Here is a 57671-nt window from a genome sequence, read left to right as displayed (position 1 = left end):
ACCAGGTCGTCGGCGACGACGTGCCCCGGGCGCTGCTCGACTTCGCGCGCGGGGTGAACGCGACCCAGCTCGTGCTGGGCGCGTCCCGGCGGGGGCGGCTGGCCCAGATCCTGTTCCGGGGGGTCGGGGCCGAGACGATCGCGCGGTCGGGCTCGATCGACGTCCACATGATCACTCACCAGCAGGCGCGGCGGGGCCTGCCGCGACCCGGCTCACGGGCCGCGCTGACCCTCACCCGCCGCATCGCCGGATGGGTGACCGCGCTGGCCGGCATGCCCGCGCTGACCGCCCTGGTCTATCCGCTGCGCGACCTGCTCGCACTGTCCGGCCAGATCCTGCTGTTCCTGCTGATGGTCGTGATCGTCGCCCTGGTCGGCGGCATGTGGCCCGCCATCACCGCCGCCGTCTTCGGCTTCCTGCTGCTCAACTACTTCTTCACCCCGCCGATCGACAAGTTCACGGTCGCCGACCCGCAGAACCTGTTCGCTCTTTTCGTGTACGTCCTGGTCGCCGTCCTGGTGAGCCTCGTCGTCGACCTGGCGGCCAGGAGGACGCGCGAGGCCGCGATGGCGGGCGCCGACGCCGAGGTCCTGTCGACCCTGGCGGGCCACGTCCTGCGCGGCGAGGCCGCCCTGCCCTCCCTGCTGGCCCGCCTCCGCGAGACCTACGGCCTGACCTCGGTCACCCTGCTCGAACGCCGATCTCCACCGGCCCCCGACGACCGCGCCGACCCCGAGGCGTGGCGCATCGTCGCCGCCGCCGGAGGCGTGCCCTGCACGAGCCCCGGCGTCGCCGACACCGACGTGGTGATCGACGAGAAACTGGTCCTGGCCGTCAGAGGCCGTCTGCTCGGCGCCTCCGACCGCCGCGTCCTGGAGGCCTTCGCCGCCGAGACGGCCGTCGCGCTGCGCCAGCGCCGGTTGGTGGCGGAGGCCGAACAGGCCAAACCGCTGGCCGAGGCCGACCGCATGCGCACCGCGCTGCTCGCCGCCGTCAGCCACGACCTGCGCACCCCGCTGGCCTCGGCCAAAGCGGCGGTCGAGAGCCTGCGCAGCACCGACGTGACGTGGTCGGCCTCCGATGAGGCCGAACTGCTCGAAACCGCCGACGAGTCCCTGGTGAAGCTGACCCGGCTGGTGGAGAACCTCCTCGACATGAGCCGCTTGCAGGCCGGGGTGCTCGGCGTCTCCCTGGAGCCGGTCGCGCTGGCCGAGGTCCTGCCCCGCGCGCTCGAAGACCTGCCGGTGCGGATCGACGTACCCGACGACCTGCCCGAGGTGAGCGCCGACCCGGCGCTGCTGGAACGGGTGCTGGCGAACCTGGTCCTGAACGCGGTCCGCTACAGCCCCGGCTACGTGCTGCTCACCGCGAGCTCACATGACAACAAGGTGGAGATCCGGGTGGTCGACCGGGGCCCCGGCATCCCGCCGGAGGCCCACGACCAGGTCTTCCAGCCGTTCCAGCGCCTCGGCGACCGGGACAACCACTCGGGGGTCGGGCTCGGGCTGGCCCTGTCACGCGGGCTCGCGGAGGCGATGGGCGGTGCCCTCACCCCGGACGAGACGCCCGGGGGAGGGCTGACGATGACGATGACCCTGCCGATATCGAACATGTGATCGAATGATGTTTGCGCGACGACGACCGCGCCTACGTGTTCGCCATCGTTCATCACGGGGTGACCCTGTCGGCAGACGACACGCTCGTCGACGCCGGACGACTGGTCGACAACGTGGGCGGGCAGGGGATGACCTTCAACCGGCCCCTGTCTCCGGGGGTCGACGTCTTCGGCTACCAGGGGCCGACGTTGGAGCACGCGACCGGGCCGAGGTTCCCGGTCGACCTCACCCATCTCCCCTCCGACCGGCCGGTCGGGGTCGACTCGGCCTGGACGGGTGAGGGGGCACTCGGGTCGTCGTGGCTGGCCGATCACGCCGGCGGGCTCGGCTACCTCAACGGCGTCACCATCGGCGTGGCCGACACCGACGGCGACGGCGTGACCGACACGGCGGTGTCGCCCTACTTCGACGGCGACGCGTGGTCTGTCTTCAAGGCCGTTTCCAGTTACTGGTCGGGCAGGATCGTCTAGCTCAGCGCGTCGCGGGCGTCCATGAGGGCGAAGCCGAGGAGGTTAAGGCCCTTCCACGTCTTGGGGGAGGCCGCCTTCTCGGCGGTCGCCGTCACGCCGATGCCCCAGACGCGGTCGTAGGGGCTCGCCTCCACCAGCACCCGGTCGCGGGTGCCGAGCAGGAAGTCGCGCAGGTCAGGGTGGGCGGTGAACTTCGCGATGCTGCCGCGGACCACGATGCCGGACCGTTGCGCGGTCCAGATCTTGTCGGAGTAGCCCTGCACGCTGCGGCCCAGTTCCTTGGCCTCGCCGGGGCTGGGTGCGGCGAGGACCTTGGCGGCCGTCTCCTCGTCGCCGAAGAGCCAGGCCTTGTGGGCCATCATGTAGTGCTCGGCCGTGGGGAAGAGGTGGCCGTCTTCGGTGAAACCGGCCTCCCACCACTGGCTGAGGCAGCCCGCGCCCACACCGCCGTCGCGAGGGGGACGATGGCCCCAGAAGAAGAGGTAGTGCAGAACCTGACCGGACGCCTCGGCGTTGACGGCTTCTTCGACGGAACGGGGTAGCGTCACCGGGCCAACCTACCGGTCGTGGGCTGCGGTTCTGCCCTTCGGTCCGGTCGGCCTCGGCGCGGGCGCCGGTTTCGGGCGACGCTGGTCGTTGCGCGTGGGCGGGGCGGTCTGCTTCGGTTTCCTGCTGATCACGGGCACGGTCCCGACGGTTCGATGGCGACGGTGATGTCGACCTCGGAGCCGCGTGCCACCGGCGTGCCGGCGTCCGGGCTCTGATCGGTCACCTGGTCGACGTCGTTGCACAGCCGGTCGACGACGCGGAACACCGCGCCGAGGTTCAGGCCCGCGGTGGTGATCCGGCTGACCGCGGTGTCCTCGAACAGGCCGGTCACGTCGGGGACGAGCACCACGGTCGGCGGGCTCGGCCCGCTCGTCGGCGTCGGGTCGGGTGTCTGCGTGCCGACGACGACCAGGGTGGTCGAACGGCCCACGGAGATGGTGCTCACCGTCGAGGTCATCGCGGCCGGGTGGGCGGTCAGGGAGAAGGGCTGGGTGGAGCCGGTGCCGAGGGCGCCGGCGGTGTTGTCGCCCCAGGTCAGCACGGTGCCGTCGGCCGTGGTTCCGGCCGAGGTGCCGCCCATGCCGGGGTCGGCCCAGGTCAGGCCCATGATCGGGGTGATCGTGGGGGTGCGCCTGGCCGTGGTGGTGCCGTCGCCGAGACGTCCGCTGGTGTTGTCGCCCCAGGCCCACAGACGGCCTGCGGCGATGGCGAACGTCGACTTCTCGCCGGGCATGACCATCTGGGCGTCGGTGATGCCGGGCACCCGAACCGGCACGTACGACCGGGGGGCCGCCCCGATGCCGAGCTGACCTGAGGCGTTGCTGCCCCACGTCCACACCGTTCCGTCGGTCTTCACCGCGGCGGAGTGGACGCCGCTGCGGGAGGCGAGGGCGGTCCGGACCCCGGAGATGCCGGTGACCTGGACGGGAGTGGGCCGGTTGACGGTCGTGCCGTCGCCGAGTTCGGCGAAGCCGTTGTGGCCCCAGGCCCAGACGGTGCCGTCGGTCTTGACGGCCAGGCTGTAGCGGTATCCGGCCGACACGCTGCGCACGCCGGTCAGTCCGGCGATCATGCGCGGGTCGGGCCTGCTGGTGGTCGTACCGTCACCCAGCTGGCGGTAGGTGTTGTCGCCCCAGGCCCAGACGGTCCCGTCCACGGACAGCGCCAGGATGTGCCGATCTCCCACGGAGACCGCGGTGACGGGGGGCAGCCCGCCGACCCCCTGCGGGACGGTCGCGTCGACCACGCCGGGCAGGCTGCCCCACTGGAACACGTACCCCCGGTCGTTGACCCCGGCGCTGAAGGTGCCGCCGGCCGCCACCTGCTGGATGCGCGCCGTGCCGTGCGGGCGGCCGGCGGGCAACCGGCCGACGAGCACCGGGACGGAGCTGTCGGTGGTGGTTCCCTTGCCGAACTGGCCGCTGGTGTTGAGCCCCCAGGCCCAGAATTTCGTCCCGGCCCATTGCGGTTCAGGAGTGAACGCGGCGAGCGCCGCCACGACCGCCATCACGGCGGCCAGAATCTTCATCGATCTCACATCAGGGAAGGCGTTCCCTCACCGGTCCACCCGGATGGAACACCATGTCACACGGTGGATCACCCGGTGGGTTTCACCAGAGCACGTAGCCCCTCGGCCAGTTCCGGACCGGGCTGCACACGCCGGCCGTCGTCGGCGTGGGGGCGATGCCGGCGCTCGCGGCGGTGTCGCTCTCCCGGAGAACCGGGCGCGCTAGGACAACGCCGCCGTCGTGATCCTTGTTAGCCTCACCCCTCTGACGGAGCACCGGGGGTAGACATGTGGGCGGTCGTGATCGCTGCGGTTCTGGCGGGCGGTTCCGGCGTAGTGCCGGCCGTGAGCGCCGAGGCTTCGACCTGGCGGTATGCCCAGCTTCCGCCTCGCGTGGGCTTCGACTCCTTCGGCCACGTGGCGGCCGGGGGCCCGAAGGACATCTGGGCCGCCGGTTCCAACCCCGACCTGCTGGAACATTTCGACGGCAGGCGCTGGCGGTCGATGCCGAGGCCGTCCGGCCCGATCACCGCCCTGTCCGCCGCGTCGCCCCGCGACGTGTGGGCGCTCACCGCGGGTAAGGCTCACCGCTGGGACGGCAAGGGCTGGAAGGCCGTGCGGTCGCTGTCGAAGTCGGCCTATGTGCTGCTCGCCGCGGTCCCCGGCGGGGCCTGGGTGTCGGAGCAGGGGAAACTGCTCCGGTACGACGGCAGGAGCTGGCGCACCGTACCCACCCCCGCCAAGCTGGAGATCGGCGGCATCCACGCCCGGGGTGCCAATGACGTCTGGGTGGTCGGCCGGTACAAGTCGGGCAAGGCCGTCTACGACGACATCGAGGGCGGCGTGCCCGCCGTGCTGCACTGGAACGGACGTGCCCTGGCGAATGTGCCGGTCGCCGCGCCGGCGGGCATCCGGTCGGTCCTCCAGCTCGACGACGTGACCGTCGGCAAGCGCGGTGAACTGTGGCTCGCGGGCTATTCGGTCCTCGACGGCGACCGCCTGCCCGTTCTGCACCGGAGCGGCTCGAAGTGGACGACCCGGACCCCGCCGCGCACCACCCCGCCCGAGAAGATCGAGCCCGACGGCGCCGGGGGCGTCTGGTTCGACTACGGCCTCGACCAGCCGCTGTGGCGCAGCCGCGCCGGTAAGTGGACGAAGGTCGCCGCCCCCAAGCCGCCGCCGGGCCGTGCGTTCGGCCTCTTCACCCATCCCGGCAGTGGCGTCACGGCCCACATCCCGGGCACGAGGCTGCTGGTCCGGGCGGGCGCGACCCACGTCTCGCCGGGCAGGCTGATGACCCCGGAAACGAGCGAGCGCGCCCAGAAGTCGACCGACCGGATGCTCATGACCGGCCCGTATGGCTGACTTTGTCGGTCCTTGCTGATTCATCTGACGAAATGTCAATATTTCGGTTGGTCAGGGATTTTGTTAGCGTCTTCAGGCAATGCCATTGATCATCTCCGCATTCCAAGGAGCACTACCTGACGGCCGGCACTGTGGTCGAGTCGAAGAAGGTCCCCGTCGCGCCTGTCCACGTGTTGAGCGGGATCACCACGATCGCCTCGCGCACACCGGTGCTCAGGGCGAACCAGGTGGAGATCGAGCACGACCCGGACGCGCCGGACCAGGGCACTGGGCAGATCTGGACCGGCGTCGCCGCGCCGCTCCACAACACCGTGCCGGAGATCAGGGTTCCCGGCGGCGTCCTCCAGGCCCGAAGCGTTTGGGTTCCGGACGACGCCGTCGGCCCCGGGTCCGGAACTGCGGGCCATCGTGTATCACCAGTTCGGCTTCTCGCTGAACGCGGCCTTCGAGGTGGCGCACGATCCTGACGTACCGGAGCAGGGAACCGGGGTGATCTGGACCGGCGAGGACCAGAGAGACATCGTGCCGGCCACGCCCGCGAAGGTGACCGTCCCCGGCGGTGCGCTGGAGGACGGCTGGCAGATCCGGTGGCGGGTCCGGGCCGAGACGGTGGACGGGCTGCTCGTCGGCGAATGGTCGGAATGGCAGGAGGCGACCGTTGATACGACGGAATAACGTCGACATTTGTCGGTCATTGCCAATTCCTTGGCCGGAAAGTCAATATTTCGGTTAATGGGAGAGTTTGTTAGGTTCCTTGCGCGAGGTCATTGATCATCTCCGCATTCCAAGGAGCCTGATGAGGGCGCTCTCCCTGATGGTCACACTCACGACGGCGGCCGCACTGGCCGCCGTCCCCCTTCCCGCAGCCGCGGATCCGCCGATTCTCGAAATCGTGCGGTACATCGGCCCGAACGACGACATCCGGGTGTTCTCCGGTAATACCGAGAACTTTCTCGCGTTGCCGGGCGCGTCGCAATTGCAGGTGGGCACGGACATCAAGGGTTACCAGTCCCGGGGATACCTGAGATTCGACCTGTCCTCGCTGCCCGAGGGCGTCGTCACCTCTGCCACGCTGACGTTGACCGGCATCCGCGCGCCCGCGTGCGGGCCGGTGGTCGGGGAGGGGATTCAGGTGCGCCGGGTCACCGGAGCCTGGGCGGCCGACTTCCTCCACTGGAACAACAAGCCCGGCTCGACCGACGACGACGCCCAGATCGCCACCAAGGGCGTCAACTCAAGCTGCCCGGTCTACCCCGACTCGGTGGAGTGGCCGGTCACGGGCATCGTCGGCGACTGGATGAGCGGCACGGAGAACCACGGCCTGGTGCTCCAGTCTCCGGACGAGACCACCAACGACGGTTCCTGGACCTTCACGTCGTCGGAGAACTTCAGCTACGACCCGCCCCTTCTCGCGGTCACCATGGACGTCGTCTCGGCCCCCCAGGTGCGGGAGGCGCGTCTCATGCCGGTCTACCAGGAAGACGGCCTCACCCGGGTGGCCTCGCTGACGCCCCGCATCTACGTGAACGCCACCGATCCGGCCGGCGGCCGGCTGGCGGGCGAGGTGGAGGTCGAGCACGACCCCGCCGCCCCCGCCACGCAGGGCACCGGGTTGATCTGGACCGGCGTCTCGCCCCCCAACGTGCCGAAGCCGACGGTCCAGGTTCCCCCGGGGAACCTCCAGGAGGGCTGGCAGATCCGCTGGCGGGCCCGCGCCCACAACACGAGGGCGGGCACGGTCTCCGACTGGGGATCGTGGCACTCCGGCACCGTCGAGACCCTCGCCGCCCCGGAGGTCACCGCGCACGAGGTCGTCCCGTCGTACGAGGAGGGGGGTACGACGGTGAGTCTGGGGCTCACCCCCGAACTGCGGGTCACCGTGACGCATCCGTTCGTCGACTCGCTGAGGGCGGAGTTCGAGATGGAATACGATCCGGACTCGCCGATGTCGGGAACCGGTCTGATCTGGGAGGAGTACTCCCAGGACGATATTCCGTCAGGTGGGCAGGCAGTGGTGACCATCCCCGCGGGCCTCGTCGAGGGCGGCCTGCGGGTCCGCTGGCGGGCTCGTGCGATCGCCGGGCCGTACCCGTCGGAGTGGTCCGGCTGGCAGAAGCTCACCCTCGACATGTGAGACCCCGCGCGTGCTGAGGGCGGGTGCCCTGCGGGGGCGCGCCCGCCCTCAGCACGCCGTCAGGGTGACGGCGGCACCGCGCGGAGGGCGTCGGGAGTCAGGTCGGCCAGGGTCGGATAGCCGTCCACGGCCATGATCAGGTCGGCCTCGGCCAGGATGGTGCGCAGCACGTGGACGATCCCCTCGACGCCACCCAGCGCGAGTCCGTAGGCGTAGGGGCGGCCGATGCCGACGGCGGTGGCGCCGAGGGCGAGGGCTTTGATCACGTCCGCGCCCGAGCGGACGCCCGAGTCGAAGAGGACCGGCAGGCCGTCGGCGGCCTCCACCACGCCGGGCAGGGCGTCGAGGGCGGGCAGGCCGCCGTTGGCCTGGCGTCCACCGTGGTTGGAGCAGTAGATGCCGTCCACTCCCGCGTCTTTGGCGCGGCGGGCGTCGTCGGGGTGGCAGATGCCCTTCAGGATGAGCGGCAACGTGGTGGTCGAGCGGAGCCAGGTCAGGTCGTCCCAGGTCAGCGGATTGCCGAAGACCTGTGCCCAGCGGGCGACGGTGTCTCTCGGGTCCTCTCCGGCGATCCGGAAGACCGGGTCGGACGTGTAGTTGGCCAGGCAGAACCCCCTGAGCTGGGGGAAGTTGGCGGTGCGCAGGTCGCGGGGGCGCCAGCCGGTCACCCAGGTGTCGAGGGTGACGACGATGCCCTGGAAACCGGCGGCCTCGGCGCGGTGGATCAGGCTCTCGGCCAGGTCGCGGTCGGTGGGGGTGTAGAGCTGGAACAGGCCGGGGGTCTGGCCGAACTCGGCGGCGACGGTCTCCATCGGGTCGGCGGAGAGGGTCGAGGCGATCATCGGGACCCCGGTGCGGGCCGCCGCCTGAGCCGTGGCCACATCGCCGTGGCCGTCTTGGGCGCACAGGCCGATCACCCCGACCGGGGCCATGAAGACGGGGGTGGGCAGGCGCATTCCGTACAGATCAATGGAGAGATCGCGCTGAGCGGCGCCGACCAGCATGCGCGGCATCAGGCCCCAGCGGCGGAAGGCCGCGACGTTGGCCCGCTGGGTGTGCTCGTCGCCCGCGCCTCCGGCGACATACGACCAGATCGACGGCGGGAGCGCCGACTCGGCCCTGGCCTCAAGCTCGGCGAAGGACATCGGCAGGGCCGGCCGGAGGCCGCGCAGACCGGCCGCGTAGATCTCGTTCTGGAAGTCGCCGAACTGCGGGCTCATGCCTGTCTTCCCTGGTAGACGCGGAGATTGAGGGTGACCAGGTCGAGCAGCGGGACCGGCACCCCGAGCTCGCGGGCCCGCCTCGCGAGATCGCCGAAGATCTCCTCCACCTCGACGGGCCGGTCGCAGACCAGGTCACGGTAGGCCGACGAGGTCATCGGGGAGGGGGTCGCGGTGACGGTCTGGCGGGTGTTCTCCAGCACCTCCTTCGGCACCGGGTGGCCGGCGGCTTCGGCGACGGACGCGCATTCGTCCAGGACCGCCTCGGCGAACTCGGCTCCGCCGGGGGTGGACGCGACCTCCCCGATCGTCCCGCGCATCAGGCAGGTGACCGCGCCGGTGGCGGCGATGAAGACCCATTTGGCCCACATCTCGGCGACGATGTCGGCGGACTGGCAGGTCGCGAACCCGGCGTCGCCGAGCGTGCCGACGAGCCGGTCGGGGGCGAGCCCCTCGCGGGCGCCGTAGGTCAGGCTCTGCACGTCGCCGAGACGGCGGACGTCGCCGTTCGCGTCGACGGTGGTGTTCACCAGCACCACCCCGCCGAGGACCCTCGGATCGCCGAACCGCTCGGCCAGGACGTCGATGTGCCGCATCCCGTTGAGCACCGGCAGGATGAGAGTGTCCGGGCCGACGGCGGGGGCGAAGTCGTCGATGGCGGCGCGCAGCGCGTTGGCCTTCACGGCGAGCAGGATCAGGTCGAACGGCTGAGCGATCTCGTTCGCTGTGATCGTGTACGGGTGAAGCGTGGTCTCCTCGCCGAGCCCGACGATCCGCAGTCCGCGCTCCCGCAGCAGGCGTCTCCGCCCGGGACGGACCAGGAACGTCACGTCCCGCCCCGCTTGGACGAGCCGGCCCCCGAGATATCCGCCGACCGCTCCGGCGCCCACGACCAGGATCTTCATACTCAAAACGCTATGCATGGGATATTTCGAGGGCAATCCAGGAATGGTCGAAAGACTCAAAACCTTGCCGTGTACGTCGCGATCGCCGCCTCGTCCCAGTCGAGGCCCAGCCCCGGCCCTTTCGCGGTGATGCGGCCCCCGGCCGGACGGCAGGGCTCGCGCAGGATCGCCCCGGCCAGATCGAAGTGCTCGATCCAGTCGGCCGTAGGGGTGACGGCCATGGCGTGGGCGCTCGCCTCGGTGAAGAGGTGACTGGAGACGGGGAGCGACGCAGCCTCGGCCTGGCCCGCCGCAAGCATCCAGCCGGTGAAGCCGCCGATCTTCATGATGTCGAACATGGCGAAATCGCAGGCCGACGCCTCGATGGCCGCGCGACAGCCACCGGGGAACCACCAGTTCTCGCCGGTCTGGATCCTGGCGCCCGTCGCCCGGCGGACGTAGGCGTGTCCGGCGAGGTCTTCGGCCGGTACGGGCTCCTCGACCCAGTAGAGGCCGAAGTCGCGCAGCCCGTTGACGCGGCGGCGGGCCTCCTGCGGGGTGAGGGACTGGTTGTAGTCGACCATCAACTCCACATCGGGACCGATGATCTCCCTGACCCGCCGGACGACCTCGACGTCCTGTCCGGCGTCGGGATGGCCGATCTTGATTTTGATCCCGAGGAATCCGTCGTCGACGGAGGTCCGCAGAGCCTTCTCCTCCTGGACGGGGTCGATCATCCCGTAGCTGTCGTAGGCCCTGAGCGGGAGGGGTTCCCCGCCGAGCAGGGTGGCGACGGGCTTGGCGGTGAGCCGGCCGAGGGCGTCCCAGAGGGCCATCTCGACACCCGACACGACCATGCCGACGAGTCCCTGCATGCCGGGGAGCCGGAACCGCGCCTGGAACTCCCGCATCCGGCTGACGGGGGAGACGCCCTTGCCGGCGAGGCCGGGGGCGAGTTCGGCGGCGATCGAGGTGAGGGCGGGGAGCAGCGCCGGGTCGTAGGCGAAGATGTACGACCGCCCGATCACCCCGCCCTCGGTGACCACATCGAACAGCAGGAGCGGAGCGGCCGTCGCCGACCCGGACGCCGTGCGCAGCGGCCGCGCCATGGGCACGACCACCGGACGCGCCCGCAACCGCGAGATCGTGTCAACGCCCATACCTCGATGCTGGTCGAACACCGTCCCGGGGCCAATCCGATTCCACCAAAGAGGACGGCGCGGAAGATCTACCGAGTCCGGTGACGGGACCCGGAACTCCTGGGTCGCCGCCTCGCCGTCATCGAACGCGACGAGCGACCTCCCTGACCGCGCTGAGCGGCTTCCTGCCTCGCGACCTGTGCCTGAACCCCGGAATTCAGCGCGGCTTCAGCGTGGCCGTAGATGCTCCCTCGCACCGGACCCATCGAGCGGCTGCGAGGAACGGATGAACAGTGAGATCCCCGACTTCCCGATGAACCGAGGCTGTCCCTACCACCCTCCCGCCGGGTATGAGCGGCTGCGGGCCACCGGGGTGGCCGCGCCCGTCCGGCTCTACGACGGGCGGGTCGCCTGGGTGATCACCGGGCACCCCGAGACGCGGGCGCTGCTGCTGGACCCCCGGCTGTCGTCGAACAGGGCGCGGCCCGACTTCCCGGTGCTCGTGCCGAGAATGGCCGCCGCCAAGCTCACCGCCCTCGTCGGCATGGACCCGCCCGAGCACGACGTGCAGCGGCGGATGCTCGCGCCGAGCTTCACCGTCAACGGGCTCAAGGCGCTGCGGCCGGTGATCCTGCGGATCGTCACCGAGCGGATCGACGCGCTGGTCGACAAGGGGCCAGGGGCCGACCTGGTGCCCGAGTTCGCGCTGGCGGTGCCGTCGACCGTGATCTGCGAGCTGCTCGGGGTGCCGTACGGCGACCACGATTTCTTCGAGGCGCAGACCAGCAAGATGCTGCTGGCGACCAGCACCTCCCAGGACGCGGCCGACGCCGCCGTGGCGCTCACCGCCTACTTCGACGAGCTGATCACCCGCAAGATCGCCGAGCCGGGTGAGGGGGTGGTCGACACCCTGATCAGGGAACGGCTGTCGACCGGGCAGCTGACGCGCGCCGAGGTCGCCTCGATCTCGATGTTCCTGCTGGTCGCGGGGCACGAGACGACCGCCAACATGATGGCGCTGAGCATCCTGACCCTGCTCGAGCACCCCGGCGAGCTGGCCGTCCTGCGGGACAACCCCGACCGGACCAAAGATCACGTCGAGGAGCTGCTCCGGTTCCTGTCGGTCGCCGACGAGCTGCAGCGGGTCGCGGCGGCCGACATCGAGGTCGGCGGGGTGACCATCCGCGCGGGCGACGGCGTCTACCTGCCGAACGCCGCCGCCAACCGGGACGAACGCGTCTACGACGACCCCGACCGCCTCGACCTCGGCCGCGACGCGCGCGGGCACCTGGCGTTCGGGCACGGCGTGCACCAGTGCATCGGGCAGAACCTGGCCCGCGCCGAACTGGAGATCGGGCTGCGGGAACTCGTGACCCGCCTGCCCGGCCTGCGCCTGACCGAGCCGGTGTCGGACCTGGGCGTCAAGCCGGGCGGTTCGGTGCAGGGGATCCACCGGCTGCCCGTCACGTGGTGACGGCGAGCCGCTCCTCCAGGAAACCGGCCACGGCGGCGGGGGTCGGGTAGTCGTAGAGCAGGACGGGCGGCAGGGTCAGCCCGGTCGCCTCGCACAGCCGGTTGCGGACCTCCAGAGCGCTGAACGACGAGAAGCCGATGTGCAGGAAGTTGTCCTCGGGGTCGATCAGCTCGGGGGCGGTATGCCCGAGCACTTCGGCGGCGTGGACCCGCACGAGGTCGAGCAGTGTCACTTCGGCCGGCTGGGCGTCCGGGCGGGGTGGCCCGGCGATCGAGGTGTTCTGGGCATCTGGGGCATCCAGGGAGTCCGGGGCATCCAGGGAGTCCGGGGCATCCAGGGAGTCCGGGATGGACAGGGTGGGGCGGGTGGACAGGGTTTCTGACGGCCACCAGTGGTGTTTGCGTTCGAAGGGGTAGGTGGGCAGGTCGGCGGGTGGGGCGTGGTGGCCTTCGTACCAGCCCGACCAGGTCACCTCGCCGCCGGCCGCGTGCAGCCGGGCGACCAGCGAGGCCACCGCCTCCGGTTCGGTGCGGTCTCTGGTGAGGGCCGGGAGCACCAGCGCGTCGTCCGGTAGTGCGCGCGCCGCCATCGGGGTGAGCACGGCGTCGGGGCCGACTTCGACGAACGTGGTCACTCCGGCGGCGTGGAGGGTGGAGATCACGTCGCCGAACCTGACCGTGTCCCGTAGGTGGCGCACCCAGTATTCGGGGTCCTTCAGTTCTCTGTACGAAACCTCGCGCCCCGTCAGCTCGGAGATCAGCGGGATGACCGGTTCGCGGAAGGTCACCCGGGTCAGGGCCGCGCGGAAGGCGGCCAGGGCTCCGTCCATGTGCGGCGAATGGAAGGCGTGGCTGACCCGGAGCCGGTTGGTGCGGTGGCCGCGCGCGGTGAACCCGGCGGCGATCTCGGTGACCGCGTCGGCGTCACCGGAGATCACCACAGCTCGTGGGCCGTTGACGGCGGCCAGATCCACTCTTCCTCGGTACGCCGCCAGCACTTCGGCGACCTCGGTCTCGGTCGCCTCTATGGCGGTCATCGCGCCGCCTTCAGGCTGGGCCTGCATGAGCCGGCCGCGCGCGGCGACCAGGGCGCAGGCGTCCTCCAGGGACAGGACCCCGGCGGCGTGCGCGGCGGCCAGCCCGCCGAGCGAGTGCCCGGCCACCCTGGACGGGGCCGGGGCAAGCCGTCCGAGCAGCCGGAACAGCGCGATCTCCAGGGCGAACAGAGCGGGCTGGGCGTATTCGGTCCGGTCGAGGAGCGCGGCGCCCCGGCCCGTGTTTTCCCGATCGGCGAAGAGCAGGTCCTTCAACGGGCGGTCGAGGTGCGGGTCGAAGGCGGCGCTGATCTCGTCCAGGGCCGCTGCGAAGACGGGCCACTCGTCGTAGAGGCCGCGGCCCATTCCGGGGCGCTGGCTTCCCTGGCCGGTGAACAGATAGGCCGTTCCGGCGCGCTCGGCGGCCACCGCCCGAACCAGGTTCCGTGAGGAGCGGCCCGCCGCGAGGTCGGCCAGGGCCCGCAGTCGCTGGTCGCGGTCGCCGGGCAGCAGGACCGCCCGGTACTTCAGCGGAGTGCGGCCCAGGGAGAGGGTGTGGCCGACTTGGGTGTCGCCCAGTCCCGGGTGGGCGGTCAGATGATCGAGCAGGCGCGCCGCCTGGGCGTGGAGCGCGGTCTCGGTCCGCCCCGACAACGGCCACGGCGCGGCGGGCGCGGTTCCGACGCTGGGAGCCTCTGCTCGGCCAGGCGCGATACCTCCGGACGTCGGTGCGGTGACGGTCCCAGGAGCCTTTGACGGTTCGGGTGCGGTGCTCTGCCCGGATGAAGTGGGGGCCTCTTCGATGATGACGTGGGCGTTGGTGCCGCTGATGCCGAAGGAGGAGACGCCCGCTCGTCGAGGGCGGTCGCCGCGCTGCCAGGGGATCGGTTCGGTGAGGAGGCGGACCGTGCCGTTGTCCCAGTCGACGTGGGGGGTGGGTTCGTCCACGTGGAGGGTGCGGGGGAGTAGTTCGTGCCGGAGTGACTGGATGATTTTGATGACTCCGGCGACCCCGGCGGCGGCCTGGGTGTGGCCGATGTTGGACTTCACCGAGCCCAGCCACAGCGGCTGGTCCCGGTTGCGGCCATACGTCTCCAGGATCGCCCCCGCCTCGATCGGGTCGCCGAGGCGGGTGCCGGTGCCGTGGGCCTCGACCGCGTCGATCTGCTCGGGGGCCAGACGGGCGTCGGCCAGGGCGGCGCGGATCACCTTTTCCTGGGTGGGGCCGTTGGGGGCGGTCAGGCCGTTCGAGGCGCCGTCCTGGTTGACGGCCGAGCCTCGGAGCAGGGCCAGGATGGTGCGGTTGTTGCGCTGGGCGTCCGAGAGGCGTTCCAGCAGGATCAGGCCGACGCCCTCGGCGAAGCCGGTGCCGTCGGCGGCGGCGGCGAAGGCCTTGCAGCGGGCGTCGGGGGCCAGGCCGCGCTGGCGGCTGAACTCCACCAGCAGGACCGGGGTGGCCATCACCGTGACGCCGCCCGCCAAGGCCAGGTCGCACTCGCCGCGCCGCAGCGACTGGGCGGCCAGGTGCATGGCCACCAGCGACGAGGAGCAGGCCGTGTCGACGGTCACCGCCGGGCCCTCCAGCCCCAGGTGGTAGGCGATGCGGCCGGTCGCGACGCTGGTCGCGTTGCCGGTCATCAGGTGGCCCTCGTAGCCGTCCGGGACCCGCTCGGGCGGGGGGACGTAGGCCTGGGACACCACTCCGGCGAACACACCCGTGCGGCTGCCGCGCAGCGAGCCCGGCGCTATGCCGGCCCGTTCGAAGGTCTCCCACGACGTCTCCAGCAGCAGTCGCTGCTGCGGGTCGGTGGCGGTCGCCTCACGGGGGCCCATGCCGAAGAAGGCCGCGTCGAACTCGGCGGCGTCGTAGAGGAAACCGCCTTCTTTCGTGTACGTCGTCCCGGGGCGGTCCGGGTCGGGGTCGTACAGCGAATCGAGGTTCCAGCCCCGGTCGGCGGGGAAGCCGCCGACGGCGTCGACGCCCTCGTCGAGCAGCCGCCACAGGGCCTCGGGGCTGTCGGCGCCGCCGGGGAGACGGCAGGACGCGGCGACGATCGCGATGGGTTCGTGCCGGCTGTCCTCCAGTTCGCGGATGCGCCGGCGGGCCTGGCGCAGGTCGGTGGTGGTCCGCTTGAGGTAGTCGCGCAGCCGGTCCTCGTTGCTGGTCATGTCGTCTCCTGGATCACAGCAGGGTTCACAGCAGGGGTCACAGCGGGTCGAGCTCCTCGTCCAGGGCGCGGAACAGTTCCTCGTCGGTCGCCGCCGTGAGGTCCTCGTCGTCCGGTTCGGCGGGACGGGAGCCCTCCTCCCAGCGCCACAGCGCCGTGCGCAACCGGTCTTTGATCTTGGCGAAGTCGGGTCCGTCGGCGGTCACGCTCGCGAGCAGCCGGTCGAGTTCGGCCGCTGTGTCGTCGGGGGCCAGCAGTCCGCGCAGGTGGACGGCCAGGGCCGCCGGGGTCGGGAAGTCGAAGGCCAGCGTGGTGGGCAGCCGTAGCCCCGTCGCCGCCGCCACCCGGTTGCGAAGCTCGACCGAGGTCAGCGAGTCGAAGCCGATCTCCTTGAACGCCTGTCCTGCGGTCACCTCCGTGACTCCGGAGTGCCCGAGCACGGCCGCCACCTGCTCTCTGACCAGGGTCAGCAGCGCCTGCTCCCGGTCGGGACCGGGCAGCGCCGCCAGCCGGTCGGCCAACGTGGCGGGCGACACGGGGGCGTGGCGGGCGGCCCTCCGTACAGAAGGAGCGCGCACCAGCCCACGCAGGACCGCCGGCACCTCACCGGCCTCGGCCCGCGCCCGCAGCGCGGCCTCGTCGAGCAGGGCCGGCACCAGCAGCGGCCGATCGGCCCGCACGGCGGCGTCGAACAGCGCCAGCCCCTCGTCCAGGGACATCGGCGTCAGCCCGCCCCTGGCGATGCGGGCCAGATCGGCCGCGCCCAGGTGACCGGTCATGCCGCTGGCCTCCCGCCACATGCCCCAGGCGAGCGAGTTCGCGGGCAGGCCGCGTTCTCTGCGGTGCGCGGCGAGGGCGTCCAGGAAGAGGTTGGCGGCGGCGTAGTTGGCCTGACCCGCACCGCCGAGCAGCCCTGAGGCGGAGGAGAACAGCACGAACGCGTCGAGGTCGCGGGTGAGCTCGTGCAGATTCCAGGCGGCGTCGACCTTGGGCCGCAGCGCGGCGTCGATCTTCCCCGGCGTCAGCGAGGCGAGCACCCCGTCGTCCAGCACCCCGGCGGTGTGGAGCACGGCGCGGAGGGGCCGGTCGGCCGGAATAGTGGCCAGCAGATCGGCCAGCGCTACGCGGTCGGCGGCGTCACAGGCCGCGACCCTCACCTCCGCGCCCGCCGCAGTCAGGTCCGCGGCGAGTTCGGCCGCGCCGGGCGCGTCGGGGCCGCGGCGGCTTGTCAGGAGCAGGTGCCGGACGTTGTGCACGGCCACCAGGTGCCGCGCCAGCGCCGCCCCGATCGTGCCGGTCCCGCCGGTGATGAGAACGGTTCCTTCTTGTGCGGAGGGCTGGTGCCGGGCTGGGGCCGCATCGGCCGGCACCTCTCCTGTCTGTGTGGGCGGCAGGATGAGCACCAGCTTGCCCACGTGGGTGGCCTGGGCGAAGTGCCGGAACGCGGCGGGGGCCTGGCGCACGTCCCAGGTGGTGAGTCGCGACGGGTGCAGGGCGCCCCGCTCGAACAGGGTGAGCACGCCTCGGAAGGCCTCGGAGACCTCCTCGACCGGCATGTCCAGCAGTTCGAACGGCAGGTAGGCCACGCCGGGATGGTCTTCGGCCAGTCGCTCGGGGTCGCGGGGGTCGGCGATGCCCATCTCGACGAAGCGGCCGCCTGGGGAGAGCAGGCCGAGTGAGGCGTCCAGGAGGTCGCCGGTCAGCGAGTTCAGCACGACGTCGACGCCGCCGAAAACGGACGCGAAACCGTCGGTGCGGGAGGAGGCGATACGGGTTGGCGCTACGCCCAGGGCGCGCAGTGCGGGCCACTTCGCGGGGCTCGCCGTCGCGTACACCTCCGCGCCCAGGTGGCGGGCCACCTGCAGCGCGGCCAGGCCCACCCCGCCGGCGGCGGCGTGGACCAGCAGGCGTTCGCCTGGTTGGACGCGGGCCAGGGTGACCAGGCCGTGGTAGGCGGTGGTGAAGACGGCCGGGACGCTCGCCGCCTCGGCGAAGGACCAGCCGTCCGGGATCCGGGCGATGAGCCTGCGGTCGGCGACCGCGACCGGGCCCACCGCGCCCGGCACCAGGCCGAAGACGCGGTCGCCCACGGCCAGATCGGTGACGTCCGCGCCGGTTTCCAGGACGGTGCCCGCGGCCTCCGCGCCCAGGGGGGTCGCGGAGGGGACTATGCCGAGGGCGGTGAGGACGTCGCGGAAGTTCAGCCCGGCGGCGCGGACGCCGACTCTGACCTGGTGTGGGGCCAGGGGGGCCAGGGCCTCGGGGAAGGAGGCGGGGTGGAGGTCGTCGGGGGAACGGCCCGAGGTGGCCAGGCGCCAGGTGTGGTCGTCGGGGAGTTCCAGCCTGAGGTGACGGCTCACGCGGGTCAGGCGGGGGACAAGGGCGACGCCGTCGCGGAGGGCGAGTTGGGGTTCGCCGCTGGCCAGGGCGGCCGAGAGAACCGAGGTTGTGGCGGCGTTCAGGTCGACGATCTCGGTGGTGACCGACTTGGTCGTGTCCGACGGAGAAGTCGAGGTGTCGTTCAGGTCGATGACGATGATGCGGCCGGGGTTCTCGGTGGCGGCTGATCTCGCGACGCCCCACAGCGGGGCTGCTGCCAGGTTCACCGGGTCGCCGGGGCGGGCGGCCACGGCGTTGTTCGTCAGGATGGCGAGGGTTCCGGATTCCTCGGACAGCCAGGTGGTCAGGCGGGCGACCAGGGCTCGCACGTTCGCGGCCACCGTCTGCGGGAGATTGGTCTCGTCGGCGACGGGGGTCGGCCACGCGAGGACGGTCACGTCTGCGGGGTTCCCGGACGCCTCGGGGAGGGGGATTTCGGTCCAGGCCAGTTCGTACAGGGATGTGGGTTCGGCGGTTTGCGGCGTGGGGGCGGCGCGCAGGGTGAGGGACTCGACCCGGGCGATCGGGGCGCCGGTGGGGTCGGCGAAGGTGAGGGTGAGGGTGTCCTCGGCTCCGGGGGTGAGGGTGACGCGGAGGGTGGTGGCGCCGGTGGCGTACAACTCGACGCCTGACCAAGTGAACGGGAGCCGCACTCCCTCGCCGAGGAAACCGCCCAGGGCCATGGCGTGCATGGCCGCGTCGGACAGGGCCGGGTGCAGGGCGAACCTGGTCGCGTCGTCCTCGTGTCCTTCGGGCAGGCGCACTTCCGCGTGGACGACGTCGCCCGCCCGCCAGGCGGCGGTCAGGTTGCGGAAGGCGGGGCCGTATTCGTAGCCGAGGTCGGCCAGACGGTCGTAGAGGTCGTCGATCTCCAGTGGGGTGGCGTCCGGTGGGGGCCACGTGGTCGTCGCGGCGGGTTCGTCGCCGGGCTTCGGGGGCGCCAGGACGCCGGAGGCGTGGCGGGTCCACTCCTGCTCGCCGCTCCGGCGGGAGTGCACGGTCACACGGCGGCGGCCGGCCTCGTCGGCGGCGCTCACCTCCACCTGGAGGCGGATGGTGCCGCGTTCCGGGAGGTAGAGGGGGGATTCCAGGGTGAGTTCGTCGACTCGGAACGTGGTGCCGGAGAGCTGGCCCGCCTGGAGGGCCAGTTCGAGGAGCGCGGTCGCGGGGAGCAGCGCCGCGCCCCGGACGGCGTGGTCGGCGAGCCAGCCGTGGGAGTCGCGGGAGAGACGGCCGGTGACGACCAGCGCTCCCGTCTCGGCCAGGGCGGTGACCGCGGTCAGGAAGGGGTGCTCGGTGGTGTCCAGGCCCAGGCTGCCGGCGTCACCACCGACGGACGGGCCGGTCAGCCAGTAGCGCTCGCGCTGGAAGGGGTACGTGGGGAGGTCGGTGACGCCACTGTCCGGGAGGTGCCAGGTGACCGGGTGCCCGCTGGCGTGAAGGGTGGCGAGGTTCTGGTGGAACTGGCGCAGGGTGCCCTTGTGCCTGCGCAGGGTGCCGGTGACCAGCAGCGACGGGTGCTCGATGGTGTCCTGGACGGCTGTGGTGAGGACGGGGTGTGGGCTGGTTTCGATGAAGGTGGTGTGGCCGTCGTCGACGAGTTTGGTGAGGGTTTGGTGGAAGTGGACGGGGTTGGCGAGGTTGTCGAACCAGTAGGCGGGGGTGAGCTGGGACGCGTCGATGATTTCGGTGGTGAGGGTGGAGTAGAGGGGGATGTCGGCGGGGCGGGGGCGGATGTCGGCCAAGTCGCTGAGGAGCCGGTCGCGGAGTGGGTGGACGTGGGGGCTGTGGGAGGCGTAGTCGACGGGGATTCTTCGGGCGTCGAGGGTTTGGAGGAGGTCGTCCAGTTGGGTGGGGTTGCCGGCGATGACGGTCGCGGTGGGGCTGTTGTGTGCGGCGATGTGGAGGTCGTCGTAGTTCTTGAGCAGGGCGGCGAGGTCGGTGGCGCCTAGAGAGACGGAGGCCATTCCGCCGGTTCCCGCGAGGGCGAGGAGGGCTTTGGAACGGAGGGTGACGATTTTGGCGGCGTCGTCGAGGGTCAGTGCTCCGGCGATGTGGGCGGCGGCGATTTCGCCTTGGGAGTGGCCGATGACGGCGTCGGGGTGGACGCCGTGGTGTTGCCAGAGGCGGGCGAGGCTGGTCATGACGGCGAAGAGGGCGGGTTGGATGACGTCGACCCGGTCGATGGGTGGGCTGTTGAGGGCGTCGATGAGGTTCCAGCCCGCATACGTCTCGATGGCCTGGGCGGCTGCTTCGAGGTGTTCGCGGAAGACGGGTGAGGTGGCCAGGAGGTCTCGGGCCATGCCGTCCCATTGGGAGCCCTGACCAGGGAAGACGAAGACCGTCTTGCCCAGCGGCTTGACCTGGCCGCGCACCAGCAGGGGGTCGTCCCGGTCGTCGGCGAGGGCGGTGAGTGCGGCCAGCAGGTCGTCCCGGTCTCCGGTGACGACGGCGGCCCGATGGGTCAGCGCGGCGCGGCCGGTGGCGAGAGCTCGGGTGATGTGCGACGGCAGCAGAGCGGGGCGGGAGGTCAGGTGGTCGTGCAGTTGGCGGGCCTGGGCTCGCAAAGCCTGCGGGTTGTGGGCCGACAGGAGCACCGGCACGTCGGTGGTGGTCGGGATGTCCTCAAACGCCTGCGGGCCAAAGACCGACGACGGTGCTGGCACGTCGGTGGTGGTCGGGATGTCCTCCAATGCCTGCGGGTTGTGGGTCGGCGGGACCTTGGCCGGAAGACGGTCGGCGGGGGCCTCCTCGATGATGACGTGGGCGTTGGTGCCGCTCATCCCGAAGCCGGAGATGCCCGCTCGCCGGGTTCGGCCGGCTTCCCCAGCCCATGGGCGGGCCTCGGTGAGGAGGCGCACGTCGCCGGCATCCCAGTCGACGTGCGGGGTGGGTTCGTCCACGTGCAGGGTTCTGGGCAGGACGCCGTGCTGGAGGGCCTGGACCATCTTGATGATGCCGCCGACTCCGGCCGCCGCTTGGGTGTGGCCGATGTTGGACTTCAGTGAGCCGAGCCAGGCCGGTTCGTCCCGGTTCTGTCCGTAGGTCGCGAGGAGGGCTTGGGCTTCGATGGGGTCGCCGAGGCGGGTGCCCGTTCCGTGGGCTTCGATGGCGTCCACGTCGGAAGGGGTCAGTCCGGCGTCGGTCAGGGCCGCGCGGATGACCGCCTGTTGCGATGGGCCGTTCGGTGCGGTCAGGCCGTTGGAGGCGCCGTCCTGGTTGATGGCCGTGCCGCGGATGACCGCGAGGACCGGGTGGCCGTTGCGGACGGCGTCCGAGAGGCGTTCCACCAGGAGCAGGCCGACGCCCTCGCCGAAGGCGGTGCCGTCGGCGGCGGCGGCGAAGGCCTTGCAGCGGCTGTCGGCCGACAGGCCGCGCTGGCGGCTGAAGCCGATGAAGATGTCGGGGTGGGACAGGACGGTCGCGCCGCCCGCCAGCGCCAGGTCGCATTCCCCGCCGCGCAGGGCGCGGACCGCCAGGTGCAGGGCGACCAGCGACGCCGAGCAGGCGGTGTCCACGGTGACGGCCGGTCCGCGCAAACCCAGGGTGTACGCGATCCGGCCGGACGCGATGCTGCCCGCGCTGCCGATGCCGAGATAGCCCTCCATGTCCGGCGGCAGCCTTACCCGCGAGCCGTAGTCGGTGTAGACCACGCCGGCGTAGACGCCGGTGGCGGAGCCGTGCAGCGAGGTCGGGTCGATGCCGGCGCGTTCGAACGCCTCCCAGGCGGTCTCCAGCAGCAGCCGCTGCTGCGGGTCCATGCTGATCGCCTCGCGGGGGCTGATGCCGAAGAAGGCGGGGTCGAAGTCGGCGGCGTCGTGCAGGAATCCGCCCTCGCGGGCGTAGGAGGTGCCCGCGTGGGAGGGGTCGGGGTCGAAGAGGCGCTCCAGGTCCCAGCCCCGGTCGGCGGGGAACGGGGAGATGACGTCCCGCTCGCCGGACACCACCGACCACAGGTCCTCGGGGGTGCGCACGTCGCCGGGGTAGCGGCAGGCCATCGCCACGATCGCGATCGGCTCGTCGGCGCGTCCCGGCGCTGTGGGGGTTTCGGCGGGATGGTCGGTGCCCAGCAGTTCCGAGCGGAGGAAGTCCGCCAGTGCACGTGGGGACGGATGGTCGAAGATCAGCGTGGTGGGGAGCTTGAGGCCGGTGGTCGTGGCCAGCCGGTTGCGGAAGTCGACCGCCGTCAGGGAGTCGAAACCCAGGTCCTTGAACGCACGGGTGACGTCGATGCGGCTCTGGTCGGAGAAGCCGAGCACGGCGGCGGCTTGGGCGCTGATGGCGTCCAGCAACAGTCTTTCCTGGTCGGCGGGCGAGCGGCTCGCCAAGGTGGCGAGCGCACCCGCCGCACCTGCCGCGCCCGCTCCGGCCGGTCCGGCGAAGGGGCGCAGCGGCGGCGGCAGCAGGCCCGCCGAGGCCAGCGCACGCAGCGCGGTGGTCGCGGGACGGGCCGCCACCAGCGCGGCCCGCGCCGAGCCCAGCGCCAGCCCGAACAGCGGCGCGCTCTGCCCCGCGCCCGCCGGGATCAGGCCGGGGCGTCCGGAACCCGCGTCCTCCTCCCTGGGACCCCAGGCGATGGCGACGCCCGGCAGGCCGAGCGCGGCCCGGTGGTGCGCGAGCGCGTCGAGGTAGGCGCCGGTCGCGGCCCGCGCACCCTGTCCGGTGCCGCCCAGAATGCCGGAGACGTGCGGGGTCAGCAGGGCGAAGATGTCCAGGTCCAGGCCGAGGGTCAGCTCGTGCAGGTTCCAGGCCGCGTCACCGGCGCGGCGCAGCCCGAGGGTGAACTGCTCGGGCGTGTACGACGTGAGCACCGTCTCCACGTCGTCGGCCGCGACGTGGACGACTCCGGTGAGCGGGTGCTCCGGAGGGAGCAGCGCCAGCGCCTCGGCCAGGGACTCCCGATCGGCTGCCTCGTCGGCGGCCACCATGACGTCGGCGCCCAAGCTCTCCAGGCGGCCGGCCAGGGCGGGGTCGGTGCCCACGAGGAGGAGCCGGTTGCGTCCGAGGACGGTGACCAGGTGTACGGCGGCGGCTTCGGCGAGATCGCCGGGACCGGAGACCAGGACGGTGCCCGGCCTGGCCGCTGGGGCTTCGGGGAAGTCGGCCGGGGTGGTGGTGGTCAGGCGGGGGATGTGCGCGACGCCCTGCCGGAGCGCGACCTGCGGCTCGCCCAGAGCCAGGACGGCGGGGAGGGCACGGAGGGACGTCTCGTCGCCGTCGAGGTCGATCAGGCGGATTCTGCCCGGGTGCTCGGATTGGGCTGCTCGGACGAGTCCCCAGACGGGGGCGGGCGCGAGGTCCTGGACGTCGTCGGCGGTGACTGTCACGGCGTGCCGGGTGACGATCACCAGCTGGGCGGGGGAGTCACCGGCCAGCCAGGTGAGCAGGTCGGGCAGGAGGGTGCTCGCGGAGGTGACGGGGAGGAGGACGAACTCTGGAGCATCGGGCGCCCCGGTCTCGCCGGTTGAGAGCCGTTCGAGCAGGCCGGCGAGGGTCGGGTAGGTGGACTGACCGGCCGTACCGAGGGCTTCCGCGAGGCCGGGGATGCCCGGGGCGAGCACTGTCCAGGAGTCGGCTCCGGTGTTGGCGGGGTCGGCCGGGAGTGTCGCCTCGGGCCAGTCGAGGGTGAGGAATCTGTCGGGGCGGGCGGCGGCGGGGCGCAGGCCGTCGAGGCGCCGGAAGCGGACCGACTCCACTGAGGCGATGAGGACGCCGTCCGGGTCGGTGATGGTGAGGGTGAAGTCCTGGTCGGCGGTTCGGGTCGCGTGGAGGCGGAGTGTGGTCGCGCCGGAGGTGTGCAGGATCGCGCCGCGCCACTCCGCCGGGACTGAGGCGGGGGGCGCCTCGGCGAGCAGAGGTTGCAGCGCGGCGGTGAGCAGCGCGGGGTGCAGGGCGTATCGGGGCGAGTCCTGGGCGATGGGCCCGGGGGTGGTGACCTCGGCGAAGATCTCGTCGTCGCGGCGCCACAGACGGGTCAGGCCTTGGTAGGCGGGGCCGTGGTCGTGCCCTGAGGAGGCCAGGGCCGCCTGGATCTCGGCCACGTCGAGTTCCGCCGCGTTGGGCGGCGGCCAGGCCGGGGCCGCTGACGGCCGGGCGGATGGCGGGGCGGATGGCGGGGTCAGGACGCCTGAGGCGTGGCTGGTCCACGGTGCTTCGTCCGCGTCGTCGGGGCGTGCGTACAGGGTGAAGGGGCGGCCGCCTCGGTCGTCGGGTGGGCCGACGGTGAGTTGGAGGTCCACGCCGCCCTCGGCGGGTGGGGTCAGTGGCGGGCCCGCGAGCAGGTCCGCGACGGTGAGGCCGCCGAGGGCTCGTCCGGCCTGGAGGGCCAGGTCGAGGTAGGCGGCCGGGGGGAGCACCGGCGTGCCGTGGATCGCGTGGTCGGCCAGCCATGGGTGGACGCCGGTGGCGGCTCGTCCGGTCAGCAGGAGGGTGTCGCCCTGGGCGTGGTTGGGCGCGAGGGTGGTCGCGGCGGCCAGCAGCGGGTGGCGGGTGGCGCGCAGGCCCAGGCTCTCCGGGTCGCCGGAGGTGGCGGCGTCCTCCAGCCAGTAGCGCTCGCGCTGGAAGGGATAGGTGGGGAGGTCGGTGACGCCTTCTTCCGGGAGGTGCCAGGTGACCTGGTGGCCGCTGGTCCGCAGGGCGGCCAGGTTCAGGTGGAACTGGTGGAGGGTGCCCTTGTCGCGACGGAGGGTGCCGGTGACCAGTAGGGCCGGGTCGTCGATCGTGTCCTGGACGGCTGTGGTGAGGACGGGGTGGGGGCTGGTTTCGATGAAGGTGGTGTGGCCGTCGTCGACGAGTTTGGTGAGGGTTTGGTGGAAGTGGACGGGGTTGGCGAGGTTGTCGAACCAGTAGGCGGGGGTGAGCTGGGACGCGTCGATGATTTCGGTGGTGAGGGTGGAGTAGAGGGGGATGTCGGCTTCCCGGGGCCGGATGTCGGCGAGGGCTTCTAGGAGTTCGTCGCGCAGGGGGTGGACGTGGGGGCTGTGGGAGGCGTAGTCGACGGGGATTCTTCGGGCGTCGAGGGTTTGGAGGAGGTCGTCCAGTTGGGTGGGGTTTCCTGCGATGACGGTCGCCGTGGGGCTGTTGTGTGCGGCGATGTGGAGGTCGTCGTAGGCGGCCAGGTAGGTGCTGACCTCGTCGGCTCCCCGTTGGACGGAGGCCATCCCGCCGGTTCCCGCGAGGGCGAGGAGTGCTTTGGAGCGGAGGGTGACGATCTTCGCGGCGTCGTCGAGGGTCAGTGCTCCGGCGATGTGGGCGGCGGCGATTTCGCCTTGGGAGTGGCCGATGACGGCGTCGGGGTGGACGCCGTGGTGTTGCCAGAGGCGGGCCAGGCTGGTCATGACGGCGAAGAGGGCGGGTTGGATGACGTCGACCCGGTCGATGGATGAGCTGTTGAGGGCGTCGATGAGGTTCCAGCCCGCATACGTCTCGATGGCCTGGGCGGCTGCTTCGAGGTGTTCGCGGAAGACGGGTGAGGTGGCCAGGAGGTCTCGGGCCATGCCGTCCCATTGGGAGCCCTGACCGGGGAAGACGAAGACCACCTTCCCGCGCGGGGCGGCGACGCCCCTGACGAGGTTCGCGTGCGGGCGGTCGGCGGCCAGCGCGTCGAGCGTGGCGAGCAACTCCGTCTGGTCGCCCGTGATGACCGCGGCTCGGTGGGTGAGCGCGGCGCGTCCTGTGGCGAGGGTGTGGGCGATGCGCGCGGGTCCGAGCTCGGGGCGCGTGGTGAGGTGGTCACGCAACTGCCCGGCCTGCGCTCGAAGGGCCTCGGGGCTGTGGGCCGAGAGGAGAACCGGCGTCTGTCCGGAAACCGTGCCGGGACCGGTCGCGGCGGGTGCGGTGGCGCTCTCCGGCTCTTCCAGGACGACGTGGGCGTTGGTGCCGCTGATGCCGAAGGACGACACCGCTGCCCTTCTGGGCCGGTCGTCGTGTCGTCGCCATGGTTGTGCGTCGGTGAGGAGGCGGACGGCGCCGCTCTCCCAGTCGACGTGGGGGCTCGGTTCGTCCACGTGCAGGGTCTTGGGCAGAACGCCGTGCCGCATGGCGTGGACCATCTTGATGATCCCGCCGACCCCCGCAGCCGCCTGCGTGTGCCCGATGTTCGACTTCAGCGACCCCAGCCAGGCCGGTTCCTCCCGGTTCTGCCCGTAGGTCGCCAGCAGGGCCTGGGCCTCGATCGGGTCGCCCAGGCTCGTTCCCGTGCCGTGCGCCTCGATGGCGTCCACATCGGCAGGGGACAGGCCCGCGTCGGTGAGGGCGGCGCGGATGACGCGCTGCTGGGCGGGGCCGTTGGGGGCGGAGAGCTGGCCGCTCGTGCCGTCCTGGTTGATCGCGGTGCCGCGGACCACGGCGAGCACCGGGTGGCCGTTCCGCTGGGCGTCCGAGAGGCGCTCGACCAGGAGCAGGCCCACGCCCTCGCCCCAGCCGGTGCCGTCGGCCGCCGCGGCGAAGGCCTTGCAGCGGCCGTCGGGGGACAGGCCGCGCTGGCGGCTGAACTCGACGAACAGGCCGGGGGTGGCGATCACGGTCGCGCCGCCCGCCAGGGCCAGGTCGCACTCGCCGGCCCGTAGGGCGCGCACCGCCAGATGGAGTGCGACCAGCGACGACGAGCAGGCCGTGTCGATCGTGATGGCCGGGCCCACCAGGCCCAGCACATAAGAGAGGCGGCCCGAGGCGACCGAGCCCGCGCTGCCGGTGCCGATGTACCCCTCCAGCTCCTCGGGCGCCTGCCGGATGCGGCCGCCGTAATCTCCGTACATGACCCCGGCGAAGACGCCCGTCCGGGAGCCGCGGGCCGATTCCGGGTCGATGCCGGCGCGTTCGAAGACCTCCCAGGCGGTCTCCAGCAGCAGCCGCTGCTGGGGGTCCATGCTGATCGCCTCGCGGGGGCTGATGCCGAAGAAGGCGGGGTCGAAGTCCGCGGCGTCGTGCAGGAAACCGCCTTCTTTCGTGTACGTCTTCCCGACGCGCGCCGGGTCGGGGTCGTACAACGCGGGGACGTCCCAGCCCCGGTCGGCGGGGAAGGGGGAGATCGCGTCCACGCCGTCGCTGACGACCCGCCACAGGTCCTCCGGTGACCGCACGCCACCCGGATAGCGGCAGGCCATGCCGACGATCGCGATCGGCTCGCGGCCGGCCGACTCCACCTCCGCCAGCCGCTGCCGGGTCTGCAGCAGGTCACCGGTGACCCGCTTGAGGTAGTCGCGGAGCTTCGCCTCGGTATTCATCGGGGCGTCACCTCTCCTCGTGGTCGGAACCGAGTTGCGTGTCGATGAGCTGGAAGAGTTCGTCGTCGGTGGCGTCCTGGACACCGTTCGCCGCACCCGTGGGGGACACCAGCGCGAGCAGTGCCGACAGCCGGGCCGCGACGAGTTCCCGGTCGCGTTCGCCGAGCGCGGCGGCCGTCTCGGCCAGGGCGTCGAGCGCGGTCAGGGCCGGTCCCGCGCCGCCGGGGAGACGGAAGGCGAGCTCTCCGTGCAGGTGCGCGGCCAGCGCGTTCGGCGTCGGATGGTCGAACAGGAGCGTGGCCGGCAGCCGCAGCCCGGTCTCCACGGCCAGCCGGTTGCGCAGCTCGACCGCCGTCAGCGAGTCGAACCCGAGGTCGAGCAGCCCGCGCTCGGAGGGCACGGTCCTCCCCGAGGGCAGCCGCAGCACGTCGGCGACCAGATCCCTGACGCGGCTCAGCGCGAGTCCGGGCCGGTCCGCCGGCGGCGCGCCCGTCAGCGTCTTGACCAGCGCGGGAACGGTGTCCTGCTGCTTTCTCGCCATGGGTTTCGCCGGGAAGCGCACCAGTGAGCGGAGCAGGTGAGGCACCCGCTCGGCGTCCCCGGCCGCGCGCAGCGCCGCCGTGTCGATCCGGGCCGCGACCACGTTCGGGACGTCACCCGCAAGCGCGGCGTCGAAGAGGGCCAGCGCGTCGCCTGGGTCGAGCGGCGCGATGCCTGTGCGCGCGATCCTGGCGAGTTCGGCCGCGCCGAGCCCGGCGGCCATGCCGCCGTCCTGCGCCCACAGCCCCCAGGCGATGGACGTGGCCGGCAGGCCGCTCGCCCTTCGGTGCTGGGCGAGGGCGTCGAGGTAGGTGTTGGCGGCGGCGTAGTTGGCCTGTCCCGCGTTGCCGATGATCCCGGCGACCGAGGAGAACAGCACGAAGGCGTCCAGCGGCCGGTGCCGGGTGAAGTGGTGCAGGAAGTGCGCGGCGTCGGCCTTGGCGGTCAGCACGGTGTGCAGCCGTTCGGGGGTGAGGTCGGTGACGGTGGTGTCGTCGAGCGTGGCGGCGGCATGGACGACGGCGGTGAGCGGGTGGGCGGCGGGGATGCCGTCGAGCAGCCGCCGGAGCTGGATCGGGTCGGCGGTGTCACAGGCCGCCACCACGGGCGCGGCACCTAGGTCGGTGAGCCGCTGGATGAGCGCGCCGGCGGTGGGGGCGTCGGGGCCGCGCCTGCTGACGAGCAGCAGGTGGCGGACGCCGTAGCGGGTGACCAGATGCTCGGCGAGAATCGCGCCCAGCGATCCGGTCGCGCCGGTCAACAGAACCGTGCCTTCAGGGCGGAGCCGCCCACTGCCCGAGCGGGCCGTGGCGGGTTCCCCCAAGCTGGCCGTGATGGGTCTTAGCGCGGGTAGCAGGGCCTCGCCGTTGCGGAGGGCGATCTGGGGTTCCTGGAGGGCCAGTGCCTGGCCGGGATCTGCCGAGTCGTCGGTGTCGATGAGGACGAATCTGCCGGGGTGCTCGGTCTGTGCTGTGCGTACCAGGCCCCAGAGGGCCGACTGGGCCAGGCCGGTGATCGGGTCGTCGTCGAGCACGCCTACGGCGTTGTGGGTCAGTACCGCCAGCCTGGCCGGGACATCCTTCTCCAGCCAGGCCTGGACGACCTCCAGCACGGCCGAGGTGACCGGGCCGTAGCCGGTTCCGCGTAGGTCGAGCACCACGTCGCCGGGTCCGGGGGCGCGCAGATGGTCGAGCGCCTCTCCTGCCGTGCGGAGCAGCGTGTAGGGCACGGCGGTGCGGTGGGGCGTTCTGGTCCACTCGATTCGGTGGAGCGCCATCGCGTTCCTGATGGGTGCGGTGGTCCGCACGGTTTGCACGGCCAGTTCGGCCGTGAGGACTGCGTCGCCGTCCGGGGTCGTCAGGGACAGCGCGAACCGGTCGTCGCTCAAGGGGGTCAGCCGGGCTCTGATCGTGTCCGTCGCGGTGACGCCGCGGCGCACGCCCGTCCACGAGAACGGCAGCCTGATCTTGTCGCCTGCCAGGGCGAGGGGGTGCAGGGCGGCGTCCAGGAGTGCGGGGTGCAGGGGGAACTCGTCGGAGTCCGTGGGGAGTTCCAGTTCGGCGTGCAGGTCGTCGCCCTGCTGCCACAGCGCGCGCAGGCCTTGGAAGGCCGGGCCGTAGGCGTAGCCGAGAGCGGCCAGACGTTCGTAGGCGTCGTCGATGTCGACGGGCTCGCCGGGTGGCCACGGTTGAGGCGCGGGCGGATCTTCGGCGGTGTCTTCGGTGAGGTGGCCGGAGGCGTGCAGTGTCCACGTGGCGTCTGGTGCGTCGGCGCGGGAGTGGATGGTCAGGGGTCTGCGTCCGTCGGCGGCGGGGGCGGCGATCGCCACTTGGACGAGGGTCGCGCCGTCGGTGGGGATCGGCAGGGGGGCCAGCAGTGTGAGTTCGTCCACGACCGGAGTGCCGATGCGGTCGCCCGCGTGGAGGGCCAGGTCGAGCAGTGCCGTGGCGGGGAACAACGTCGTGCCCGCGATGGTGTGGTCGGCCAGCCAGGGATGGGTGCGGGTGGACAGGCGTCCGGTGAGGACGGTGCCATTGTCGCCCGCCAGGTCGACGGCCGAAGTCAGCAGCGGGTGGCCGGATGCGTCGGTGGCTCGCCTGTGCGGGGGGTTGAGCCAGTAGCGCTCGCGCTGGAAGGGGTAGGTGGGCAGGTCGGTGGACTGGGATGGGGAGGGGTGCTGCGTCCAGTCGACCTGGTGGCCGGTGGTGTGGAGGGTGGCGAGGGTTCGGGTGATGGCGAGGGGTTCGGGTTGGTCGCGGCGGAGGGTGGGGTGGGCGGTGTGGTCGGGGAGCAGAGCGGTGAGGACGGCGTCGGGGCCGACCTCGACGAACGTTCGGATGCCCGATTCGACGAGTGTGGCGATGGCGTCGGTGAAGCGGATGGGTTCGCGGACGTGTCTGACCCAGTGTTCGGGGTCGTCGAGTCCGCCGAGGTGGCCGGTGCGGTCGGAGACGATGGGGATCGTCGGCGGGTGGAATTCGAGGGTGTCGAGCACGGCGCGGAACTCGGTCAGCATGGGTTCCATCAGGGGTGAGTGGAAGGCGTGGCTGACGGTCAGGCGCTTGGTCTTGGCACCGTGGGCACGCTCGATGACCTGCTGGATCGCGGGGTCTGTGCCGGAGACGACGGTGGCGCGTGGTCCGTTGACGGCGGCGAGTCCGACTTGGTCGGTGAGTCCTTCGAGCAGGGGGAGTGTGTCGGTTTCGCTGAGGGAGAGTGCGGCCATGGCTCCGCCGGGCGGGAGTTGTTGCATGAGGCGGGCGCGGGCGGTGACGAGTTTGGCGGCGTTCGGGAGGTCGAGGATTCCGGCTATGTGGGCTGCGGCGATGGAGCCGACGGAGTGGCCGAGTACGGCGTCGGGGTGGAGTCCGTGGTGTTCGAGTAGCCGGTAGAGGGCGGTTTCGATGGCGAAGAGTGCGGGTTGGGTGTGGCCGGTCTGGTCGAGTAGGGCGGCTTCGGGGGTGCCTGGTTCGGCGAAGATGATTTCGCGGAGTCCGGGTTCCAGCTCGGCGAGGATCTCGTCGAGGGCGGTGGCGAAGACGGGTTCTGTTCGGTAGAGCTCGCGTCCCATGCCGGCGCGCTGGCTGCCCTGGCCGGTGAACAGGAAGGCGGTTTTCGGCTCGCCGGCCTCTCCTTGGATCAGCGCGTGGTGATGGTCTCCGTCGGAGAGCGCGGTGAGTGCGGCCAGAAGTTCGGCGCGGTCGCCGGTGACGACGGCGGCTCGGTGGGTCAACAGCGCCCGGCCGGTGGCCAGCGTGGGGGCGATGGCATGCGGGCTGAGAGCAGGCTCGGCGTAGAGGCGGTCGTACAGCCGGTGCGCCTGCGCCCGCAGCGCCTCAGGGCTGTGCGCCGACAAGAGAATCGGCACTGCCTCGGACACCGGGTTCGTCGTCACGACGGGGGTGGGTGCGGGCTCTGGTTCTTCGAGGACGACGTGGGCGTTGGTGCCGCTGATGCCGAACGACGAGACGGCGGCCCGGCGGGGGCGGTTCTCGTGCTGTGGCCACGGGGTGGACTCGGTGAGGAGGCGGAGGGCTCCGGTGTCCCAGTCGACGTGGGGGGTGGGTTCGTCCACGTGCAGGGTTCTGGGCAGGACTCCGTGGCGGAGGGCCTGGACCATCTTGATGATGCCGCCGACCCCGGCTGCTGCCTGCGTGTGGCCGATGTTGGACTTCAGCGAGCCCAGCCAGGCCGGTTCGTCCCGGTCTTGTCCGTAAGTGGCGAGGAGGGCTTGGGCTTCGATGGGGTCGCCGAGGCGGGTGCCCGTCCCGTGGGCCTCGATGGCGTCTACTTCGGAAGGGGCCAGTCCCGCGTTGGCGAGTGCTTGGCGGATGACGCGTTCCTGGGAGGGTCCGTTGGGGGCGGTCAGGCCGTTGGAGGCGCCGTCCTGGTTGATCGCGCTGCCGCGTACTACGGCGAGGATGGGGTGGCCGTTGCGCTGGGCGTCGGAGAGGCGTTCGACCAGGAGGAGGCCCGCGCCTTCTGACCAGCCGGTGCCGTCTGCTGCTGCGGCGAAGGCTTTGCAGCGGCCGTCGGTGGACAGGCCGCGCTGGCGGCTGAACTCGACGAAAGTCGCGGGGCTGGCCATCACCGTCACCCCGCCCGCCAGGGCGAGGTCGCACTCGCCCTGCCTCAGCGCCTGGGCCGCCAGGTGCAGGGCCACCAGCGAGGAGGAGCAGGCGGTGTCCACGGTGACCGCCGGGCCCTCCAGGCCGAACGTGTAGGCCACCCGGCCCGACGCCACGCTCCCGGCGCTGCCACTGACCAGGTAGCCCTCGAAGCCCTCGGGCGATCGGTCGGCCTGGTGCAGGCGTGCGCCGTAGTCGTTGTACATGACGCCGGCGAACACGCCCGTGCGCGAGCCCCGCAGCGTCCCGGGGTCGATGCCGGCGCGTTCGAAGGTCTCCCAGGCCGTTTCCAGGAGCAGGCGCTGCTGGGGGTCGATCGCCGCCGCCTCGCGGGGGCTGATGCCGAAGAAGTCGGCGTCGAATCCGGCTGCGCCGTACAGGAATCCGCCGTCGCGGGTGTAGCTGGTGCCGGGGGCGGCTGGGTCGGGGTCGTACAGGGAGTCGAGATCCCAGCCCCGGTCGGTGGGGAAGGGGCCGACGGCGTCGACGCCGCCTGCGACCAGCCGCCACAGGTCCTCCGGGGAGGCCACCTCGCCCGGGTAGCGGCAGGCCATGGCCACGATGACGACGGGATCGTCGGTGCGGGCGGCCGTCTTCACCACTTGGGGCTTCGGGGCCTCGTCCAGGAGGCGGGAGCGCAGCCAGGTGGCGAGGGACGCCGGGGTGGGGTGGTCGAAGACCAGGGTCGTGGGGAGTTTCAGGCCGACGGCGGTGCTCAGGCGGTTACGCAGGTCGACGGCAGACAGGGAGTCGAAGCCCAGATCGGTGAAGGCGCGTCCGGCCGCGACCGGGTCGGCGGACGCGTGTCCCAGCACGGTCGCCGCGGTCTCCCTGACCAGGTCCAGCAGGTCCCGGTCCGTTCCGGCGCGCGGCGTGGGTGCGGGGCGACGCGGTTTCTCCGGTACGAGCGATCGCAACGGCGGTGGGACGACCGCTCCCGGCGCGGCCAGTGCCTTGGTGTCCAGGCGGGCCGTCACCAGCACGGGGTGCCCGGCCCAGCCGGTTCGCAGGGCCGCGTCGAACAGGGTCAGCGCGTCGTCCTGGGTGAGCGGGGCGATGCCGTTCCTGGCCAGCCGGGCCAGGTCGGCTGCGGACAGGCGGGCGGCCATGCCGTCGTCCTGCTCCCACAGGCCCCAGGCGAGTGAGGTGGCGACCCTGCCCCGCGCGTGGCGGTGGTGGGCCAGGGCGTCGAGGTAGGCGTTGGCGGCGGCGTAGTTGGCCTGACCGGCGGTGCCGACGGTGCCGGTGATCGAGGAGAACAGGACGAAGGCGTCCAGGTCGTGGGTGAGGCGGCTCAGGTGGTCGGCGCCGTCGGCCTTGGCGGCCAGAACGGTGTGCAGCCGATCGGGGGTCAGGTCGGTGATCGTCGTGTCGTCGAGGACGGCCGCGGTGTGGATGACCGCGGTGAGCGGCCGGTCGGCGGGGACGGTGTCCAGGAGGCGGGCCAGCGCGGTCCTGTCGGCGATGTCGCAGGCGGCCAGTTCCGGGATGCCGCCCAGGGCGGTCAGCCGATGGAGGAGGTCCGCCGCGCCGGGGGCGTCGGGGCCGCGTCTGCTGACCAGCAGGAGGTGGCGGATGCCGTGCCGGGTGATGAGGCGTTCGGCGACGAGTCCGCCCAGAGAGCCGGTCGCGCCGGTGATCAGGACGGTCCCCTCCGGCCGCAGGCGGCTCGCGCCGGCGCCTACGCCGACTCTGGTCAGGCGGGGGACCAGGACGCGGCCGTCGCGGAGGGCGAACTGAGGTTCGTCCAGGGCCAGGGCGGCGGGGAGAGCCTGGTCGGAGGCGGCGGTCCCGTCGGTGTCGACCAAGGTGAACCTGCCGGGGTGCTCGCTCTGGGCGGTGCGGACCAGACCCCAGACCGCTGCCTGGCCCGGTTCTTCCACGGGCTCGTCGCGGCGGGTGGCGACGGCCTGGGTGGTGACGAAGGCCAGCCGGGGGGTGTCGCCGGACAGTCGGGCCTGGATCAGTGCGAGCGCCCATTCGGCCGTTTGGCCTGCTGAGCCGAGTGGCACGTGCGCTAGGTCGGTCGCGGCCCCGCTTTCGCCGGAGAGCCCGGTGGGGAGCGCGGCGGGACGCGCGGAGGGCGTGCCGTTCAACGGGGGCTGCCAGGTCAGCTCGTAGGCGGGAGCCGTCCGCGCACCGGCACGCAGGACCACCTTCTCGATCGAGGCGACCGGGCGGCCCGCCGGGTCGGACAGGGTCAGCGTCGCGCTGTCCTGGTCGGTCAGGTCGATCCGGACCCGCAGCCCGGTCGCGCCGGAGGCGTGCAGCCGCACGCCCGACCAGGAGAACGGCAGCCGCAGTCCTGAGCCGTCGCCCGTCACGGGCAGCGGGTGCAAGGCGGCGTCCAGCAGCGCGGGGTGCAGCGCGAACCGGTCGTCTTCCGGGAGGTCGAGCGCGACCTCGGTGAAGATCGTGCGACCGGACCGCCAGGCCGCCCGCACGTTCCGGAACGCGGGACCGTATTCGTAGCCGAGATCCGCGAGGGTCGCGTACCACTCGTCCACATCCACCGGCTCGGCCCCCGGCGGCGGCCAGGCCTCCGCGTGAACGTCGGGGACGGGGCCTTCGGTGGTGAGGTGGCCGGAGGCGTGCCGGGTCCACGGCTCGTCGCCGGTGGTTCTGGCGTGGACGGCGAACGCGCGCCGGCCGTCGTCGCCCGCCGGTTCCACCAGCACCTGGAACCGGGCCGGGAGGAGCAGGGGCGCTTCGAGGGTCAGTTCGTCCACGACCGGAACACCCACGTGAGCGCCCGCCTGGAGGACCGCGTCGGCGAAGAACGCCCCGGGGAGCGGGGTCGTGCCTGCGATGCGATGGTCGGCCAGCCACGGGTGCGCGCCCGGCGACAGGTGGCCCGCGAACAGCACACCGCCGTCGGCCAGCTCGGTGACCTGCGAGAAGAGGCTCTCCTGGGGGGTGGCGTCCAGCCAGTAGCGGGCCCGCTGGAAGGGATAGGTGGGCAGGTCGGCCGGTGGGGTGCCGTCCACTATGAGCCGGGTGAAGTCGAGGGGGGTTCCCTTCGTGTACGCCGCCACGATCGCCGCCCACAGGGTGCCGGCTTCGGCGTGGTCACGCCGGAGCAGCGGGATCCCGTCCCCGGTGAGGGCGCTCAGCACGGCGTCGGGGCCCAGTTCGAGGCTCGTGGTGACGTGGTGGGCCCGCAGGGTGGCGACCGCGTCGTGGAACCGCACCGGACGGCGGATCTGACCGGCCCAGTACGCCGGGTCGGCGAGTTCCTCCGCCGTGGCGATCCGGCCGGTGACCGTGCTGACGATCGGGACGGCCGGAGGGCGGTAGGCAAGGGTGGCCGCGACGGCGCGGAACTCGTCCAGGACCGGGTCCATGTGCGGGGAATGGAAGGCGTGACTGACCGTCAGCGACCGGACCCGGCGGCCCTGTTCGGCGAACCGGGCGGCGACCGCCTGGGCGGTCGCGGCGTCGCCCGCGATGACGATCGCGTTCTCACCGTTGACGGCGGCCAGGTCGAGGCCCTCGGTGAGGTGGGGGCGGATCTCCTCCTCGGTGGCCTCGACGGCGATCATCGCCCCGCCCGCCGGAGCGGCGTGCATGAGCCGGGCGCGGGCGGTGACCAGCGTGGCGGCGTCGGCCAGATCCAGGACACCGGCTACGTGGGCGGCGGTGACCTCGCCGATGGAGTGGCCGGTGAGGAGGTCGGGCCGGATGCCCAGATGTTCCAGCAGCCGGAAGAGAGCGGTTTCGAGGGCGAAGAGGGCGGGCTGGGTGTGGCGGGTCTCGTCCAGGAGAGCGGCTTCCCGGCTGCCGGGTTCGGCGAAGATGATCTCCCGGAGCCCGGGTTCCAGAGCGGCGAGGACCTCGTCGAGGGCGGCGGCGAAGACGGGTTCTGTCTGGTAGAGCTCGCGTCCCATGCCCGCGCGCTGGCTGCCCTGGCCCGTGAACAGGAAAGCGGTCCGGGGCTGGGTCGCGGCCTCCCCCCGGACGATCGCCGGATGGTCTCCGCCTTCGGCCAGCACGCCGAGAGCGGACACAAGCCCGTCCCGGTCGGCCGCGACGACGGCGGCGCGGTGCGGGAGATGCGCACGGGCGGTGGCGAGGGTGCGCGCGACGGCTCGGAGGCCGAGGTCGGGGCGAGTGGCGAGGTGGTCACGCAACTGCCCGGCTTGGGCGCGCAGGGCCTCGGGGCTGTGAGCCGAGAGGAGAACGGGCACCGGGCTGGGCGTTCTGTCGGGCTCCAGGATCGGCGCTGGGCCGCGTGTCGCGTCGGTCTCTCGGCCAGGCACCCTTCCGGGCGCTGCGCCGGACTCTGAGGCCGGTGCCTCTCCAGGCGTTGCTCCCGGTGTCGCTGCAGGTCCTTGCGTTGGCGACGGGCCGGGCGCTGCTGTTGATGACGGGTTCGACAGGCGGTCGGGAGCCGGTTCGGGCGCGACGTGTGCCGCGGCGGGTGAGTTCTCTGGTTCTTCCAGGACGACGTGGGCGTTGGTGCCGCTGATGCCGAAGGAGGACACCGCTGCCCGTCTGGGGCGGTCGTCGTGTCGGTCCCATGGTTGTGCGTCGGTGAGAAGGCGGACCGCGCCGCTCTCCCAGTCGACGTGAGGGCTGGGTTCGTCCACGTGCAGGGTCTTGGGGAGAAGCCCGTGCCGCATGGCGTGGACCATCTTGATGATCCCGCCGACTCCGGCCGCCGCCTGCGTGTGCCCGATGTTCGACTTCAGCGACCCCAGCCACAGCGGACGGTCCGCCGGACGGTCCTGGCCGTAGGTGGCCAGCAGGGCCTGGGCCTCGATCGGGTCGCCCAGCCGGGTGCCCGTCCCGTGCGCCTCCACGGCGTCCACATCGGCAGGGGACAGGCCCGCGCCCGCGAGCGCCTGCCGGATGACGCGCTCCTGGGCGGGACCGTTGGGCGCGGTCAGGCCGTTCGACGCGCCGTCCTGGTTGACCGCCGTGCCGCGCACGACCGCGAGGACGGGGTGGCCGTTCCGCCGGGCGTCCGAGAGGTGTTCGACCAGGAGCAGGCCCGCGCCCTCCGACCAGCCGGTGCCGTCGGCCGCCGCCGCGAAGGCCTTGCACCGCCCGTCGGCCGACAGGCCGCGCTGGCGGCTGAACTCGACGAAGGTCCCCGGCGCGGCCATCACGGTCACGCCGCCCGCCAGCGCCAGGTCGCACTCGCCCCGGCGCAGCGCCTGCACGGCCAGGTGCAGCGCCACCAGCGACGACGAGCAGGCCGTGTCGACGGTCACCGCCGGGCCCTCCAGCCCGAACGTGTAGGCCAGCCGTCCCGTCAGCACGCTCCCGGTGTTGCCCGTCAGCAGGTAGCCCTCGAGGTCTTTGGGCGCCCGCGTCAGCCGTGCCGCGTAGTCGTTGTACATGACCCCGGCGAAGACGGCGGTCCGCGAGCCGCGTACCGAATCGGGGGCGATGCCGGCCCGCTCGAACGTCTCCCACGCCGTCTCCAGCAGCAGCCGCTGCTGCGGGTCGATGGCCGCCGCCTCGCGGGGGCTGATGCCGAAGAACCCGGGGTCGAAGTCCGCGGCGTCGTACAGGAAACCGCCCTGTTCGGTGTACGACGTCCCGATGTGGTCCGGGTCGGGGTCGTACAGAGAATCGAGATCCCACCCCCGGTCGGCGGGGAAGGGGCCGACGGCGTCGACGCCGCCCGCGACCAGCCGCCACAGCTCCTCGGGAGTGGCGACCCCGCCGGGATACCGGCAGGCCATGCCGACGATGACGACCGGATCCTCGTCCAGCACCCGCCTTTCCAGCGCGGTCTCGCGGGTCGTCGCGCCGGGGAGCAGACCGGTCAGGTAGGTCGTGAGCGCGTCCGCCGACGGGTGGTCGAAGGTGACCGTGGTGGGCAGCCGCAGTCCGGTCACCGTGCCGAGCCGGTTGCGCAACTCGACCCCGGTGAGCGAGTCGAAGCCCAGATCCCGGAACGCGCGGCCGGAGTCGATGCCGGTCGTGCCGGCGTGACCCAGCACGTCCGCGACCGCCGTGAGCACTGTCTCGGCGACGGCCCGGGGCCGCTCGGGGGCGGCCAGGGCCGCGACCCGGTCCACCCACGACCCGGCCACCCGCTTCTCCGCCCTGCGCCGGACCGCCGGAACGAGCCCGCGCAGCGTCGCGGGCAGCGGCCCTCCGGACGCGCGGCGCCGTAGTGCGGCGAGGTCGATCGCCGCCGGTACGACCAGAGCCTCGCCCCCCGCCCCGAGCGCTGCGTCGAACAGCGCAAGGCCACGGGCCTCCGTGAGCGGGGACAGACCCGAGCGCGTCCAGCGGGACCGCGCGGCGGTGTCCAGCGTGCCGCCCATCCCCTGGCCCTGCTCCCAGAGCCCCCAGGCGAGCGAGAGCGCGGGCAGGCCGCCGGCCCGGCGGTGCAGGGCGAGCGCGTCGAGGTAGGCGTTGGCGGCGGCGTAGTTGGCCTGTCCCGCCGTGCCGACGAGCCCGGTGACGGACGAGAACAGGACGAACGCCGTCAACGGCAGGTCCCGGGTCAGCTCGTGGAGGTGCGCGGCGGCGTCCGCCTTCGGCCGCAGCACGGAGTCCAGCCGTTCCTCGGTCAGCGACTCCAGCGTGCCGTCGTCGAGCGCGCCCGCCAGGTGCACCACGGCACTGAGGTCCTGTACGGACGCCAGCACCGCCGCCAGGGCCTCCCGGTCGGCGACGTCCACGGCGGCGAACTTCGCGTCGGCGCCCGCCTCGGCCAGTTCGCGGGCGAACTCGGCGGCCCCTTCGGCGTCGGGGCCGCTCCGGCTGAGCAGCAGCAGGCGCCGCACGCCGTGCCGCTGGACCAGGTGGCGTACGAGGGGCCGCGCCAGCCCACCTGTCCCGCCGGTGACCAGGACCGTCCCGTCTCCGAACGTCGTCGCCGGACCCGAGGGCTCCGCGCGGGTCAGCCGGGGGACCAGGATCACACCGTCGCGGACCGCGAACTGAGGTTCGTCGACGGAGAGGGCGCTGCTCCGGGTGTCCGGCGGCACATCGGCGACGGCGAACCTGCCGGGCTGCTCGGTCTGCGCCGCCCGCAGCAGGCCCCACACGGCGGCCTGCCATGGATCGTCGACCCGATCGCCCTCGACGGCGGCGACCGCGCCGTGGGTGAGGAAGAGCAGCCGGGTGTCGGCCGACTCCTGGATGGCGCGCAGGACGAACGCTGCCGCGCCCCGTCCGGACGGGACCCGGATCACCGCGACACCGGGATCGGCTGACGGCGTGGTCTCGGGGATCGGGGTCCAGGTGAGGCGGTGCAGGTCGGCGAGAGAGGCGCCGAGGGAGGCGGCGGGGATCCGGCGCAGGTCCACGGAGGCGGCCGTGAGCACCGGGAGGCCGGTGTCGTCGGTGGCGTCCAGCTTCCAGCCACCGGTCGGCGTGGGTGACCAGGTGATCCGCAACGTCCGGGCGCCCGTGGCCGAGAGCTCCACGCCCGACCACGAGAACGGCACGGGCAACCCGTTCGCCGCCGCGTTCTCCCGGCCTGCGATGGGGGATCGCGCGAGCGGTCTGTTCGCCGCCGTGAGTTGCCGGCTCACGAGTGGGTGCAGCGCCGCATCGAGTAGTGCGGGGTGCAGTGCGAACTCACCGGAGTCTGTGAGGAGTTCTAGCTCGGCGTATAGGTGGTCGCCCTGCCGCCAGGCCGCCCGGACGCCCTGGAAGTCGGGGCCGTAGGCGTAACCCGCGTCGGCCAGTTCGGAGTAGAGCAGGTCGGGGTCGATCGGGTCCGCGCCGGCGGGCGGCCACGCGGTGGGCGCGGGGACGTGGGTGGTCGTGGCGGGGGAGAGCAGGCCGGTCGCGTGGCGGTGCCACGGCTCGTCCGGGCGGTCGGGTCTCGCGTGGATGCTCAGTGCGCGGGCGCCGTCGTCGGCTCGGGGGCCGACGATCACCTGAAGCGCCACCCAGCCCCGGTCCGGCAGGACGAGCGGCGACTCGATCGTCAGCTCCTCGACCCGGGGAGATCCCGCGCGGTCGCCCGCAGCCAGGGCGAGGTCGACGAACGCCGTTCCCGGCAGCAGCACGGCCTCGGCGATCCGGTGGCCGGTCAGCCAGGGGTGGGCGTCCAAGGAGAGGCGTCCGGTGAGGAGCAGGCCCTCGTCGTCGGCGCGGTCGACCGACGCGCTGAGGAACGGATGGCCGAGCGGCTCCGGTCCGGCGTGTGGCCTGCTCGTCAGCCAGTAGCGCTCGCGTTGGAAGGGGTAGGTGGGCAGGTCGGTGGACCGGGGTGGGGTGAGGTGTGTCGTCCAGTCGACCTGGTGGCCGGTGGTGTGGAGGGCGGCGAGGGTTCGGGTGATGGCCTGGGGTTCGGGTTGGTCGCGGCGGAGGGTGGGGTGGGCGGTGTGGTCGGGGAGCAGAGCGGTGAGGATCGCGTCGGGGCCGACCTCGACGAACGTTCGGATGCCGGATTCGGCCAGGGTGTCGATGCCGTCGGCGAAGCGGATGGGTTCGCGGACATGCCTGACCCAGTGCTCGGGATCGTCGAGTCCGCCGAGGTGGCCGGTGCGGTCGGAGACGACGGGGATTGTCGGGGCGGAGAACTCCAGCGTGTCGAGCACGGCGCGGAACTCGGCCAGCATGGGTTCCATCAGGGGTGAGTGGAAGGCGTGGCTGACGGTCAGGCGCCTGACCTTTATGCCGTCGGCGCGTTCGATGACCTGCTGGACGGCGTCCAGGCTGCCCGAGACGACGGTGGCACGTGGTCCGTTGACGGCGGCGAGTCCGACTTGGTCGGTGAGTCCTTCGAGCAGGGCGAGTGTGTCGGTTTCGCTGAGGGAGAGTGCGGCCATGGCTCCGCCGGGCGGGAGTTGTTGCATGAGGCGGGCGCGGGCGGTGACGAGTTTGGCGGCGTTCGGGAGGTCGAGGATTCCGGCTATGTGGGCTGCGGCGATGGAGCCGACGGAGTGGCCGAGTACGGCGTCGGGGTGGAGTCCGTGGTGTTCCAGGAGCCGGTAGAGGGCGGTTTCCAGGGCGAAGAGTGCGGGTTGGGTGTGGCGGGTCTGGTCGAGTAGGGCGGCTTCGGGGGTGCCTGGTTCGGCGAAGATGATTTCGCGGAGTCCGGGTTCCAGCTCGGCGAGGATCTCGTCGAGGGCGGCGGTGAAGACGGGTTCTGTTCGGTAGAGCTCGCGGCCCATGCCGGCCCGCTGGCTGCCCTGTCCGGTGAACAGGAAAGCGGTGCGGGGACGATGGCCCGCCACGCCACGGACCAGCGCCGGGTGGTGCCCGTCGTCGGCCAAAGCGGTCAGGGCGGCCAGGAGTTCGGCGCGGTCACCGGTGAGAACGGCGGCGCGGTGGGTGAGCGCGGCCCTGCCGGTGGCCAGGACGTGGGCGGTGGCGGCGAGGTCGAGATCAGGATCGGCGGTCAGGTGGCCGTGCCACCGGCGGGCCTGGTCGGCGAGAGCCTGTGGTGAGTGCGCCGAGAGCGACCAGGGCAACGGCCGCCCGGCCCCACTGCCGGCGTCGGAGCCGATGGCGGGTTCTTCCAGGACGACGTGGGCGTTGGTGCCGCTGATGCCGAACGACGAGACGGCGGCCCGGCGTGGCCGGTTCGCGTCCTGTGGCCATTCGACCGGCTCGGTGAGGAGTTTGAGGCCGTCGCCCCAGCGCACGTGTGGGGTCGGGGCGTCCACGTGCAGAGTGCGAGGCAGCAGGCCGTGCCGCATCGCCTGCACCATCTTGATGATTCCGCCGACACCGGCCGCCGCCTGGGTGTGCCCGATGTTCGATTTCAGCGAGCCCAGCCATGCGGGCCGGTCCGCAGGCCGGTCCTGTCCATATGTCGCGATCAGCGCCTCGGCCTCGATGGGGTCGCCGAGGCGGGTTCCGGTGCCGTGGGCTTCGATGGCGTCCACGTCGGAGGGGGTCAGTCCGGCGTTGGCGAGCGCTTGCCGGATGACCCTTTCCTGGGAGGGTCCGTTGGGGGCGGTCAGGCCGTTGGAGGCGCCGTCCTGGTTGATCGCGCTGCCGCGTACTACGGCGAGGATGGGGTGGCCGTTGCGCTGGGCGTCGGAGAGGCGTTCGACGAGGAGGAGGCCTGCGCCTTCTGACCAGCCTGTGCCGTCTGCTGCTGCGGCGAAGGCTTTGCAGCGGCCGTCGGTGGACAGGCCGCGCTGGCGGCTGAACTCCACGAACATGCCGGGCGTCGCCATCACGGTCACTCCGCCTGCCAGCGCCAGGTCGCACTCGCCCTGCCGCAGGGACTGCACGGCCAGGTGCAGTGCCACCAGCGAGGAGGAGCAGGCGGTGTCCACGGTGACCGCCGGGCCCTCCAGGCCGAACGTGTAGGCCACCCGGCCTGAGGCGACGCTGACCGTGCCGCCGGTGAGCAGGTAGCCGTCGGAGCCCTCGGCGGGTTCGTGCAGGCGGGGTCCGTAGTCCTGCGAGGTGCCGCCGATGAACACGGCGGTGCGTGAGCCGCGCAGCGTCCCCGGGTCGATGCCGGTCCGTTCGAAGGTCTCCCAGGCCGTCTCCAGCAGCAGGCGCTGCTGGGGGTCGATGGCGGCGGCCTCCCTCGGGCTGATGCCGAAGAAGCCGGCGTCGAAGGTGGTGGCGTCGTACAGGAAACCGCCCTGCCGGGTGTAGCTGGTGCCGGGGGTGGCGGGGTCGGGGTCGTACAGGGCGTCGAGATCCCAGCCTCGGTCGGCGGGGAAGGGGCCGACGGCGTCGACACCGTCGGCGACCAGCCGCCACAGCTCCTCGGGCGACTCCGCGCCGCCGGGATACCGGCAGGCCATGCCCACGATGACGATGGGATCGCCGGTGTTGACGGCCGTCGTCGCGAGCCTGACCTGATCGGGGGCGCCGGCCAGTTCCGACCGCAGTGACGCGACGACCGCGTGGGGGGTCGGGTGGTTGTAGACCAGTGCCGTCGGCAGGTTCAGCCCGGTCGCCTCGGCGAGTCGCTCGCGGAGTTCGACGGCGGCCACCGAGTCGAAGCCCAGGTCCTTGAAGGTGTGGTCGCCGTCGACCGCGTCACCGGTCACGTGCCCCAGCACGATGGCCGTCTGGGTCAGCACCAGGTCGAGCAGGTCAAGCGCGGGGCCGTCTGCGTCCCTGAACGAGTGGCGGTCCTGGGACGCGGGGGTTGATCGCCGTGCCACCCGTCCGGTTGCCTGCCCGGTCAGCTCCTCGTGGGGGGCGTCCACATCTGCGAACCAGTGGCGGTCTCGCTGGAATGCGTAGGTCGGCAGTGGTAGCGGCCGGCCGCCCGCGAGGCCGCCGAAGTCGACGTCGGTGCCCCGCACATGCGCGGACGCCAGTGCGCGCAGGAGGGTGGCCGGCTCAGGACGGCCGCGTCGCAGCACCGCGTGACCGCCCGGGACCAGGGCGGACAGTACGGCGTCCGGGCCCAGTTCGAGGAACGTGGTCACGCCGTCGCCGCGCAGGGTGGTGACGGCGTCGTGGAATCGCACGGGACGCCGGATGTGCCGGGTCCAGTAGGCAGGGTCGGTGAGCTGCTCCGTCGTGGCGATTCGCCCGGTCACGTTGCTGATGACTGGGATGTCCGGTGCTCGGTAGGCGAGGGTGGCGGCGACGGCGCGGAACTCGTCCAGGACCGGGTCCATGTGGGCCGAGTGGAAGGCGTGGCTCACTTTCAGCGCCCGGGTCCGCCTGCCCTGCGCGGCGAACAGCCCGGCCACCCTCGCGACCGCCTCGGCGTCGCCGGACACCACCGCCGCGTTCGGCCCGTTGACCGCGGCGAGGTCCACGCCGTCGCCGAGGTGCGGGCGGATCTCCTCCTCGGTCGCCTCGACCGCCACCATCGCGCCGCCCGAGGGCGCCGACCACATCAGCCGGGCCCGCGCCGCGACCAGGGCCGCCGCGTCCGGCAGCGACAGCACCCCGGCCACGTGGGCGGCGGTCACCTCGCCGATGGAGTGGCCGGTGACCACGTCGGGCCGGACGCCACGGTGCGCCAGCAGCCGGAACAGCGCCGTCTCCAGCGCGAACAGGGCGGGCTGGGTGTAGCGGGTCTCGTCCAGGGGCCCGCTTTCGATGATCTCCGTGAGCGGCAGGTCCAGGTGGGGGTCGAGCGCCGCGGCCACCTCGTCGAAGGCGGCGGCGAACACCGGTTCGGCCCGGTAGAGCTCGGCGCCCATGCCCGCGTACTGGCTGCCCTGTCCGGTGAACAGGAACGCCGTCCGGGGCTGCGGCACCGCGTCCCCGCGCACCACCGACGGATGCTCCCGCCCCTCGGCGACCGCCCTGAGCCCGTCGGCGAGCCCGTCGAGGTCCTCGGCCAGCACCACGGCGCGGCTCGCGAACCGGGTCCTGGTCACGGCCAGCGAGTACGCGAGATCGACCGCCCGGCCGCGCGGCTCACGGGCCAGCCGGTCGGCCTGCGCCCGCAGCGCCGCCGCGTCCCGCCCGGACACCACGAACGGCAGCAGCGGTCCAGGAGTCTGTAAAGCCGGTGTCACCGCCGCCGGTGCCGTCTTGGACGCCGACCGCGGGGGTGCCTCCGCCACCACGACGTGGGCGTTCGTGCCGCCCATGCCGAACGAGCTGACTCCCGCCACCGCGCGCCCCTCCAGCGGCCACGCCACCGGCTCGGTCGCCACCCGCAGCCCCAGCTCATCGAGCGGGATCGCCGGGTTCGGCTCGCGGAAGTTCAGGCTCGCGGGAACCCGGCGGTGCCGGACGGCCAGCACCGTCTTGAGCAGGCCGGTCAGCCCGGCCGCGCCCTCCAGGTGGCCCACGTTCGTCTTCACCGACCCGACCAGCAGCGGGCGTGAAGAACCGAGGGCGGCGGCCAGGGCCGCGGCCTCGATCGGGTCGCCCACCGGGGTGCCGGTGCCGTGCAGTTCCACGTAGCCAACATCGGCGGGGGTGGTGCCGGCGCGGGTGTGCGCGGCCCGGATCACCGCCTCCTGGGCGGCGCGGCCGGGGACGGTCAGTCCGGGCGACGCGCCGTCGTTGTTGACCGCGCCGCCGAGGAGCACCGCGTGGACCCGGTCGCCGTCGGCCAGTGCGCGGTCCAGCGGCTTGAGCAGGACGGCCACTCCGCCCTCGCCGCGCACGTAGCCGTTGGCGCGGGCGTCGAAGGTGAAGCAGCGGCCGTCCGGGGACAGGGCGCCGAAACCGGCGCTGCGCGCCTGGCTGTCGGGGGACAGGATCAGGTTCACGCCGCCGACCAGGGCCAGGTCCGACTCGCCCCGGCGCAGGCTCTCGCTCGCCAGGTGCACCGCCACCAGCGACGACGACTGCGCCGCGTCGACGGTCAGGCTGGGGCCCGTCAGGCCGAGCACGTAGGAGAGCCGGTTGGCGAGCAGGCCCCGGCTGAGGCCGGTCATCGCGTGCCGGCCGGGCCGTGCGCCGCCCTGGTGGTGGAGGGTGGCGTAGTCGTCCCAGAGGGCGGCGGCGAAGACGGCGGTGCGGCTGCCGGCCAGCGAGGCGGGCACGATCCCGGCCTCCTCCAAAGCCTCCCAGCCCAGTTCGAGCAGGAGCCGCTGCTGCGGGTCCATCGCCGCCGCCTCCTTCGGCGAGATGCCGAAGAAGGCGGCGTCGAAGCGGTCGACCTCGTCGAGGTAGGCTCCGCGCGCCTCGTCCAGGCCGCGCCCGACGGGGGCGCCGCCGACCGCGTCGCGGCCTTCCGACAGCAGCCGCCAGAAGGCGGCGGGGTCCGCCGCGCCCGGCAGCCGGCAGGCCAGGCCGATCACGGCGATGGGTGTGCTGGTGTGGGAGTCGGACATACAACGCAGCTTGGCCCGAACCGCTAATGATGGCCTTGGGGCGGTCTAAAGGTCGCGGTCAGGGCCATAAGCCGTGCTTCAGGGCGGCTAGATGTTCTACGGCGATTCGGTGCTGTTCCTCCGGTACGTCCGGGCCGCCGAAGGCGTGGTAGAAGCCCGGGAAGTTGTGCAGTTCGACCGGCACTCCGGCTTGGGCCAGCCGCAGGGCGTACAGGATGCCCTCGTCGCGGAGCGGGTCGAGGCCCGCCGTGGAGATGTAGGCGGGCGGCAGGCCCGCCAGGTCCTCCGCGCGGGCGGGTGCGGCGTAGCCGGAGGCGGCCACGTGTTCGCCGCCCAGATACAGCCGCCAGCTCTCGGCGGCCAGCCCCCGGTTCCAGATGGGGGCGTCGGTCAGCGTGAGCATCGAGGCGGTGTCGAGGCGGTCGTCGAGGGCGGGGGTGGTCAGATGCTGGAACACCAGCGGCGGGCCGCCCCGGTCGCGGGCCAGCAGGGCCACTCCGGTGGCCAGCGCAGCGCCGGAGCTCGCCCCGGCGACGCCGAGCCGCGAGGCGTCCACGCCCAGATCGGACGCCTCGGCGGCCAGCCATTCGAGCGCGGCGTAGGAGTCCTCCAGTCCGGCCGGATAGGGGTGCTCCGGCGCGAGCCGGTAGCCGACCGCCACCACGACGGCGGAGGCGTACGCCGCCGCCTGCGCCGCCGCCTGGTGCACGTGGTCGATGTTGCCGAGCACGAACCCGCCGCCGTGCAACCACAGCGTCGCGGGCAGGGGACCGGTCAGGCCGCGTGGACGGTAGACGCGTATCAGAACGGGGTCGGTGCGCTCGGTCACGTCCACGGAGTCGAACGTGGGCAGCGCGTGCAACGGCTGCGGGCGGGTGCCCGCCCGGTCGGCGACGGCGTCGGCGAGGGTTCCGCTGATGGGCATGGTCACGCCTCCAGAGACAGGGCCTGTGACGGGCACAGGTCGAGGATGTCCCGGAAGCGCTGCTCGTCCCCTTCCGGCACCTCCGGGTCGAGCACTTCGACCAGCCCCAGGTCGGACTGGTCGAAACGGTCGGGCGCGGACAGCACGCACTGTCCCGCGCCCAGGCACCGTTCTTGGTCGGCGGTGATGCGCATGACACTCCTCTCACCAGGTGACGGGCAGTTCCCAGACACCCTGGACGCCGCCGGCCTCCTTGATCGGCAGGTCGGCGAGGTCTCTGGCCAGCCGCAGGCCGGGCAGCCTGCGGAAGAGCGTGCCGAGCGCGATCTCCATCTCGGCGCGGGCCAGGTTCTGGCCGATGCACTGGTGCACGCCGTGCCCGAACGAGACGTGGTGCCGCGCGCCCCGGTCGACCGCGAACGCGGCGGGGGACGGGAAAGCGCCGCCGTCCCGGTTGGCGGTGGCGATGACGATGACGACGCCGTCCCCGGCCCGCACCTGATGGCCCGCCAGGTCGGCGTCGGCGGTGGCGAACCTGGCGATGCCGTCGGCGATGGCCATGAAGCGCAGCAGTTCCTCGACCGCCGTCGGCAGCAGCCGGGCGTCCGACCGCAGCGCCGCGAGCTGTTCCGGGTGCTCCAGCAGGGTGACCACGCCGAGCGCGATGGCGCTCGCGGTGGTCTCGTGCCCGGCCACGAGCAGCAGCAGCGCGATGTCCACCAGCTCGCTTCGGGACAGCGCGCCCGTCTCGACCTGCTCGGCGATCAGCGTGTCCAGCAGCCCGTCGCCCGGCTCCCGCTGTTTGCGCTGGATCAGCTCGTCGAGATAGGCCTTGAGCTGGGTGAACGCGTCGGCGCTCTCCTCCAGGGTGGTGCTGCCGGTGACCACGCGCCGCGACTGGTGCTCGAAGAAGGCATGGTCGGTGTACGGCACCCCGAGCAGCTCGCAGATGACGATCGACGGCACCGGCAGCGCGAATTCGGGCACCAGGTCGGCGACCGGCCCCTTGGCCTCGATCTCGTCGAGGAGCCCGTCGACCAGCGCCTGGATACGGGGGCGCAGCGCGTTCGTCTTCTTCACCGTGAAGCTCGACAGCAGCATGCGCCGCTGGACGGTGTGCTCCGGCGGGTCCATGCCGATGAAGTTGCGCACCTTACGGGCCGACTCGAACCGGGGGGCCAGCGCCGGATAGTGCGGGTGCACCCGGTCGGAGGAGTAGGTGACCGGATCGAGCAGCACCTGCCGCGCCTCGGCATGGCCGGTCACCGCCCACACCTCACGCCCGTTGTAGAGCCGGACCTTCGCGACGGGCGCGTAGTCGGTGTAGCCGTCGGCCGGGTGGAACGGACAGCCGCGGGCCTGCGGATAGTCAGGCAGGACGGTCATTCGGTCGCCTCCTGAAGGGGCTTCTGCGCGGGTGCGGGTGTGGGCGACGGGCGTGACGGGGTCCGGTCGCGCCGCGACACGCTGAACCGCCGTACCGCCGGGGTCTCCACGAACGTGAACAGGGCCCAGGCCAGCACCAGCGCGACCGCGAGCGCCAGCACGAGAAGCCCCGTTCCGGCCAGGGGCGTGACCTCGCCCTCGCCGACGAGATAGCGGTGGATGTAGGTCACCGTCAGGCCGTGCACCATGTAGAACGCGAACGACCACTCCCCGAGCCGCACCAGCGCGCGCCCCCGGAACGGAGACCGGGTCAGGTTCAGATCGGCCTGCGCGGCGGCCACCACCAGGGGCGTCAGCCAGATGGCCGCGGTGCCTGCGATGCCGTACAGATAAGGGACGTTCGCCTGGACGACGTAACCGCCCGCCGCGATGAGCAGCGCGGGGGCGAGCCCGAGCCGGGGCCAGGAGCCCTGCAGAGCGAGGCGCGCCGCGACCACGCCGAGCACGAACTCGGCCGCTCTGACGGGCGGGAAGAAGTACACGAACCAGATCTGCTCGAACGACAGCGTGCCGTCGGAGATGAACGGCAACGGCTGGCCGCCGATCAGGTACATCGACACCAGCGGCACGAGCAGCGTGACCGCGACGAGAACGCCCGCCGTGGTCCACAGGGCGCGGGTCGAGAAGCGGTTCAGCAGCCGCAGGATCCACGGGAACGTCAGGTAGAAGAACAGCTCGCACGACAGCGACCAGCTCACCGAGTTCATCGTGTTCGGCACCGTGATGTCGGGGATCCACGCCGACAGCAGGAACAGGTTGGCCAGGGTGCCGGTGGCGGTGAACACCTGCGCGGTCACCAGCATCAGCACCCCGGCCACCACGAAGGTGACGAGATGGTTGGGGAAGATCTTGACCAGTCGCCGCCGCCACACCTTCGGCGCGGTGTCGCCGGGCCGCGCCGACCAGGTCAGCACGAACCCGCTGAGCACGAAGAAGAAGGTGACGCCGTAGAATCCGGCGCTCTCGAACACCGATGTGTCGACGAACTTGGTCTGCCAGGTCGTGTGGAAGGCGAACACGAGCAGCGCCGCGAGGAAGCGCAGCCCGGTCAGCGATGGAAGTCGGGCGCCGCGGGTCTGTTCAGGTGAGCTGGTCATGAGCATGAGGCTCGCAGCGCGGTATTGGCCGGGTCTAAAGCCGTTCTTGTGCCGGTTCGTGAGCGGTGCGGGCCCGTCGTGGCACCGCGTCCAGAAGCGCCTTCGTGTACGGATGCGCCGGCCCCGCGAACACGTCTTCGACCGGCCCCGACTCGACGACGACGCCGTCCTTCATCACCATCACCCGGTCGCATACCTCCCGCACCACGGCCAGGTCGTGGGAGATGAACAGGGTGGCCAGCCCCAGTTCCTCCTGGAGGCGGCGCAGCAGGTCGAGCACCTGGGCCTGCACCGACACGTCCAGCGCCGACACCGGCTCGTCGCACACCAGCAGCTTCGGCTGCGGCGCCAGCGCGCGGGCGATGGCCACCCGCTGGCGCTGGCCGCCCGACAGCGCGGCGGGCCGCCGGTCGAGCAGGTCGGGGGTCAGGCCCACCCGCTCGAGCAGCAGCACCGTGCGCGCGGTGCGTTCGGCGCGGGGCACGCCGGTCGCGGCCAGCGCCTCGCCGACGACGCGGGAGACCGGCCAGCGCGGGTCGACGGCGCTGAGCGGGTCCTGCGGGATGAGCTGGATCGTGCGCCGCCTCGACCGGCGGGCCCGCTCGGGGACGCCGCTCCAGGGCGCGCCGTCGAGCAGCACCGTGCCCTCGTCGGGCGCGGCCATCCCGAGCACGACGCGGGCCAGCGTGGTCTTGCCGGACCCCGACTCGCCGACCAGCCCGAGCGTCTCACCCGGGCGGAGCGTGAAGTCGGCCCCGGCGACGGCGGTGCGGGCGCCGAAGCGCTTCACGACTCCGGTGACGGTCAGCAGCGGGTCACCCTTGGCAAGAGGGCCACGTGGGGGCCTCGGCCGGGTGCCGGGGACGGCGGCGAGGAGCTCCCTCGTGTACTCATGTCGCGGGTCGTCGAGCACCCGATCGGTCGGGCCGGTCTCGACGATGACGCCGTGCCGCATCACCGCGACCTCGTCGGCCAGTGCCTCCACCACGGCCAGGTCGTGGGAGATCAGCAGCAGCCCGGTGCCCTGTTCCTTCAGCTCGTCGAGCAGGGCCAGCACCCGGGCCTGCACGGCGGCGTCGAGCGCGGTGGTCGGCTCGTCGGCGATCAGGATGCCGGGCTCGGCCGCGATGGCCGAGGCGATCAGGGCCCGCTGGCGCAGCCCGCCCGACAACTGGTGGACGTACTGGCGGGCGCGTTCCTCCGGCTCCGGCACGCCGACCCGGGTGAGCAGGTCGACCACCCGTTCGCCGACCTTGTTCCTGGGCACGGTCCGGTGCGCCAGCAGCGACTCGGTGATCTCGGCGCCGATCGGGCGCAGCGGGTCGAGGGCGACCAGGGCGTCCTGGGAGACCAGGCCGACGTGCCGGCCGCGCACCTTGCGCCAGTCGCGCGGGCCGAAGCCCCGGGTGTCCTGCCCGGCGATCCGCAGCTCCCCGGCGGTGACGGTGGCGGTCGGCCCGGCCAGCCCGAGGAGCGAGCGGGCCAGCGCCGACTTGCCCGAGCCCGACTCGCCGACCAGGGCCAGGCAGCGGCCCGGCTCCAGCCGCAGCGACGCGTCGCGGACGGCGTGCACCCGGCCGCCGGCGAACCAGACGTTGAGGTCTACGGCCTCGACGAGGCTCATGAGGCGTACCGTCCCTCGGATCGGTTCTGCGCGTGGCGGCCGACGACGGTCACCGCGATGACGGTCAGGACGAGCATCAGCCCCGGGAAAAGCGCCGCCCACCAGGCCAGATGGAGGAAGCCCTGGCTCTCGGTGAGCATCGCCCCCCACTCCGGCGTCGGCGGCTGCGCGCCCAGGCCGAGATAGCTGAGGGCGGCGCCCGTCGAGATGGAGATGCCGAGCGTGACGGAGGCCAGCACCAGCAGCGGCCCGAACGTGTTGGGCAGCACGTGCCGCAGCGTCACCAGCGGCCGGGGGACGCCCAGCCCGATGGCCGCCTCGACGTAGCCCGACCGGCGCACCACGAGCGCCTGGGCGCGCACCACCCGGGCGAACCCGGGCGCGATGCCCACGGCCACCGCGAGCGTCGCGCCGATCACGCCCTTGCCGGTGATCAGCACCACGAGCAGGGCCAGCAGCAGGCCGGGCAGCGCCAGCAGCGCGTCGGCCACCCGCATCAGCACCGCGTCGCCGAACCGGCCCGACAGCGCCGCCAGCAGGCCCCACACCACGGCGATGAGGAGCCCGCCGACGGTGGCCGCCGCGCCGATGGCCAGGGAGTGGCGGGCGCCGTACACGACCCGGGTGAACACGTCGCGGCCGAGCTGGTCGGTGCCGAAGAAGTGCGCGGCGTCGGGCGGCAGGAGGGTGGCGAGCGGGTCGGTGGCGGTCGGGTCGCCTCCGGTGAGCAGCCCGGGGAAGGCGGCGGCCGCCAGGATCAGCCCCAGGAGCAGCGCCGCGATCACGGTTCCGGTGTGCTTCATATCGCCTGCACCCCCGTTCTCCTGCGCAGCCGGGGGTCGACCACCGCGTACAGGACGTCGATCAGCGCGGCGACCGCGACGAACACCACCGCCGACAGCGCCACCACGCCCTGCACGACCGGCAGGTCGCGGTCGCCGACCGCCTGGAGGGTGATCCGGCCGATGCCCGGCCGGGCGAACACGTTCTCCACGATCACCGCGCCGCCGAGCAGGGTGCCGGTGAACCAGCCCGCCATGGTCAGCGCCGGGATCGCCGAATGGCGCAGCGCGTGGCGGTAGCGCACCGCCGTCTCGGGCACGCCGCGCGCCCGCGCGGTCACCGCGAACGGCTGGTCGAGCGCGCTGAGCAGGCCCTCGCGCATCACCTGGGTCAGCACCGCCGCGATCGGCAGCGCCAGCGTGATCGTCGGCAGGACCAGCGACGCGACGCCGCCGGTCTCCGCCACGGGGAGCCAGCCCAGCCGGAAGGAGAAGATCGTCAGCAGCATGATGCCGAGCCAGAACGACGGCGTGGACACGACCACCAGCTCCACCGCGGCGGCCACCCGGCGCGGCCAGGCCGCCCGGCCCGAGGTGGCCACCGCCACCAGCACCGCCAGGAGCGGGGCCAGCACGGTGGCCGCCAGCGCGAGCTGCACGGTCGGCCACAACTGGTCGGCCAGCACCGTCGAGACGGGCTGCTGGAGCTGGTAGGACTCGCCGAACCGGAACGTCGCCAGCCGGACGACGTAGTTCAGATACTGCGCCACGAGCGGCTGGTCGAGGCCGTACTCCTCGCGGATCCTCTCGTGCTGCTCCTCGGAGACCAGCGCGTCGGAGCCGACGATGGCGTAGACCGGGTCACCGGGGATCAGCTGCAGCACCAGGAAGGCGCAGGTGGCGGCGGCCCACACGACGAGGGCCGCGCTCACCAGCCGGGCCAGGACACCCCTCACGGGGATTCGACCCAGGCGGCGTAGAACTCGGGGTGCGCCGAGATGCTGAGCCGCAGGTCGTGCACCTTCTTGCTGGCGCCCAGGTTCTGGGTGTCGACGTAGGTCGGCACCACCACCGCGTTCTCGATCGCCCACTTCTGCACCTGGGCGTATTCGGCGGCGCGCTGGGCCGGCTCCTGGGCGGTCTGCGCCGCCGTCAGCCACTTGTCCACCCCGGGGTCGGTGACCTGGGCGAAGTTGTGCCCGCTGTTCTTGGACGTCTGGTCGGAGAAGAAGAAGTGACTCAGGATGTCCCCGTCGCCGCGCGCCCACGACAGCTCGACCACGTCGTAGCGGCCCTCGTCGAGGCGGCCGCCGATCTCGATCGCGTCGGTCGAGGCCAGCAGGTCGAGGTAGATGCCCGACTTCTTCAGGTCACCCTGCACCGCCTGCGAGAACGTGCTCGCCTCGCCGTAGATCGGGGCGACCACGGTGAGCCGCTTGCCGTCCTTGGTGCGGTAGCCCTCGGAGTCGCGGCCGGTCCACCCGGCCTCGTCGAGCAGCTTGCCGGCCAGCGCGGTGTCGGTCGGCCAGGTGTTCTCCAGCGAGGCGTCGTAGCTGGACGGCGTCGTCGGCGACAGCGGGCTCCAGGCGCGTGGGTAGATGCCCTGGAACACCGACTTCACGAGCGTGTCGACGTCGATGGCCCGCTGGAAGGCCTGGCGCACCTTGACGTCGGAGAACAGCGCGCCCTTGGTGTTGAGGTAGAAGGCGTTGACCGCGCCGGGCACCTGCTTGTCGAGCACCTGAAGTTCCGGGTTGGCCTTCAGCACCCCGAGCTGGTTGGCCGGGATCTTGCTCGCCGTGTCGACCTGGCCGGAGCTCAGCGCGCCCACCCGGGTCGCGTCCTCGGAGATGAATCGGACCTTCACCGAGTCGAGCCGCGCGGGACCGGCGTGCCCGGCGTCCTTCGGCGCCCAGTTGTAGGCGGCGTTCTTGGCGTACGTCCGCTCCTGGCCGCGCACGTAGGCGCCCGACGTGAAGGGTCCGGAGCCGACCGACCCGGCGCCGGCCGCGCACAGCACGTCGGATCCGGCCTTCAGCGAGGCGGGGGAGGCGATGCCCAGCGCCGTCGTGCTGGCCGCCTGGAGGAACGGCACGTAGGGACGGGTGAACTCGATCTTCACCTGGTTGGGCGCGACCACCGAGACCCCCTTGTACGGCCCGAGCAGCCCGGCCGCGTACTGGGAGTTGGTCTCCTTGGCGGTGATGTGGTCGAAGTTGGCCTTGACCGCCTCGGCGTCGAGCTTGGCGCCGTCGTGGAAGACCACGTCCTCGCGCAGGGTGAAGGTGTACGCCTTGGAGTCGGGGCTGACCTCCCACTTGGTGGCCAGCCACGGCTCCAGGGCGCCGTCGGGCGTCTGGTAGACCAGCGAGTCGTAGACCGGGCGCTGGAGGAACGAGGTGACGTCCTGCGCGCTGACGTGCGGGTCCCAGCAGTCGGGCTCCTCGTCGACCGCGTGCGTGAGGGAACCGGACGTGACCGGCTTCGCCGCCTCACCGGCGCCGCCGACGGCGGGGGTGTTCTCCGTGCCGCACGCGGCGAGGGCGATAAGGAGGGCGGCCGCCAGTACGGCACGTGAGGGGGGCATGCGAACTCCAGGTAGTTCGGTGGTGCGATTTTCTGAACTATCGGGAGTCGCTCTAAAGCGGCGCTGAAACGACGATCTCGGCGGCCTCGGCCAGGAGCTGGAAGGACCGCAGCCGGTCGTCCTGCGAGGGCACCACCGTGAGGGCCATCAGCTCGTCGGCGCCGGTGTCGCGCATCAGCCGGTCGAGTTTGCCCGCCACGGTCTGCAGGCTCCCGATGAGCTGCGGCTCGGCGATGGCCTCCACGAACTGCCGCTCGGGCGCCGACCACCGGTGCCCGGCCGCTCTCGCCGCGGCCGGGAACACCTCGAAGTGCGGTGAGGTCCGCATGAGGACCTTGCCGAGGAGGTAGGAGGAGGCCGCGGTGAAGGCCTCCTCGTCGGTGGCGGCGACGGTGACCAGCGCGGCGATGAGCGTGCGCGGCCGGTCGAGCTGCGCGGAGGGCCGGAACGCGCTCCGGTAGGCGGCCAGCGCCTGCGCCGTGTCGCGCGGGTTGATCTGGTGCGCGTAGGCGTAGGGCAGCCCCAGCGACCCGGCCAGCGCGCCGCTGCCGGGGCTCGACCCGAGCACCCACAGGTCGGGCCGCGCGTCGGCGGCCGGCACCGCGACGATGCCGCTCGACCGGTCGGCGGGCGCGAAGTAGCCGCTCAGCTCGCCGATCTCACCGGCGAAGTCGGCGGCGCCCTCGGGCGAGCGGCGCAGCGCCCTGGCGGTGCGCGGGTCGGTGCCGGGGGCCCGGCCGAGCCCGAGGTCGATCCGGCCGGGGTAGAGCGCCTCCAGCGTGCCGAACTGCTCGGCCACCACGAGCGGGGCGTGGTTGGGCAGCAGCACCCCGCCCGACCCCACCCGCAGCGTCGTGGTCGCCGCCGCCAGCGCCCCGGCCAGCACGGCCGGGGCGGAGGTGGCCAGGCTCGTGGTGCTGTGGTGCTCGGCCACCCAGTAGCGCAGGTAGCCCAGCTCCTCCACCTGCGGCGCGAAGGCCACGGTGTCGGATAACGCCTGGGTGGCCGAGCCGCCCTCGAAGACCGGGACGACGTCGAGAACGGAGAGGGGCAGGGTCATGACAGGGCTCCTTCTGAGGGCGCCGGTTCGGCGACCGGCTCGGCGGGTGCCTCCGGCTTGCCCGGCAGCAGCAGCCCGGCGGCGAAGACCACGGCCGCCGCGGCCACCGGCCACCAGAAGGCGTCGCCGAACGAGGTGACGGTGGGCACGGCGTGCGCGCCGCCGCCCTGGAGGATGAGCGCGACCACGGCGATGCCGAGCGAGGCGCCGATCTGGTTGAGGATGAAGACCGCGCCGGTCGCCCCGGCCACCGAGTCGCCGGGCACCGTGCGGTAGACCGAGCCCATCGTCGGCGCGCCGACCAGGCCGAGGCCGAACCCGGTGGCGAACTGCGCGCCGGTCAGCAGCACCTGCGAGGTGCCCGCGTCGGAACCGGTGAAGGCCAGCGCCCCCAGCCCGATGAGCAGCGCCCCGACCGGCACCAGCCGCTTCGCGCCCAGCTTGTCGGCCAGATTGCCCGCGATCGGCATGCCGATGAGCGTGCCCAGCCCGAGCGGGGCCAGCAGCAGGCCCGAGGCCAGCACGGACTCGCCGCGCACCTCCTGGTAGTAGAGCGGCAGCAGGAACAGCAGCGAGAACAGGCCGCCGCCGATGAGGAACATGGTGGTGACGCTGGCGCTGAACCCCTTGCTGCGGAACAGCCGCAGGTCGAGCAGTGGCGTGCCGGTGGTGCGCAGCGCGTGGGTGATGTAGGCGGCGAACAGCGCCAGCCCGACGGCCAGGCCGATCAGCACCGAGGGGCTGCCGAAGCCCTCCGCGCCGGCCCGCGACAGGGCGAAGACCAGGGCGGCGAAGCCGGGGGAGAGGGTGAAGACGCCGATCCAGTCGAGCGGCGCGCGGCCCCCGGGCTGGTCGGCCGGCAGCACGACCAGGGCCAGCACGATCGCGGCCAGCGCGAACGGGATGTTGACCAGGAACATCCACTGCCAGGAGAGGTTCTCCAGGATCAGGCCGCCGACGATCGGGCCGACGACCGGGCCGAGCGTGATGGGGATGGAGATGAGCCCCATCACCCGGGCGATGCGGGCCGGACCGGCCGCGCCCGCGACGACGGTCATCATGATCGGGTCGACCATGCCGCCGCCGAGGCCCTGCAGGATCCGGAACGCGATGAGGCTCTCGGCGTTCCAGGCGAAGGCCGCGAGCGTCGACCCGGCCAGGAACACGGTCAGGCCGAGCAGCCACATGCGCTTGGCGCCGAAGCGCGTCATCGCCCATCCGGCCAGCGGGATGGCGAGCGCGACCGCGAGCAGATAGCCGGTGGTCACCCACTCGATCGTGGACAGGGTGGCCTCGAACTCGGCGGTCAGCGTGCTGATGCCGACGTTGACGATCGTCGCGTCGAGGTAGGACATCATGCCGCCGAGCACCATCACGCCGATCAGCGTGAGCAGCGACCGGTCGAGCCGGGCCGAGCCTGACATGACAACTCCTTTGAACCGGGGAGACAGTAGAATTGAACTGGCGAGTTCAAATGCCTGCCTGGGACGGTAGCATGGAGAAATGAGCCTTGGCGACACCGAGAATCTGACCTCTGACCGAGGGCGGCTGGACAAGCGCCGGGCCATCGTGGAGGCGGCCCTCTTGGTGTTCGCCCGCGTCGGCTACGCCCAGGCGAGCCTCGACATGATCGCCGCCGAGGCGGGGGTGGCGAAGCCGACCATCTACAACCACCTCGGCTCCAAGGAGAACCTGTTCCGCCACGTCATGACCGAGACCGCGGCGCGGGCCAACGGCAAGACGATGGAGGTGCTGGAGTCCTTCCCCGGTGACGCCGACCGGCTGCGGCCCGGCCTCGAAGACGTCGCGGGCAAGCTGGTGGCCTGCTACGTCGACGAGCAGTCCCAGGCGGTCCGGCGGCTGCTCTACGCCGAGGCCGTGCGCTTCCCCGACCTGTTCGACCAGGTGCGGGCCAGCGGCCCCGACCAGTTCATCGAGGCGCTGGCCGGGCGGCTGGCACGGCTGGCCAACGCCGGCCACCTGCGCATCGACGATCCCGTCCGGGCGGCCAACCAGTTCATCGCCCTGGTCTACGAGGAGCTCCCGACGCTGAGCACGTTCGGCTCCCGCCCGCTCGACACCAAAGAGGCCGAGAAGGTCGCCGTCGCGGGGGTCGACACCTTCCTGCGCGCGTTCGGATCACAGGGCGGCTCATGAGGCGTACCGGAGCTTCGAGAACTCCCTGGTGAGGGCCACCCGCTGCGGGGCGAAACCGCCGTGGAGGCGGAGCACCGACAGCAGCGTCCACAGCCGGGTCTGCGCGAACGACGACGGCGCGCCGTGCACGTCGTCGTGCTCCAGCACCCGCACCCCCCTCACCCGCTCGCGCAGCAGGGCGGCGTCGGCGGGCGGGATGATCTCGTCGCGCAGGCTCGTCACGTGCGCGACCGGGATCCGCAGCGCCGACAGCTCCTCCGGGGGCAGCGCCCAGTCGTGGATCAGCGGGTAGACCTTGGCCGGGTCGACCCCGGTGAGGTGGGCCAGCGTCTCGGTGGTGACCCTCGGCACCCTCGCCTGCCAGGTCTCGTCGGTGAAGAAATGGTGAAGGGGCGCGCCCGCGCCCACGACGCCCCTGATCCGGTCGTCGTGCAGGGCGGCGCGCAGCGCGAGGTGGCCGCTGAAGCTCAGCGCCAGCAGATAGGTCCTGGACGTGTCGGCGCGGCCCTCGA

General features: G+C 72.3%; 27 protein-coding genes (2 of these 27 cut by a window edge). 7 read left to right on the top strand and 20 right to left on the bottom strand.

All coding sequences use genetic code 11. The features are described 5' to 3' along the window. A protein-coding gene (locus tag AW272_RS12230) for a DUF4118 domain-containing protein (protein WP_066363883.1) crosses the window boundary here: on the top strand, positions 1 to 1616 show its 3' portion. Its footprint begins 892 nt before the window's first position; 1616 of the gene's 2508 nt are visible here — the last part of the coding sequence; its start codon lies beyond the left edge, outside the window; its stop codon occupies positions 1614 to 1616. Positions 1617 to 1627: 11 nt separating this feature from the next. After that, positions 1628 to 2086: a hypothetical protein gene (locus AW272_RS12225; protein ID WP_066363881.1), complete on the top strand. Its 459-nt coding sequence runs from the start codon at positions 1628 to 1630 to the stop codon at positions 2084 to 2086. On the opposite strand, the gene ybiA is transcribed toward AW272_RS12225, so the two are convergent. Together ybiA and AW272_RS12215 are read right to left on the bottom strand one after the other, a co-directional pair. Then, on the bottom strand, positions 2083 to 2634 hold the full coding sequence (gene ybiA / locus AW272_RS12220) for a riboflavin biosynthesis intermediates N-glycosidase (RefSeq protein WP_066363879.1): 552 nt from the start codon (positions 2632 to 2634) through the stop codon (positions 2083 to 2085). The genes AW272_RS12225 and ybiA overlap by 4 nt on opposite strands. A 128-nt stretch (positions 2635 to 2762) precedes the next feature. Continuing rightward, complete coding sequence (locus tag AW272_RS12215) at positions 2763 to 4163, bottom strand: RCC1 domain-containing protein (protein WP_066363878.1); 1401 nt, start codon at positions 4161 to 4163, stop codon at positions 2763 to 2765. A gap of 279 nt (positions 4164 to 4442) precedes the next feature. Here AW272_RS12215 and AW272_RS12210 point away from each other — a divergent pair, with 279 nt between their 5' ends. After that, entirely contained in the window at positions 4443 to 5507 is a 1065-nt protein-coding gene (locus AW272_RS12210; protein ID WP_157518500.1) for a WD40/YVTN/BNR-like repeat-containing protein, read from the top strand. Positions 5508 to 5619: 112 nt separating this feature from the next. On the opposite strand, the gene AW272_RS12205 is transcribed toward AW272_RS12210, so the two are convergent. After that, a complete protein-coding gene (locus AW272_RS12205; RefSeq protein WP_157518499.1) occupies positions 5620 to 5775 on the bottom strand; it encodes a hypothetical protein in 156 nt (51 codons plus the stop codon). A gap of 140 nt (positions 5776 to 5915) precedes the next feature. On the opposite strand from AW272_RS12205, the gene AW272_RS12200 reads away from it, so the two are divergent. After that, positions 5916 to 6182, top strand: a complete 267-nt coding sequence (locus AW272_RS12200; protein ID WP_066363872.1) for a hypothetical protein — start codon at positions 5916 to 5918, stop codon at positions 6180 to 6182. 121 nt (positions 6183 to 6303) lie between these two features. Further along, the gene (locus AW272_RS12195; RefSeq protein ID WP_066363869.1) at positions 6304 to 7641 is read left to right on the top strand and encodes a DNRLRE domain-containing protein; all 1338 of its coding nucleotides are present in this window, start codon (positions 6304 to 6306) and stop codon (positions 7639 to 7641) included. Positions 7642 to 7700: 59 nt separating this feature from the next. On the opposite strand, the gene AW272_RS12190 is transcribed toward AW272_RS12195, so the two are convergent. Genes AW272_RS12190 through AW272_RS12180 form a run of 3 tightly spaced genes read right to left on the bottom strand, consistent with a single transcriptional unit; the run spans position 7701 to position 10905 of the window. Further along, entirely contained in the window at positions 7701 to 8861 is a 1161-nt protein-coding gene (locus AW272_RS12190; protein ID WP_066363867.1) for a lactate 2-monooxygenase, read from the bottom strand. Next, a complete protein-coding gene (locus AW272_RS12185; RefSeq protein WP_066363865.1) occupies positions 8858 to 9766 on the bottom strand; it encodes a ketopantoate reductase family protein in 909 nt (302 codons plus the stop codon). The genes AW272_RS12190 and AW272_RS12185 overlap by 4 nt, the downstream gene beginning before the upstream one ends. Positions 9767 to 9822: 56 nt before the next feature. After that, positions 9823 to 10905, bottom strand: a complete 1083-nt coding sequence (locus tag AW272_RS12180; RefSeq protein WP_066363863.1) for an enolase C-terminal domain-like protein — start codon at positions 10903 to 10905, stop codon at positions 9823 to 9825. A gap of 265 nt (positions 10906 to 11170) precedes the next feature. Between AW272_RS12180 and AW272_RS12175 the strand changes: the two genes are divergently transcribed. Beyond that, on the top strand, positions 11171 to 12358 hold the full coding sequence (locus tag AW272_RS12175) for a cytochrome P450 (protein WP_066363861.1): 1188 nt from the start codon (positions 11171 to 11173) through the stop codon (positions 12356 to 12358). Here the strand turns inward: AW272_RS12175 and AW272_RS12170 are convergent. From AW272_RS12170 to AW272_RS12110, 13 genes are read right to left on the bottom strand one after another with little or no spacing between them, the layout of a single operon-like run. Next, positions 12348 to 15560, bottom strand: a complete 3213-nt coding sequence (locus AW272_RS12170; protein ID WP_066363860.1) for a type I polyketide synthase — start codon at positions 15558 to 15560, stop codon at positions 12348 to 12350. The two genes, AW272_RS12175 and AW272_RS12170, sit on opposite strands and share 11 nt — an antisense overlap. Positions 15561 to 15597: 37 nt before the next feature. Then, positions 15598 to 27162: a type I polyketide synthase gene (locus tag AW272_RS12165; RefSeq protein ID WP_066363858.1), complete on the bottom strand. Its 11565-nt coding sequence runs from the start codon at positions 27160 to 27162 to the stop codon at positions 15598 to 15600. Between the two features lie 7 nt (positions 27163 to 27169). Then, positions 27170 to 45481 carry an SDR family NAD(P)-dependent oxidoreductase gene (locus tag AW272_RS45985; RefSeq protein WP_066363856.1) on the bottom strand — a complete coding sequence of 6104 codons (18312 nt, stop codon included), beginning with the start codon at positions 45479 to 45481 and terminating at the stop codon, positions 27170 to 27172. A gap of 58 nt (positions 45482 to 45539) precedes the next feature. Continuing rightward, entirely contained in the window at positions 45540 to 46406 is an 867-nt protein-coding gene (locus tag AW272_RS12155) for an alpha/beta hydrolase (protein WP_066363855.1), read from the bottom strand. A gap of 2 nt (positions 46407 to 46408) precedes the next feature. Next, complete coding sequence (locus tag AW272_RS12150; RefSeq protein ID WP_066363854.1) at positions 46409 to 46600, bottom strand: ferredoxin; 192 nt, start codon at positions 46598 to 46600, stop codon at positions 46409 to 46411. Positions 46601 to 46610: 10 nt separating this feature from the next. After that, a complete protein-coding gene (locus tag AW272_RS12145; RefSeq protein ID WP_066363852.1) occupies positions 46611 to 47792 on the bottom strand; it encodes a cytochrome P450 in 1182 nt (393 codons plus the stop codon). Further along, positions 47789 to 48949 carry an acyltransferase family protein gene (locus AW272_RS12140; RefSeq protein ID WP_218010867.1) on the bottom strand — a complete coding sequence of 387 codons (1161 nt, stop codon included), beginning with the start codon at positions 48947 to 48949 and terminating at the stop codon, positions 47789 to 47791. Before AW272_RS12140 ends, AW272_RS12145 begins: the two co-directional genes overlap by 4 nt. Before the next feature lie 34 nt (positions 48950 to 48983). Then, positions 48984 to 50573, bottom strand: coding sequence for a dipeptide ABC transporter ATP-binding protein (locus tag AW272_RS12135; RefSeq protein WP_066363849.1), 1590 nt, complete (start codon positions 50571 to 50573; stop codon positions 48984 to 48986). Continuing rightward, on the bottom strand, positions 50570 to 51376 hold the full coding sequence (locus AW272_RS12130; RefSeq protein ID WP_066363848.1) for an ABC transporter permease: 807 nt from the start codon (positions 51374 to 51376) through the stop codon (positions 50570 to 50572). Before AW272_RS12130 ends, AW272_RS12135 begins: the two co-directional genes overlap by 4 nt. Next, positions 51373 to 52311 (bottom strand): ABC transporter permease, encoded by a 939-nt coding sequence (locus AW272_RS12125; RefSeq protein ID WP_218010866.1) that lies wholly within the window; start codon positions 52309 to 52311, stop codon positions 51373 to 51375. Before AW272_RS12125 ends, AW272_RS12130 begins: the two co-directional genes overlap by 4 nt. Beyond that, entirely contained in the window at positions 52308 to 53942 is a 1635-nt protein-coding gene (locus AW272_RS12120) for an ABC transporter substrate-binding protein (RefSeq protein WP_066363846.1), read from the bottom strand. Before AW272_RS12120 ends, AW272_RS12125 begins: the two co-directional genes overlap by 4 nt. A gap of 52 nt (positions 53943 to 53994) precedes the next feature. Next, entirely contained in the window at positions 53995 to 55002 is a 1008-nt protein-coding gene (locus tag AW272_RS12115) for an LLM class flavin-dependent oxidoreductase (protein ID WP_066363844.1), read from the bottom strand. After that, positions 54999 to 56426, bottom strand: a complete 1428-nt coding sequence (locus AW272_RS12110; protein ID WP_066363842.1) for a DHA2 family efflux MFS transporter permease subunit — start codon at positions 56424 to 56426, stop codon at positions 54999 to 55001. Before AW272_RS12110 ends, AW272_RS12115 begins: the two co-directional genes overlap by 4 nt. Before the next feature lie 79 nt (positions 56427 to 56505). On the opposite strand from AW272_RS12110, the gene AW272_RS12105 reads away from it, so the two are divergent. Then, positions 56506 to 57159, top strand: a complete 654-nt coding sequence (locus AW272_RS12105; protein WP_066363840.1) for a TetR/AcrR family transcriptional regulator — start codon at positions 56506 to 56508, stop codon at positions 57157 to 57159. On the opposite strand, the gene AW272_RS12100 is transcribed toward AW272_RS12105, so the two are convergent. Then, positions 57154 to 57671: the end of an alpha/beta fold hydrolase gene (locus AW272_RS12100; RefSeq protein ID WP_066363839.1), read on the bottom strand. Its footprint extends 526 nt past the window's final position; 518 of the gene's 1044 nt are visible here — the last part of the coding sequence; the start codon falls outside the window, past its right edge; its stop codon occupies positions 57154 to 57156. The two genes, AW272_RS12105 and AW272_RS12100, sit on opposite strands and share 6 nt — an antisense overlap.

Source organism: Herbidospora mongoliensis (genome assembly GCF_001570545.1).
GTDB classification, from domain to species: Bacteria; Actinomycetota; Actinomycetes; order Streptosporangiales; family Streptosporangiaceae; genus Herbidospora; species Herbidospora mongoliensis.
This window is presented reverse-complemented; position numbering and strand designations above follow the sequence as displayed.

Excerpts from the sequence above, each read along its gene's own strand:
- AW272_RS12215 (WP_066363878.1), bottom strand. The coding sequence starts at position 4,163 with ATGAAGATTCTGGCCGCCGTGATGGCGGTCGTGGCGGCGCTCGCCGCG.
- AW272_RS12195 (WP_066363869.1), top strand. The coding sequence starts at position 6,304 with ATGAGGGCGCTCTCCCTGATGGTCACACTCACGACGGCGGCCGCACTG.
- AW272_RS12190 (WP_066363867.1), bottom strand. The coding sequence starts at position 8,861 with ATGAGCCCGCAGTTCGGCGACTTCCAGAACGAGATCTACGCGGCCGGT.
- AW272_RS12185 (WP_066363865.1), bottom strand. The coding sequence starts at position 9,766 with ATGAAGATCCTGGTCGTGGGCGCCGGAGCGGTCGGCGGATATCTCGGG.
- AW272_RS12180 (WP_066363863.1), bottom strand. The coding sequence starts at position 10,905 with ATGGGCGTTGACACGATCTCGCGGTTGCGGGCGCGTCCGGTGGTCGTG.
- AW272_RS12175 (WP_066363861.1), top strand. The coding sequence starts at position 11,171 with ATGAACAGTGAGATCCCCGACTTCCCGATGAACCGAGGCTGTCCCTAC.
- AW272_RS12170 (WP_066363860.1), bottom strand. The coding sequence starts at position 15,560 with ATGACCAGCAACGAGGACCGGCTGCGCGACTACCTCAAGCGGACCACC.
- AW272_RS12165 (WP_066363858.1), bottom strand. The coding sequence starts at position 27,162 with ATGAATACCGAGGCGAAGCTCCGCGACTACCTCAAGCGGGTCACCGGT.
- AW272_RS45985 (WP_066363856.1), bottom strand. The coding sequence starts at position 45,481 with ATGTCCGACTCCCACACCAGCACACCCATCGCCGTGATCGGCCTGGCC.
- AW272_RS12155 (WP_066363855.1), bottom strand. The coding sequence starts at position 46,406 with ATGCCCATCAGCGGAACCCTCGCCGACGCCGTCGCCGACCGGGCGGGC.
- AW272_RS12150 (WP_066363854.1), bottom strand. The coding sequence starts at position 46,600 with ATGCGCATCACCGCCGACCAAGAACGGTGCCTGGGCGCGGGACAGTGC.
- AW272_RS12145 (WP_066363852.1), bottom strand. The coding sequence starts at position 47,792 with ATGACCGTCCTGCCTGACTATCCGCAGGCCCGCGGCTGTCCGTTCCAC.
- AW272_RS12140 (WP_218010867.1), bottom strand. The coding sequence starts at position 48,949 with ATGACCAGCTCACCTGAACAGACCCGCGGCGCCCGACTTCCATCGCTG.
- AW272_RS12135 (WP_066363849.1), bottom strand. The coding sequence starts at position 50,573 with ATGAGCCTCGTCGAGGCCGTAGACCTCAACGTCTGGTTCGCCGGCGGC.
- AW272_RS12130 (WP_066363848.1), bottom strand. The coding sequence starts at position 51,376 with ATGAAGCACACCGGAACCGTGATCGCGGCGCTGCTCCTGGGGCTGATC.
- AW272_RS12120 (WP_066363846.1), bottom strand. The coding sequence starts at position 53,942 with ATGCCCCCCTCACGTGCCGTACTGGCGGCCGCCCTCCTTATCGCCCTC.
- AW272_RS12115 (WP_066363844.1), bottom strand. The coding sequence starts at position 55,002 with ATGACCCTGCCCCTCTCCGTTCTCGACGTCGTCCCGGTCTTCGAGGGC.
- AW272_RS12110 (WP_066363842.1), bottom strand. The coding sequence starts at position 56,426 with ATGTCAGGCTCGGCCCGGCTCGACCGGTCGCTGCTCACGCTGATCGGC.
- AW272_RS12105 (WP_066363840.1), top strand. The coding sequence starts at position 56,506 with ATGAGCCTTGGCGACACCGAGAATCTGACCTCTGACCGAGGGCGGCTG.